Origin of the sequence: Aurantimonas coralicida DSM 14790, assembly GCF_000421645.1 — a bacterium.
Taxonomy (GTDB): Bacteria; Pseudomonadota; Alphaproteobacteria; order Rhizobiales; family Rhizobiaceae; genus Aurantimonas; species Aurantimonas coralicida.
Genome location: NZ_ATXK01000005.1, coordinates 56257 through 113079, shown reverse-complemented (window position 1 = coordinate 113079; position 56823 = coordinate 56257). Strand labels below are relative to the sequence as shown.

Here is a 56823-nt window from a genome sequence, read left to right as displayed (position 1 = left end):
CACCAGCGCGCCGTCGCCGGCTGGAACGGCGGCTTCTTCGATGACCTCGTGATCTCGTTGCCGGAGCTTTCCCGCGATGCGAACCCGCGCGCGGACACATCCGCCGAACGTCTATCCGGTTTGAAGCCCGCCTTCGATCGTGAGAGCGGAATGGGTAGCCTGACAGCCGGCAACAGCTCCCCCATCACGGATGGGGCGGCCGGCTGTTGGGTGTCCAACGAGGAGGGTCTGAAGAGGCTGCCCGATGGCACGCCCTATGCGCGGATAATCGACTACGAAGTCTCGGCGGTCGACCTGCGCACGGAGGGGCTGCTGATGGCGCCGTCATATGCCGTTCCACGACTTCTCGCGCGCCATCACCTTGGCTTCGCCGACATCGCACTTTGGGAAATCCACGAGGCCTTCGCGGCACAGGTGCTGGCCAACGTCGCGGCCATCACCGATCCGAACTGGGTCCGAGAGAAGGCCCGTGTTTCGGCTGAGATGGGCAACTTCGATTGGGATCGCGTCAATCCGAACGGCGGCTCGGTAGCCATCGGACATCCCTTCGGCGCGACCGGCGCGCGTGATCTCAGCCAAGCTGTGAAAGAGCTGTGGGCCATGCCGGTCGGATCTCGAGGGATCGTCAGCATCTGCGCCGATGGTGGTCAAGGCACTGTCGCCCTCCTCGAACGCATCTGATCGGAGGACAAAAAAATGAAGGCGATCCGCTTCCATGAGTTCGGCGCTCCCGATGTTCTTCGCTATGAGGACGCGCTGACACCTGTGATAAAGCCGGGAGAGGTGCTCGTCCGTGTACAAGCGGCAGGCCTCAACCCGCCCGACTGGTATCTCCGCGAGGGATACAAGGCTCTGCCGCCCGAGTGGCGGCCGTCGGTGACATTCCCCGCCATACCGGGCTCGGATGTGTCCGGGATCGTCGAGAAGGTCGCCGACGATGTGACCGCGTTCTCGCCGGGCGATGAAGTTTTCGGAATGATCCGCTTTCCCAGCTTCGGCGAGAGCCTGGGATACGCCGAGTATGTTTCCGCGCCTGCTTCCGACCTTGCGGCCAAGCCCCGACACCTGGACCACATTCATGCAGCCGCCGTTCCCATGTCGGGGCTGACCGCTTGGCAGTTCCTGATCGAGCTAGGCCATAACGAGCAGAACCCGCTGCAGTCCGAGCGCCACAGCCCGGTCCCGTTGGCTGGGAAGAGCGTTATGATCAACGGCGCTGCAGGGGGTGTCGGTCATCTGGCATTGCAGTTGGCAAAGCACGAAGGCGCGCGTGTCATCGCTGTCGCTTCAACCCGGCACGAAGCGTTCCTCCGCGAACTGGGTGCCGACGAGTTCATCGACTACACGAAGACCAAACCCGAAGACGATGTGCGAGACATCGATCTTGTCGTCGATGCCGTCGGCGGTCCGACCTCCGGCCGCTTCCTTCGGACCATACGTCGGGGCGGAGCGCTGTTCCCGATTTTTCCCCTTGGCTTTGCCGGACATGATGAAGCTGCCGACCGGGGAGTGACCGTTTCGGCGACGCAGGTGCGTTCCAGTGGCGACCAGTTGGCCCAGCTAGCTCGCTTGCTCGACAGCGGCGCGGTTCGCGTCGCCGTCGACAGCACATACCCCCTTTCCGAAGCGGCCGCCGCTCACGAACGCGCAGAGGCAGGCCATATCCAGGGCAAGATCGTCCTCGCCGTCGGTAACCCCATCGCCGATCAGAGCGGCCAAGCGGGCGTGCCGTCATCGCAGTGGCCGCCCCGCATGAGGGGGCACTGACATGACGCGGGAAACGCCGATGATCGGCCACGCTCGACCTTCGAGGCATCATCCAGGAGAACTGCGGTGAGCCTGAGCGCTGACAGAACCGATTTCGGGGCGGCACAGCGGGTGCGGGCGCTTGCAGACCTCATGGTGCTCGACACACCGGATGAGCAAGCCTTCGACGATCTCGTTTTTGTCGCCGCAAAGGCCTGTGACGTTCCCATCGCGCTCATCACCCTGCTGGATACTGACCGGCAATGGTTCAAAGCCAAGTACGGGCTTGAGGTATGCGAGACGGAGATCGAACACTCGGTCTGTCGGATCGAGATCGATCAGGGCGATCTTCTCGAGATCGTCGATCTCACAAATGATGCGCGGACCAAGCGCAATCCGCTCGTCACAGGCGCCCGGCACTTTCGCGCCTACGCTGGCGCACCGCTCGTCCTGCGATCCGGAGCGATCGTAGGTCGCCTGTGCGTCATCGATACCGTTCCGCGGCCTGAAGGGCTCAGCGAGATGGAAAAGGCGATGCTGCAGGCGCTCGCCCGTCTCGCCAGCGAAAATCTCGAACTCCGCCGGATCGCAACGGCGAGCGAGCGCCTCACAGCCTTGCAGACCGCCCTGGTCGAAATCGGCGAAACCATTCGGAGCAGCCACGATACCGCAGGGATGGCTTCGGCGACCGCCGCCATCGTCGGCCGAGCGCTCTCCGCAGACCGAGCCGGGTTCGGATCCGTCAACGAGGACGTCGATACGATTGACGTCGAAACCGATTGGACGGCGCCGGGGGCCGTGAGCATTGCCGGGCGCCACCGTCTCGACGAGTATGGGAGCTTGCGCGAGCCGCTCGTCGTTGGCGACCCGCTCGTCGTTTGGGACGCCCTGACCGACGATCGCACTCTGCACAATCTCGAGAGCGCAATGCGGGTCGGCGTTCGGTCGTTGGTCGATATGCCGGTTCGAGATCGTGGCAAAACCATCGCCGTCTTCTTCGTTCATTCGGCGCATCCCCGACCTTGGCCCGCAGAGGAAATCTCGTTCCTGCGAAGTGCGGCGGACCGGCTTGAGGCAGGCGTCGCGAGGCATCGTACCGAGCAGCAGCAACTCATAGTGAACGGCGAAATTGCTCACCGCCTGAAGAACATGCTCACCATGGTTCAGGCCATCGCCAGCCAAACGCTGCGAAGCGTCACCGATCGCGAAGCGGTCTACGCCTTCGAGCGTCGGCTGATGGCTCTGAGCGCGGCGCACGACGCCTTGCTTCAAAAGAGTTGGACACAAGCTGATCTACAAGCTGTCGCAGCGACAGTGATCGACGCGATCGGGTTCTCAGATCGGGTCGACATGAGTGGGCCGGCGGTGGCGCTGGGGCCACGAGCGGCGCTCTCGTTCTCCCTCATCGTCCACGAGTTACTGACCAACGCCTGCAAATACGGCGCGCTGACCAGTGACGATGGCCACGTCTCGCTGTCGTGGGAAGTCGAGGTCGGCCTGGACGACGACCTTCTCCGCGTGAAATGGTGAGAACGGGGTGGGCCTCCGGTTGTGCCGCCAACTCGCCGAGGCTTTGGATCGAAGCTGATCAACATCGGCCTGGTCGGCACCGGGGGCGTCGATGTTCGCTACGAGCCCGCCGGGTTAACGGCCGATCTGCACGCCTCCATGCGTCACCTGGTTCAAGGTTGATGGGAGTATGGGTGGAATGGTGAAACCCGTGGTGCTCGTCGTCGAAGACGAACCACTTCTCCGTCTGTTTGCGACGGACATGATCGAGGAGGCAGGTTTCGAAGTCTTGCAGGCGCCGAATGCATCCGCCGCGCTTATGACCTTGGAGGAACGACTGGATGTGCGCGTCGTGTTCACGGACGTGAACATGCCCGGCGGGATCGATGGCATCATGCTCGCCATTTGCATCCGCCGGCGGTGGCCGACCATCCAGATCATCATCACGTCCGGGAGGCCTTGGCCGGTCGAGGCCGTCGTTCCAGCGGACGTTGTGTTCTTCGCCAAGCCATACCGGCAAGACCGGGTTTTGGACACGGTCCGGAAGATGGCGGCGTGATGGCCAGCGCCTCAAACAACTCGGACGCCAGAGCGGTGAGGTCCACGAGTGCACCTTCGAAATCGAGCTTCTCTACCCGGGGGCGCAAGCCTTTGCCTTCACCTTCGGATGACCCCCGCGAATCCGGCCGGCCCGTCATCCCTCAACGATTGGAGACACAACATGAAGCCTGAGGTTCTCATCTACACCACGAGTTGGTGCCCGTTCTGCCGCCGCGCGAAGGCGCTCCTTCAAGAGAAGGGCGTGGCATTCACCGAGCTTGATATCGAAGCCGATCCTGCACACCGGAAGGCGATGATCGAGTCGTCGGGGCGAAGCACCGTGCCGCAGATCTTCATCAACGAGACGCATGTCGGCGGCTCCGACGATCTCGCTGCGCTCGATGCAGATGGCTCGCTCGACAAGCTGCTTGCCGGACAAACTCCGGCAAACTGATTTGTCCCGCCAGATAGGGCCACTGGTCGATGCAAGTGGCTGAAAATTAAAAGAGGAGTCCGGTTTGGTCTCAGCAGTTTGGAACGATGCCACCCTCGCGGTCAGCGACGAGACTATGGTCGTGGATGGAAACCATTATTTCCCGCCTCAATCGGTTGACCGGCAGTATCTGGCACCGAGCGAGCACACGTCTGTCTGTCCCGTGAAGGGGACGGCGCAATACTTTCATCTCCAGGTCGGCGACCGGCGCAATGCAAACGCCGCCTGGACCTACGCCGACCCTTCTCCGGCGGCGCACTCCATCAAGGATCACATCGCCTTCTGGAAAGGCGTCAACGTCGCTTAGCCGTCAGCCCGCCATTAGACTTCAGAAAGGAACCGCCGATGTCGAAAGTTTTGGACGGCAAAGTCGCTATCATCACGGGTGGCTCTCGGGGCCTTGGCGCCGTGCTGGCGGCGACGCTCGCCGATCAGGGAGCCGATATTGCTATCACCTACGCTGCTTCGGCCGATAAAGCCGAGTCCGTCGCCGAGGTGGTGAGGGCCAAAGGCGTTCGCGCTCTCGCGATCCGATGCGATCAAGCGGATACGTCCGCCGCCCAGCCCATGGTCGAGCAGGTCGTAGCTGAACTCGGCAAGCTCGACATCTTGATCAACAACGCCGCAATCGCCGTCCAAGGAAAATTGGTCGACGATCCGACGCTCGATTCCGCTGCGTTCGACAGGCAGTGGATGGTAAATGTGCTTGGGACCGTGGCGATCACGCGTGCGGCGGCGCAGAAAATCTCTGACGGTGGCCGCATTGTCTTCATCGGTTCCGGCCTGGGCACCCGAGCGATCGTGCCGGGAATTGCCGACTACGCAGGAACCAAGGCAGCAATCGCAGGATATGCCCGCGGGGTGCAACGTGATCTTGGCCCACGCAACATTACCGTCAACGTCGTCCAACCTGGCATCATGCCGACCGACATGACCGGGGAAGTCGCTGAGAATTTTCCGCAGGCCGTCATCGATATGCATCCCATCCGTCGGATCGCCACGATTGAAGAAGTGGCGGGCGCCGTCAGTTACCTCGTTAGTCCCGCTGCAAGCTACACAGCTGGCGCGGTGATAGATGTGTCAGGGGGCGTCCTGGTCTGAATCGATGCGCGACGGGCGTGTCACGCGGATAACTGAAGGACGATCGCTTCCGCGCCTCAGCGCTCCGTTGAATTCCGGGCAGCAGATCGGCTGATCCTGCAGGGCCCATTATTCTCGAAGCCACAGCGGATAATGCTTCCGCATTTCAGGAGTTCATAGAGTGCCGAATGCAGAGCTGACCCAAGAGCGCATCGCCGTCGCCACCGACTATTTCCGGAAAATCGACAGTGGCGATCCCACCATTCTCGACATTCTGACTGACGATGTCGTGACGTACTTCCCGAAGTTCGGAGTTGGATATGGCAAAGCCGAATTCATGGAAGTCGCCAAGGGTCTGTTGGGGTCGCTTCAGCGGATCGAGCACGATTTCGATCGCATGACCTTCCACGTAGCCCGCGACCACGTGATCGTGGAAGGCTTTGAAGGTGGCGTTATGGCTGACGGCACGGCGTGGCCGGTTGAAGGCCGATCCGAAGGCCGTTTCGCCAACGTATTCGAGTTCGACGGCGCGCTTATCAAGCGTGTTTTCATCTACGTAGACCCGGACTTCGCTAGCGCTAATGACGCGGGGTTTCTTTGGGGCCGCAACGTCAGACTGACGCGATGACTCCAATCGCATGGCGCGGCACTCACGTTCGCAGGGCGAAGGCCGATTGGCGGTGATGCAGAATGGACCATCCAGAATTCGATACGGCTTTCGAGCGTCTGCCTGAGGGGTATAGCGAAGGCGCTTACGAAGGCAGGCGTTTCGGCGTGACGGTTCGTCGGTCGGAGGATGGACGGAGGAACAGCCTTTTTGCTCGAGAACTAGCCGGGAACGACATCGTCAGCTTCAATCTGTATCGCGTTGCTTCGGGCAGTGCGTCGCTGAAGCCGTGCGAGATGTCCTCGGAGAAGGTTATCGCTTTCGTATTGGGCTATCAGCCGAATGCCTGATGAGCATGTGGGGTTCGCTGCCTTCCCATGTTCCCGTGCCGCTCCAAGCGCCCTTCTGGTCGCCAGAACTATCGAAACTATAGACACAAGCCATTGGACTTCGATCTGAGGTAAATTCATCCTCTATACCTCAGCGTGCCAGAGAATCGGCGCTGATCTTTTGCGCAAGCCATCATCGAGGAAGTTCACGCGATGACAAACTCCAGTGCTGCAACCGTGCCTTCACCATCTGACCTCGACGAGAACGCGACCATGACGGTTGCCGACGCGCTGAAGATAATATTGGCGAACAGCTATGCGGTCTACCTCAAGACAAAGAACTTTCACTGGCATGTCTCGGGCCCGTACTTCAGGGACTACCATCTCCTTCTCGATGAGCAAGCTGCGGAAATCCTCGCAGCGACCGATGCGATGGCGGAGCGCGCCCGGAAGACCGGAAATACGACCATACGATCGATCGGCGATATCGCCCGCCACCAGACGATCAAGGACAACGACGCTGAGTTCGTCACGCCGCAGGACATGCTGGCGGAGCTGCGCGCCGATAATCTTCACATGGTCGAGTCGCTGCGCCGCGCAAAGGAAGTCGCCGACGAGGCGAAGGACAACGCGACCTCCGGCCTGATCGATACCTGGACCGACGAAGCGGAACGCCGAGCGTGGTTCCTTTTCGAAGTCAGCCGATAGGTCTGCTGCTCAACGGATCGGATCGTTTCATGGCGCCTAACGATGTGCAGACCCAGTTCCTTCAGACAGAGGGCGGTAGGATAGCCTTCGACGATACGGGTGGAACCGGACCTCTCGTCGTAGGCATCCCAGGAATGGGAGACCTGCGCTCCGAGTATCGGCTCATCAAGCCCATGCTGCAGCATGCGGGATGCCGAGTGGTGACGATGGACGTCCGCGGATTCGGCCAATCGTCGCCGGAGTGGTCGGATTACTCCGCGCGAGCGGTCGGCCGTGACGCCGTCGCCATCCTCCGACAGTTGGCTGACGGGCCAGCCGTGATCATGGGCAACTCGTTCGCAGCCGGCTCCGCGCTTTGGGCTGCCAAGGAAGCTCCTAGTCACGTCAACGGGGTGGTGCTGCTCGGTCCGATCGTTCGCGATCTTCCCCTCACGACGATCCAGAAACTTGTCCTTGGGCTCGGATTCGCGGGGCCATGGCGAACCTGGTTCTGGACCACTTACTGGAGCAGCCTATTCCCGACGAAACCGGCGCCGGATCATGCTGAGGTAAAAGCGGCGATTGCTGCAAACCTCAGGGAGCCAAAGCGCATGCAGGCTCTCTTGACGATGCTCTCATTGTCGAAGTCCGACACCGCAGCGATCTTGGACGAGATCTCTGTGCCGAGCCTCATCGTCATGGGCACAAAGGATCCCGACTTCACGGACCCTGTCGAAGAAGCCCGGAGCTTGGCTTCGAGGCTCCATGCCGAAACCATGATTGTCGAGGGCGCTGGACACTACCCTCATGTCGAAATGGCGAACGATGTCGGACAGCGGATCATCGCGTTCGTCCGCCAGCTCGATAAGTCTGGCCCGGCCGTTGTGCCTTTGCGCAGGAGTTAAGTATGGCAAAGGTTGGCTTTGGAGGAGGTTGCCACTGGTGCACCGAGGGCGTTTTCCAAGCGTTGCGTGGCGTCACGCAGGTCGAGCAGGGTTTCCTACAATCGGCCGCCCCGGCGAACACCTGGGCTGAGGGGGTGGTCGTGACGTTCGAACCCTCCGTTATCGGGCTGGGGACACTGTCCGAGGTGCACCTGCGCACACACTCCGCTACACGTGCCCGCTCGGTTGAAAACAAATACCGAAGCGCGATCTATATCTTCGACGAGAGTCAGCGGGTCGAAGCCGAAGAGGCGATACGCGGACTCGCTGAGGAGGCCGGCAAGCCGGTCCACACCCTCATCCTGCCGTTCGTGGGCTTCAAGGCTTCGGACGAGAGATACCAGAACTATTATCGCACCGACCCAAACAGACCCTTTTGTCGTCGATACATCGATCCCAAGCTCGACTTCATCCGCAAGCATTTTTCGGAGAACGCGCTTCCCGAGTAGCCACGGCTGTATCGGCATCTGTCAGAACGACCGAACTGCCAACAACTTCGAGCGAAAGATCGATGGTACCTTTTCTGAGAAGCCGCCGTCCGCGCTGCTTCCTATTTTTTTTAAAACGATGGCCAGCAGGATTCACGGACGCATCTAAAGACGTGAACGCTTGAACACTGGGATGGATCGGGATCGATCCTCGTCCAAGGTTTTCAGCCATCTCTGGCGAGGCACGACCCGCTCTAACCTCGTTTCCAAGCCGTCGAGGAAGGGGTGCCACACGCTATGAGTCTCTGCCAGGAAGATTGCGGTTCCACGGCGATGGCTGATCGTGAGGCAACGCGTCTCGTCGTAGTGCTGCTGCCCATAGAAAGCGGCGACCGTAGTAACGTCCTGCCAACCGAAGGCCACTCGATCGACGCCGTCGAAGGAAACCAGCTTGTCGCCATCGACGGCTAGCAGGCCAGCAAACACGCTTCGATAAAACGGCTCGCATTGCGGGAGGACATCACTCAGGGCTGCAATAATCGCTGCTTCGGCACCGGTTCGATCCTGAAGGCGAATCTCCAGATCGTCGCCGTCCTTGGTGAGAAAGAAAAGCGACAGGCCATCTTCATAGGGAAGAAATGTGTATGTGCGGTAGCGCCATTGTTGCCCCTGGCGATGGAGGCGTCCGTCATGATCACGGAAGTCGCGTTCGACGCGATAATGACGTCCGGGATGCAAATGCCCATACGCCTTCCCGAGAGTGTTCCTACTGAACCATCTTACGATCACCGCCACTCCGATGGGCCTAACGCCGAGGCGATCTCGTTACGGTCGGTTTAAGAGGGCACGGTCAGTGCCGCGCAACTCGACTGGGCGCCAATCGCCGGCACGCTCACATACCGCAACAGTGTCATCTTATTGAGTGCTCGGCGAGCGCTTGTAGCGCCATCCCCAAAGAGAGGGGTGGCGCACCCATCAGGATTCGAACCTGAGACCTCTACCTTCGGAGGGTAGCGCTCTATCCAGCTGAGCTATGGGTGCCTGTTGCTTACGCAGTGCTTACGCGGAAAACCTGTAGGGTGGAAGCCTCAACGGTAACTCCCGCAAACCTTTGTAAACAAACTCCTTTTCTACGTCTCTCACAAACCAGCAGCCCTTGACTTCAGCCTTCGGAGGGCAGCGCTCTATCCAGCTGAGCTACGGGTGCCCGGGTCGCGGGCGGGATCCGGCGAACGGATCGGCATGACCGAAATCTCCCTAACCGATCCGGGGGCGCACGGCAAGGAGCGATGGTGCGCTGGTGGAGCCTGACGCGGCCCAAGAACGAACTTCGGCTCATCGAGCGATCCGGACGGCGCCGCGCGTCGCCGTCATTCCCTCCCGCTCTTCAGATGCGTCGTGCGCCTGCCGGTTGCCGCGGCACCGTCGCGATGGCTGCAGCGCCCCAGGCTCCTATTGTCCGCGGGGCTTGGCCCGGGCGGTGGGGTGTGCGCTGGCCGGGTCTTCCGGCCAGGCATGGCGGGGATAGCGGCCGCGCAGGTCGGCGCGTACGTCGGACCAGGAGCCGGCCCAGAAGCCGGGCAGGTCGCGGGTGATCTGGATCGGGCGATGGGCCGGCGACAGGAGCTCGACGGTCAGCTTCAGGCAACCATCGGCGATGGTGGGGTGCTGCGACAGGCCGAAGAGCTCCTGCACACGGATCGCCAGCACCGGCTGGTCGGCTTCGTAGCGGATCGGCACGCGCGAGCCGGTCGGCGCCTCGTAATGGGAGGGCGCCAGCGCTTCCAGCCGGTTGGCCGCCGCGTGCGGGACGAGGCTGCGCAGCGCCTCTGAGATCTGCCCGGGCGTGATCTGGGCGAGCCCGGTGACGCCCGGCAGATAGGGCATCAGCCAGTCCTCGAGGCTGGCGAGCAGCGCGGCGTCGGAAAGGTCCGGCCAGGGCGGGCCATAGGCGGCGGCCAGGAAGCGCAGGCGGCGCAGCAGCCGCTCGTTGTCCTTGCCCAGCGGCAGGGCGGCGAAGCCGAGACGGCGCAGGCCGTCGGCCAGCGCGCGCGTCGTCGCCTCTCCGGTCGGGGTCGGCAGCGGCGCTTCGGACAGGGTGGCGCGGCCGAGCCGGCGCACCCGGCGGGCGCGCACCTGCCTCGACGCCGTGTCGAAGGTCACGACGTCCTCGCTGACGCCGCGTTCGGCAACGAGGCGCTCCATTGCGTCGGACGACAGGCGCGCGGCCGAGAGAATGCGCCCGGCCCGGGCCTGGCCCTGAAGTTCGGCGACGACGAGGAATCGTTCGCGGGCGAGACTCGACGCCGCGTCCACGACGCCGCCGCGGCCATTGGCCAGCACGAAATGGCCGTGCGCCCCGCGGGCGATGGCGATGCGGTCGGGATAGGCGAGCGCCAGCAATTCGCCGGGCTCGGTGGCAGGCTCCGCCGAACGCGGCGGCGCGGTCGCCCTGGCATCGCTGGCGATCCGGCCGGCAAGACCGGCGGCGGCCTTGGCGCGCGGCGAGCGGTCGCCGCCCAGCCGGCGCAGGCGTTCGCCGAGATCGATGTCGGTGCCGCCGAGGCCGCGTTCGGTCAGGAGCACCGCCAGCAGCGCCGCGTCGCGTCGCGCCGTATCGCCGGCCGCCACCACCATATGGGCCAGCCGCGGCGGCAGCGGCAGGCCGCGCATGGCCTCGCCCGTCGGCGTCAGCCGACCATCGGTGTCGAGCGCGCCGAGCTCGGTCAGGAGCGCGCGCGCCTCGGCGACGGCGGGGCCGGGCGGGGGATCGAGAAAGGCCAGGTCGGCCGGCTCGGCAACACCCCAGGCAGCGCAGTCGAGGACGAGACCCGACAGGTCCGTGGCGAGGATTTCCGGCCGGTCGAAGGGGGCGAGCGCCGCCGTCTGCTCCTCGCGCCAAAGGCGAATCGCGGTGCCCGGCGCGGTGCGTCCGGCGCGGCCGGCGCGCTGGTCGGCCGCGGCCCTGGAGATGCGCACGGTTTCCAATCGCGACAGGCCTGTCGCCGGCTCGAAGACCGGCTGGCGGCGCAGCCCGGCATCGACGATCATCGACACGCCGTCGATGGTCAGCGAGGTCTCGGCGATGGAGGTGGCGAGCACCACCTTGCGCCGTCCTTCCGGGGCCGGGCGCACGGCGCGATCCTGGGCGGCGCCTTCCATGGCCCCGTATAGCGGAGCGACATCGACCTTTTCTCCCACCAGCGGTCGCAGGCGCTCGGCGACCCGCTCGATCTCCCGCTGGCCGGGCAGGAAGACTAGCAGGCTGCCGCACTCCTCGGTGAGCGCGGCGCGGATCGCGGCGACCACGGCGTCCTCAACGGGCTCGGTGCCCGGCCGGTCGCGATAGTGCAGGGTCACCGGGAAGGCGCGGCCATGGCTTTCGACGACGGCGACCGGGTCGCCCGCCGTATCGCCCAGAAGCGTCGCCACGCGGGCGCCGTCCAGCGTCGCGGACATGACGAGGAGCTTCAGATCCTCGCGCAGGGCCGAAGCGACGTCGATGGCCAGCGCCAGGCCGAAATCGCCGTCCAGCGAGCGTTCGTGGAATTCGTCGAAGAGGACGGCCGAAACGCCGGCGAGCTCCGGGTCCGACAGGATCATGCGGGTGAAGACGCCTTCGGTGACAACCTCGATGCGGGTCCTGCGCGACACCTTCGTGTCGAGCCGCATGCGCCAGCCGATCGTGTCGCCGACCGCCTCGCCGAGAAGGTCGGCCATGCGCCGTGCGGCGGCGCGGGCGGCGAGGCGCCGCGGCTCGACAAGGATGATCTTGCCGTCGCCCAGCCATGGCTCGGCCAGGAAGGCGAGCGGCACCAGCGTCGTCTTGCCGGCGCCGGGAGGCGCGACGAGGACGGCGCGGCCGCGCGCCGCCATCGCCGCCGACAAGTCGCTGAGAACGTCCTTGACCGGGAGATCGGGCAGGGGCACGGGCGTCACGGTGCGGCTCCGGCTCCGGCGCCGAGATCGACGATCGGCCCGCCGGCGGCCTCGGCGTCGGCCCGGTCGTGGGTGACCAGCAGTGCCGGGATCTGCCGCTCGGCGACGAGATCGAAGACCAGCTGCCGCACGGTCTGGCGCAGGTCCGTGTCGAGCCGCGAGAAGGGTTCGTCGAGAAGCAGCGCCTCGGGGTCGGCCAGCAGCGTGCGGGCAAGAGCCACCCGAGCCGCCTGGCCACCCGACAGCGTCGCCGGATCGCGGTCGAGATGGCCGGGCAGGCCGACGCGCTTCAGCATCGCCTCGGCGGCGGCGCGGCGGCGGCTGCGGCCCTTCACCTGCGCCGACAGGCCGAAGAGCAGATTGCCGCCGACCGACATGTGCGGATAGAGCAGCGCGTCCTGAAAGAGCAGGCCCACCCGGCGCCGCTCCGGCGGCAGCCCGGTCAGGTCGCGGCCGTTGAGAAGCGCCCGCCCGGTCGCGGTGAAGGCGGGATCGAGGAAGCCGGCGATCAGCGCGAACAGCGTCGACTTGCCGGAGCCGGACGGTCCCATGACGCTGAGCGTCTGGCCCGGTGGCACCAGCCGGTCGAGGGTGAGGAGCCGGCGGGTTCCAAGGCTGATCTCGACCGCGTCGAGGCGCAATCCTTCGTCTGTGGTCATGGCGCCCTCATGCCGCGACGGCCGCGCGCAAGCAAGACCGGCACGAGACTGGCGGCGGCGAAGGCGAGGAAGGGCAGTGCGGTCTGCAGGAGGGCATAGGCGCCGATGACCCGCCGGTTGCCGCCGGCGGCCAGCGCCACCGCCTCGGTGGTGATCGTCGGCAGGCGTCCGGCGCCGATCAGCACAGTCGGCAGATACTGGCCGATGGAGACGGCAAAGCCGATGGCCAGTGCGGTCAGGATCGGCGCCGTCAGCATCGGCAGGCGGACGCGGAAGAAGATCGCCCGGCGCGACCGGCCGAGCCCGGCTGCGACCCGCTCGTAGCGCGGGTCGAGGGCGAACCACGGATCGGCCAGCGCCAGCGCCGCATAGGGCGCGACGAAGATCAGATGGGCGGCGACCAGCAGCGGCACCGAGGGCGTCAGTCCGGCAACGAGGATCAGCACCTGCAGGCCGAAGACGAAGGCGATCTGGGGGACGATCAGCGGCAGGTAGATCAGGCCGGCGATCGCCGAGGGCAGGCGGACCTCGCCGGCACGCGCGGCGGGGAACCGCCGGCGACGGGCTTCCAGGAGGGTCACGACGAGCCCGAGGGCTATCGTCGTCGCGGCCAGCGCGACGGCGAAGCTCGTCCACAACGGCCCGCTGGCGGCATCGACGGCGCGGCGCCAGCTTTGGAGGTTGAGGGTCGGCGGCAGGAGATCGGGAAAGCCCCAGAAGCCGGCGACCGACCACAGGAAAAGGAGCGCAAGCCCGACGAACACCGCGAGAGCGGCGAGCGGCACGGGCAGGGCGGCAAGGCCGCGCAGCGCCGCGTCGGAGGCATGGCGCCGGCCCTTCGCCGCCTCGCGGCGAATGAGCCAGCCACCGACCCGTTCGAGGCCGAGCCAGGCGAGGATGACGGCGAGCGTCACCACCAGCTGCACCAGCGCGCCGGCTGAGGCCTGGAAGCGCATCGCCAGATCGGGATCGTTCATCCAGCCGATCAGTCGGACGGCGAGCGGCGCTGGCGTCGAGGGTCCGAGGATCAGCGCCACGTCGACGACGGCCGAGGCGAAGGCAGCGACCGCGATCACCGGCAGCCGGATCTGGCGATAGACCGATGGCCAGACGGTGAGGAGAAAGGCGGCCATCCGCCCATAGCCGAGCGACCGGCCGAGCCGCTGCCGGCGCTCGGGATCGGCCTGCGGCAGGGCCGCGAAGGCGACCAGCATCAGGAAGGGCATCTCCTTGGCGACGAGCGCCGCCATCATCGACAGGGCCAGCGGATCGCCGACGATCAGAAGGTCCGGCGGACGCTCGAGGCCGAGCGGCACCGCGGCAAGGCGGAAGAGAAGGCCGGAGGGCGCGATCAGGAACAGAATGCCGAAGGCCGCCGCCGCATGGGGAACGGCCAGAAGCGGCGCCAGCGCCTGCCGCACCACGCCCATGCCCCGGCTACCGGAAAAGGCGGCGAGGAACAGCGCGACGCCGACGACCGACACGGCCGTGGTCAGGAGCCCGGCCGCGAAGCTGAGCCCGACGGAGACGCCGATGCCCGGCGCGGCCAGAACGGCCCGCAGCGGTTCGAGGGAGACGGCGTTGCCGCCGAGCGCCGGCAGATAGCCGAAGGCCGGCAGCGCCACCCCGGCCAGCCCGACGGCGACGGGCGCGGCAAGGAGCAGCGTCAGAAGCGCCGGCAGGATCGCCGTGAAGCACAGCCGGCAGGGGGGCGCGTCGCCCTTCATGGCGTCAGGCCGCCGAGCGCCCTTCGAGGCGGACCGGGTGTTCGGGCAGGGGCATCCGTGCGGGTCATCAGCCGCCGTAGCGGCGCTTCCACTCGTCCTCGATGCGGGTCATCCAGGAGGCGTGGGGTTCCGGCAGGACCGGACCGAGCTCGGACGGAGGCAGCGTGGCGACACCCCGGTCGATGGCGGCGAAGGCCTCGCGATCGGCCGCATCCAGCCGGTCCACGGCGAGAACCGTCGGGTCGCCCCAATAGGCGGGGTCTTCCTTGCGCAATTGCGCTTCCGGCGAGATCAGGAAGTCGGCGACCACCATCGCCCCGGCCTTGGCCGAAGAGTTGTAGGGAATGGCAACGAAATGGGTGTTGCCGAGCGTGCCGCCGGGAAAGGTGAAGGAGCGCACGGTGTCCGGCAGTTCGCCGGCGGCGATACCGGCCGAGGCCTCGGACGGGTTGAAGGCGAAGATGATGCCGAGTTCGCCGTCGCCCAGAAGCTGCTTCATGGCCGGGTAGTTCTGCGGATAGTCGCGCCCCTCGCGCCACAGCACCGGGCGGATCGCGTCGAGCCAGGCCCATAGAGGCGCCGTCGTTTCGGCGAAATTCGCGTCGGTCGCGGCCTGCTGCAGGACGGCGGCGTCGGGTGCCTGCTCGATCAGCACCTGCTTCAGGAGGCTCGAGCCGATGAAGTCCGGCGGCGCCGGATAGGAGAACTGGCCGGGATGGGCCTTGGCCCATTCCAGCAAGGCGTCGGTGTCCTGCGGCATGTCGGCGATGGCGCCGCTGCGGGCGGTATCGGCGAAGAACACCATCTTGGCGCCGCCCCAGGGCGATTCCTGGCCCCTGGTCGGCACGGTGAAGTCGGTGGTCACGCTGGGATTGTCGGTATCGACGAATTTCCAGTTGGGCAGGGCGGTGGCGAAGCCATCGGCCAGGAGGCCCTCACCCTGCATGGAGACGAAGTTCTCGCCATTGATCCAGATCAGGTCGACCGAGCCGCCCGTATCCTTGCCGGCGGCCTTTTCCGCAACGACGGCGGCGACGGCGTTGGCGGTGTCGTCGAGCTTGACGTGCTGCAGGGTGACGCCGAAGCGGTCCTTTACCGTGTCGGCGACCCAGCCTATGTAATCATTGATGTTCTGCGAGCCGCCCCAGGCGTTGAAATAGACGGTCTGCCCCTCAGCCGCGTCGAGAACCGCGGGCCAGTCGGACGGATCGGGATCGGCCGCACGGGCAGGCGCTGCCAGCAGCAGGGCCGTCGCCAGAGCAGCGACGCACTGTCTTGCGACGAGACGAGCATTTTTGCCGACACGCATCATCAATTGTTCGTCTCCGCTTCCCGGATCGCCTATGTGCATCGGCGAACGTGCTAGAAGCAACCGCATGTCGCGCGCCATCGGACAAGTTGATCATTCCGTGATCGCCGGGCGCGGGAATTCGAGTTTCGAAGAGGGCCTCTACCAATGGCGGACACCCCGCAGGACGACCGCAAGACGCTGGTTCTGACCGGCGCGTCGCGGGGCATCGGTCACGCGACCGTAAAGCGCTTCTCCCGCGAAGGCTGGCGGGTGATCACCTGCTCGCGTCAGGATTTCTCCGACGACTGCCCGTGGCCGGCCGGCCCCGAGGATCACATCCGGGTCGATCTATCGGACCAGGAGGATGTCGGCTTCGCCGTGTCGGAGATCCGGCGCCGACTGGAGGCGAACGGCTCGGAGCTGCATGCGCTGGTCAACAACGCGGCGATCTCGCCCAAGGGCGAGGGCGGCTCGCGCATGGATTCGATCCGCACGCCCATGCATGCGTGGCGGGACGTGTTCCAGGTGAACTTCTTCGCCCCGATCATGCTGGCGCGCGGCCTGTTCAAGGAATTGTCCAAGGCACGGGGCTCGATCGTCAACATCACCTCGATCGCCGGCGGCCGGGTGCATCCTTTCGCCGGGACGGCCTATGCCACGTCGAAGGCGGCGCTGAACTCGCTGACCCGCGAGATGGCCCATGATTTCGGCCCGGCCGGCATCCGGGTCAACGCCATCGCGCCGGGCGAGATCGAGACGGCGATCCTGTCGCCGGGCACCGAGAAGATGATCGACGACATCCCGCTGCGCCGCCTCGGCCAGACCGCGGAAGTCGCCGACGTGATCTACTTCCTGTGTTCGGGGCAGGCGTCCTACGTCACCGGCTCCGAGCTGCACATCAATGGCGGCCAGCACGTCTGAGGCCGGGGGTCAGCCCTTCGCGATCTCGTCGAGCGCCTTGTCGAGATCGGCCTTGAGAAGCGCGGCCAGGAGCGCCGGAAAGCGTGGCTTCGGCACGAGGCCGGCCAGGGTCTCGGCATCCTTGCCGAGGCCGAGCTCTTCGGCAGCCTTGAGCGCGCGCTTGTCGGCGAAGGGATAGATCTCGTCCCAGGCGATCTGCGCCTCGCGGAAAAAGATGTCGACGCCGACATCGCCGATGCCCTTGAAGGCTTTCAGGAGCCGGCGCTCCTCGGCCGGGTCCTCTCCGGCCGCCGCGCGCAGCTTGCGCAGGTCGCCGTCATATTCGGCGAGGCAATGGTCGGCCATGTCCTGCAGGAAGCGCGAGGTCTTCTCGTCGAAGCGCGCATAGCCGTTGCGGTTGAGGATGACGACGCGCTCCTTCCAGGTCGCGTCGGCCATGTGCTGCGCGGTCGTCAGCCCGGCATCCTTGAGGGCCCTGGCCGCGCGCAGCGCCTGATCGGCGGAAATGCGCGCCGACGACAGGTTCGCGGCGACCAGCCACAGGAACAGCCCCATCGGCTCGTTGCGGCCAAGATCGACGCCCAGATCGTCGGCGAAGGTCGCGCCGCCGCTGCGCTCCAGAAGGCGCGCGACCAGATCGTCCTGCGACCGGCTCATGTCACACCCCCCGGCTGGGCGCGTTGTTGCGCGCGTCGAGCGCCGAGAACAGGAGCGCCATGCCCGACGTGATCAGCGAGATGCCGAGGAACAGGCCCACCGCCCAGACCGCGGTGCCCGGCAGGCCGAGAATCAGGAAGACCGCCAGCACGATGTCGACGAGGCCGGAGACCACCAGCAGCCAGAACCGCCCGGTCGACGGCTGGAAGGCGCGGGCGATGGAGAAGTTGAACACGCCGGACAACAGGAAATAGAAGCTCAGCATCCAGGTCAGGGTGATCGAGCCGGCCACCGGATCGTAGATGATGACGGCGCCCAGCACGACCGCGAGCAGCGACAGGAGGAGGCTCGACCAGAAGCCCGGTGCGCCCTTCGCCCGGAACGCGCTGACGGCACCGACGATGCCGGCGAAGATCAGCAGCCAGCCGAACAGCAGGGTCGTCGCCAGCGTCGCCGCGAAGGGGGCGAGGATCGCCAGGACGCCGACGACCACCATCAGGCCGCCCTGAAAGGCGTAGGATTTCCAGTGATCGTGGAGATGGCGTTCCACCGTGCGCTGGAGATCCTGCGGACGCAGCGTCTGCGGATGGTCCGGGTCGATGCTCATGTCGCGTTCCCTTGCCGTCGCCTGTTCGAACCGGAATTCGCGGCGCCCGTGCCCGGTTCCAAGCCGCAGCGTTCGACGCTCGGCGGAATGAGTCAGCCGCGGCGGCTGAGGCTGCGCGAGGTATCGAGCAGCTTGTCGACCAGCGATTCCAGCGAGGTGCGGGCGATGTCGTCGGACAGGCGGCCGTTCTCGTCGAAGCCATTGGCCGCGTCGGCGACGCTGCATTGCTGGGTGAGCACCTCGGCGCCCAGCGCCCGCATCACCAGCCGCAGCGCTTCGAGGCCCCGCGCGCCGCCGAAGCGGCCGGGCGAGGCCGAGGCAAGGCCTACGACCAGCCCCTTGAAGGGCTGCACGGGCCGGCCCTGCACCTTGCGCACGCGGCTCGCCCAGTCGATGGCATTCTTCAGCACTGCCGGGATCGAGTGATTGTATTCGGGGCTGACCAGAAGCAGCCCGTCCTGCACCGCGATACGGTGGGCGAGCAGCACGGCGTTCTCGGGAATGCCGTTGTCCTGTTCGTGGTCGCCGTCATAGAGAGGCAGCGGATAATCGGCGAGATCGAGCCGGGTCACCACTGCGTCGGACAGCGCCAGCATGCGCGTCGCCTCGGCGGCCAGCTTGCGATTGTGCGAGGCGAGCCGCAGCGAGCCCGGCAGGACGAGGATGTTGGCGCTCACGAAGCCGTCGCCGCATTCTCAGCCGGCGCCGTGTCCTGCGAGTAGATCCACACCCGGGCGGGCGGGATGTTGTTCCAGACCCGCGGCGAGGACGACACCGAGAACACGCCCGGAACCGGCCGGACGGGCGGGGTGAGCATGTAGGACAGTTCCGTCAGGTTTCCGCCGGGCATGAGCCGCGAGAGATAGTCGGTGAACAGCGCCTGGCGCTTTTCCTGCGAGAAGCTGACGATCGGGATGGCCATCAGGATCGCGGCGAATTTCTCGTCCCGGCGGTCGCCGAGGGTCCGGTCAAGGTCGAAGCCGTCGCCGTTGATGACGTTGACGCCGGGAAAGCGGCGCTGGAGCTGCCGGGCGAAATCGGAATCATACTCGATCGAGGTGATGCGCTCGGGCGCGACACCATGCTCGAGCAGGGTGCGGGTGACGACGCCGAGGCCGGGTCCCAGTTCCAGGATCGGTCCGTCGAGATCGATCGTGGCGTGGCGGACCATCATGTTGCAGTAAGCCCGGCTGGACGGGGCGACCGCGCCCATCTTCACCGGATGGCGAACCCAGTTGGCGAAGAAGCGCGCCCAGTCGCCTTCGTAGCGTTCACCTGCCTGCGTCGTCTCGCCCCGTGCGCCGTTGCCCGCCATCTGCCGTCCTCTCCCGTGATGCTGCCGCCGTCAGGCGGATCGATACACCAACACGCGGGCGGGCGGCAGGTTGCGCTTGATCCACGGGCTGGTGATCAGTTCGGCGCCGATCCGCTCGGGTTTCACCGGCATGGTCAGCGCATAGGAAAACTGGATGAAGGGCGCGCCGCGGGCCATGCGCGCCAGCGAACCGCCGATGACGGCCTCGCGCTTGGCGTCCGGCTTGGTGAACAGCGGCAGGCTGGAAACGACGGCTTCCAGGCGCTTTCCCTCCATTGCCCGGCTCACCGCGGCGCTGGGCGCGTAGGCATCGCCCTGGATGACCAGCGCGGCGGGAAAGCGGGCCCGCAGGAGGATGCAGAATTCGGGAGAATATTCGACGAGGACGAGGGCGGCTTCCGGCACGCCCCGGTCGACGAGGCACTGGGTGACGACGCCGGTGCCCGGGCCCAGTTCCAGAACGCGGGAATCGGCGTCGAAACCGGCGGGATCGGGCACATAGGCGGCCATCGCCCGGCCGAGCGTGCGCGAGGAGGGCGACACCGCCCCCATCACCAGCGGCCGCTGCAGCCATCCCCGGAAGAAGCGCGCCTCGTCGCTGACCTTCTTGCGCTTGCGCAACGGGTTGGTCTGACGCGGCTCCGGGGTTCCCAACACTCGTGTCCTCCAGTCCGGCCCGACGGCCGAGGTCCGGCAACACGTGATGCCGTGCCTGTGTAACGGCTTTACGACGCAGCCGTCGATGCGCTCTGCGTCTCACTAAACATGTCGCGGATCAATTTTCACTCAACCCCTCGAAGAACTCCTTCATCCGCGAGAAGAAGCCTGTGGACTGGGGAGAATTGTCGGAAGAGGAAATCTCCTCGAATTCCTCCAGGAGTTCGCGCTGACGACGCGACAGGTTCTGCGGCGTCTCGACGGAGACCTGGATGAACAGGTCGCCGACCTGCGGCGAGCGCAGCACCGGCATGCCCTTGCCCTTCACCCGGAACTGCTTGCCGGTCTGGGTGCCCTCCGGCACCTTCACGCGGGTGGTGTTGCCGTCCAGCGTCGAGACGTCGAAATGGCCGCCCAGCGCGGCCGTCACCATGGACAGCGGCACCTGGCAGAACAGATCGGCGCCGTCGCGCTGCATGAATTCGTGCGGCTTCACCGACAGGAAGATGTAGAGATCGCCCGGCGGCCCGCCGCGCAGGCCCGCCTCGCCCTCGCCGGCGAGGCGGATGCGGGTGCCGTCCTCGATGCCGGCCGGGATGTTGACCGACAGGTTGCGCTCTTCCGGCAGCCGGCCGTCGCCGCCGCACTTGCCGCAGGGGTCGGCGATGACCTGGCCGCGACCCTGGCAGTTCGGGCAGGTACGCTCGATGGAGAAGAAGCCCTGAGCGGCCCGGACGCGGCCGACACCGGCGCAGGTGGGGCAGGTCTTCGGGCTGGTGCCGGGCTTGGCGCCGCTGCCGGTGCATTCGTCGCACTGGATCGTCGTCGGCACGCCGATCTCGGCAGTCTTGCCGTCATAGGCCTCTTCGAGGCTGATCTCCATGTTGTAGCGCAGGTCCGAACCGCGCTCGCGGCCGTTGCCGGGCTGGCGTCCGGCGCGGGCGCGCCCGCCCATCATCTCGCCGAAGATGTCGTCGAAGATGTCGGCCATGGAGGAGGAGAAATCGCCGCGGAAGCCGGCATTGCCGCCGCCGCCATTCTGGAAGGCGGCATGGCCGAAGCGGTCGTAGGCGGCCCTCTTCTGCCCGTCCTTCAGGACCTCGTAGGCTTCACCGAGTTCCTTGAACTTCACCTCGGCGTCCGCGTTTCCGGGATTGCGGTCGGGGTGGTATTGCATCGCGAGCTTGCGAAACGCGGACTTCAGCCCCTTTTCGTCGACATCGCGGGGCACGCCGAGCATCTCGTAGTAATCGGCCTTCATTCAGGACTTCCATGGGTTCTGGACAGACGATTTGCGCGGCAGCAGGGGCTCTCGCCCGCCGCGCCCGCGACAACATGCCTTCGATGTAGGAACGGCTGGGGCGCGATACCATAGCGGCGTCCCGAAAGGAACCGCGGCTTCCTTTGCGGCTCAGGCCGAGGCCATGCGCGCAGGCTTGCCCTCGGGCCGGCGCGGACCGGCGATCCAGCCGCCGAACCGGCGCTCGACGAAGCGGTCGGAGAGCATCGCCACGGCGACCGTCGCGACCATCGGCAGGGTCCAGTAGACGTAGAAATCGATGATCCCGAGGGGCTCCAGCACACGCTGCCAGATTACCGTCAGGAAGACGAACTCCATGACGGGATGCAGGAGGTAGATCCCGAAGGAGACCCGCGTCACCGGCATCAGCGGCGCCAGCATGGCAGTGGAGTCCGGCCGGGCGGTCTCGGCCAGCGCCGTGGCGGTCAGCGCCAGCGCCAGGAGCAGGAGGGTCGGGTAGGGCGGCGCCTGCAGGATCATCGCCGCGACGGCGGCGACGCTGAGGACGATGCCGGGCCAGTGGGCGGTGATGGAGATCATCCGTCGCCCGACGACGACGGCGATCGCCGAGCCGGCGATGAAATCGGCAAAGGCGCGGTAGGCGCCCATCGTGTCGGCGCCGGTCCAGTGGCCGGAGGGAAAGAGGCCGCGCCAGGAGGCGTATTCCAGCCCGCCGACCCAGACGGCCAGCAGCGCGAACAGTCCGGCGAGCCCCTTCCAGCGGAACGCCAGGAGGATGACCGGGAACAGCGCATAGGCGAAGAATTCCGCACTCACCGACCAGGACGGATAGTTGAGCGCCAGCTCGTCCGTCGTGCCGAGGCCGTGGAGGGCGAGAAGGTGCAGCGGCAGCGCCGCCAGGTCGCGGGCCCAGGGATGGTGGGCCGAGCCGACGAACAGCGCCACCAGCGCGATGGCGGCGAAGAACATCGTGGTCAGGAAATGCAGCGGATAGAGCCGCGCGATGCGCCGGCGCATGAAATTGGCGTAGTCGGCGACCGAGGCGATGCGGGTCGCGTAGCGGCTGGCGATCAGGAAGCCGGAGATCATGAAGAACATGTCGAGCAGCGGCAGCAGCCGGTGCAGGAATTGCGTACCGGCTTCGACGCCGTAGGGCGCGAAGAACAGGAAGTGATAGGCCATGATCAACATCGCGGCGGTCAGACGCCAGCAATCGAAGACACGGAAGTGCATGGCTGCTCCTGTCGCGACCCGATCGGAACGGGCGGGCCTTGCGCCGCGCGCCCTGTCCGCCGTGCCCATAGGCGCGCGAGACACCGCAGCCTGCAAGCCAAGGATGAATTAACGGTAAACGCCGTGCTTGTTGGAGCGGCGCGACCTCAAACGACAAAGCCCCGGCGCGAGGGCCGGGGCTTTGCAGGTCTTGGCGATCGGCGGGCAGGCCGATCCGGCCCGCCCGCTGCCTGTTGGATCAGGCCGACTTCTTCTGGTCCGCGTCGTCGTTGACTTCCTCGAAGTCCGCATCGACGACGTCGTCCTTGGCCGCTTCCGACGCATCGGCGCCGTCCTCGCCCTCGGGCTGTTCGGCCTGGGCGGCCTCGTACATGGCCTGGCCGAGCTTCATCGACGCTTCGGCGAGCCGGTCGCTCTTGGCCTTGATGGCCTCGGCGTCGGCTTCCGGCTTCTCGACTTCGGCCTTCAGGTCCTCGATCGCCGCGCTGATCGCAGCGCGATCTTCCTCGGAGACCTTGTCGCCGTAATCCTCGAGCGACTTCTCGGCCGAATGCAGCAGGCTCTCGGCCTGGTTCTTCGCCTCGACGGCCGCGCGACGCTTCTTGTCGGCGTCGGCATTGGCCTCGGCGTCCTTGACCATCTGCTCGATATCGGCGTCGGACAGACCACCGGAAGCCTGGATGGTGATCCGCTGCTCCTTGTTGGTGCCCTTGTCCTTGGCCGACACGTTGACGATGCCGTTGGCGTCGATGTCGAAGGTGACCTCGATCTGCGGCACGCCGCGCGGTGCCGGCGGGATGCCCTCGAGGTTGAACCGGCCGAGCGACTTGTTGTCCTGCGCCATCTCGCGTTCGCCCTGGAAGACCTGGATGGTCACGGCGTTCTGCGAGTCCTCGGCGGTGGAGAACACCTGGCTCTTCTTGGTCGGGATCGTCGTGTTGCGATCGATCAGGCGAGTGAACACGCCACCCAGCGTCTCGATGCCGAGCGACAGCGGCGTCACGTCGAGCAGCAGCACGTCCTTGACGTCGCCCTGCAGCACGCCGGCCTGGATGGCGGCGCCCATCGCGACGACCTCATCCGGGTTGACGCCCTTGTGCGGCTCCTTGCCGAACAGGTTCTTCACCGCTTCCTGGACCTTCGGCATGCGGGTCATGCCGCCGACCAGAACGACCTCGTCGATGTCCGACGCGGTGACGCCGGCATCCTTGAGGGCCGCCTTGCACGGATCCATCGTGCGCTGCACGAGGTCGTCCACCAGGCTCTCGAACTTGGAGCGGGTCAGCTTCATGGTCAGGTGCTTGGGACCCGACGCATCGGCGGTGATGAACGGCAGGTTGATTTCGGTCTGCGAGGCCGAGGACAGCTCGATCTTGGCCTTTTCGGCGGCCTCCTTGAGGCGCTGCAGGGCGAGCTTGTCGTTCTTCAGGTCGATGCCCTGGTCCTTCTTGAACTCCGAGGCGAAGTAATCGACCAGACGCATGTCGAAGTCTTCGCCGCCGAGGAAGGTGTCGCCATTGGTGGACTTCACCTCGAAGACGCCATCACCGATCTCCAGGACCGACACGTCGAAGGTGCCGCCGCCCAGATCGTAGACCGCGATGGTCTTGCCGTCGTTCTTGTCGAGGCCGTAGGCCAGCGCCGCCGCGGTCGGCTCGTTGATGATGCGCAGGACGTCGAGACCGGCGATCTTGCCGGCGTCCTTGGTCGCCTGACGCTGGGCGTCGTTGAAGTAGGCCGGAACGGTGATGACCGCCTTCTCGACCTTCTCGCCGAGATAGGCCTCGGCGGTTTCCTTCATCTTCTGCAGGATCATCGCCGAGATCTGCGAGGGCGAATATTTCTCGCCGGCCGCCTCGACCCAGGCGTCGCCATTGTCGGCATTGACGATCTTGTAGGGGACCATGCCCTTGTCTTTTTGCGTCGTCGGATCCTGGAAGGTCCGGCCGATCAGGCGCTTGATCGCAAACAGCGTGTCTTCGGGATTGGTCACCGCCTGGCGCTTGGCCGGCTGGCCGACGAGGCGCTCGCCATCGTCGGTGAAGGCCACCATGGAGGGCGTGGTGCGCGCGCCCTCGGCATTCTCGATCACCTTGGCGTTCTTGCCGTCCATGACCGCGATGCAGGAATTGGTCGTGCCAAGGTCGATTCCGATTACCTTCGCCATGCATAGTCTCCTTGTTTAGCGAGCCGCCCGGGACCCTCGAAGAGGCATTCCGGATTGGGCAGCCCCTGGAAATTCTGGGATGAACCGCAGGGCCGAAACGACTGCGTCGCCGGCTTCGGCGGGGCTGGCGGGTATATATGAAGTGGCATTTGGGGGTGCAAGACGGATGGTCGCGCTTTCGTGAGTTCGCGTCCTGCGGGCCTTGCGGGCGGCTGAATCCGAAAATGGTTGGAACCGCAACGGACGGTCGGGACTTACCCCACCGAATACGCCGGCGCGCGGATGGTCCGCCTCCTGCCGGTCTGAAGGAGACAAGCCATGAACAGCATCATCTATCTCGTCGGCCTGGTCGTCGTCGTCGCCATCGTCCTGTCGCTGCTCGGCGTCCTGTAAGGACTCGACGCGACGCGTCCACCTCACGCGGCCCCAAGGGTCGCGGAAGGTCCTCGAACGCGCAGAACCGAGAAAGACAGCCGGCGGACAGGCCGCCGGCCAATGCAAGGGCCGGTCAGCCCCCGAAGATGCTTCTGAACAGCGAGCGGTCGCTGGAGCGGCCCCGGGCCGGCCCCTCGACGGTCACCCCCGGCGGCGGTGCGCTGTCATAGACGCGGCCGCCCCCTTCGGCCGGCAGACCCTGCGGCGGGATAGGCGCCTCGCCGTTCTGACGGTAATAGGGATCGGCCGATTCCCCCTCGTAGAACCCGCCATCCGAATAGCCGCTATCGGCCGTCAGCGGCGCCTGCGCCTCGCCGATCCGGTAGTCGCCGGGCAGCGGGATCGGGTCGAGCCCCTCATGGGCGGCCGTCATGAAATCGTGCCAGGCCTCGGCCGGCAGCGAGCCGCCGGTGACCTTGCGCATCTTGGCGCCATTGTCGTTGCCCAGCCACACGCCGGTGGTGAGATTGGCCGTGTAGCCGACGAACCAGGCGTCCTTGAAGTCCTGGGTCGTGCCGGTCTTGCCGGCGGCCTGCCAGCCGTCGATCGCCGCCCTGCGCCCGGTGCCGGCCGACACGACGCGCGTCAGCATGGCGTTCATCATGCCCACGATCTCCGGTGAGACGACGACAGGCGGCACTTCGGCGCCCCGTTCCCACACCACCTTGCCCTGCTCGGTGACGACGCGGTTCACCAGATGCGGCGTCGCGCGGTAGCCGCCATTGGCCAGTGCCGTGAAGGCACCGGTCAGTTCGACCAGCGAGACTTCCGAGGTGCCGAGCGCGATGGAGGCGTTGTCGACGAGGTCGGACTTGATGCCCATGCGATGCGCCGTCTCGATCACCGCGTCGGCGCCGGCGCTGTCCACCAGCCGCGCCGCGACGGTGTTGAGCGACTGGCGCAGGGCGTCGGCGACGGTGACCGGACCGCGGAACTTGTTGTCGTAGTTCTGCGGCGACCAGTTTCCGATCCGCACCGGGGCGTCGTCGATGATCGATTCCGGCCGCCAGCCCTTTTCGAGAGCGGTGGCGTAGACGAAGGGCTTGAAGGTCGAGCCCGGCTGGCGCTTGGCGTCGACCGCGCGGTTGAACTGGCTCTGGGCATAGTCGCGGCCGCCGACCAGCGCGCGGATCGCACCGGTGCCGTCCACCGCCACGAGGGCGCCCTGGCTGACATTCTGCGAGGCGCCGTCGACGGTCTTGCGCACGACCTCCTCGGCCTTCTTCTCGAGGGCGAGGTCGATGGTGGTCTCGACGATGACGTCCTGGTCGATGTCGCCGACCAGCTGCTTGATGTCGCGCATCACCAGATCGGCGGCGTAATGCTCGCCGCCCGTCCAGTAGCTCTTGGCATTGGTCGGCTTCTGGGCCTTGGCGTCGGCATATTCGGCCTGGCTGATGAAGCCCTCGTCGCGCATCGCCGCCAGCACCACTTCGGCCCGCGCCTTGGCGGCGGCCGGATCGTTGGCCGGCGACAGCCGCGAGGGCGCCTTCAGGAGGCCCGCCAGCAGCGCTGCCTCACCAAGATTCACCTCTTCGGCCGGCTTGTCGAAATAGCGCCGGGACGCTGCCTCGACGCCGGTCGAACCGGAGCCGAAATAGACCCGGTTCAGATACATCTCGAGGATCTGGTCCTTGGTGAATTTCTGCTCCAGCCACAAAGCCAGGATCGCTTCCTGTATCTTGCGGCGGATGGTCTGGTCGGGATTGAGGAAGACGTTCTTGGCGAGCTGCTGGGTCAGGGTCGAGCCGCCCTGCACGGTTTCGCCGGCCGCCATGTTCTGCATGAAGGCGCGGGTGATGCCGATCGGATCGACGCCCCAATGGTCGTAGAAGCGCCGGTCCTCGATGGCGATCACCGCCTGCGGGATATAGGGGCTCATCTCGTCCAGCGAGACTTCCTTGCCGCCGGTCAGGCCGCGATTGGCCATCAGCTCGCCGGCTACCGAGACGATCTTGACGTTGGGCGGCCGGTCCGGGATCGCCCAGGCTTCCTGCGGCAGCTTGACGGCCATGTAGCCGACCACGGCCGCCACCGTCAGCCCGCCGACGACGCCGAGCATCAGGAACAGCCGGAAGACATGGCCGAGGAAGCTGCGCCGGCGGCGTCCTCCGCCACGGCCCGAGCCACCGCCGCCCTGCGTCTTGCCGCGGCCGCGCCGGCTGGAGGCGGCGGGCTTGGCCGTCTTGCGGTCGTTGACGGGTTTCTTCGCGGTCTTGCGGCGCGGACCGCTGGAAGCGTTCGGAACGGCGCGATCGTCGGCGCTGATGCGGAAGTCGTCGTCGCCGAGTTCGGAACCGCCGAAGCTGGGTTCGATGCGCTCGTGCCGTCGTGCCGCCATTCGGACGTCTTTCCCTCACGAACCGGCAGGGCCGGTCCTGTTCGTTACGCGAAGGCCGTTGCGCGTCGCGCGCGGATCGGCCTCCAACCCCAAGTGTCGCGCAGGAGACGTCGCCCGGCCGGATCGCCGACTTGCGTCGGACCGGTCCATGCGCCAACCGACCGGGCCCCCAAGCCCCGTCGCAAACGTCTCCGCAGATCCGCGATGCAGCTTAAATGCGGCGAATTAACGGGGCATTAAGCAATGCGGCAGCGGCCGGAACGCCGCGAACCCCCACCTGCCAGCCGTCGGGCGCGCCCCGAGACCCCATTGATGCGCCCGAAGCGCTGCGCCATGTCCCGCCGAAACGGGGACGCCTGGCGCCCCGACCCGGAGATTTGCGAGAAGGAAGACGCCATGAACATCGACCTGTCCGGCAAGCGCGCCGTGGTCACCGGTTCGACCGGCGGGATCGGTCTGGCCGCGGCCATCGGCCTTGCCCGTGCCGGCGCCAGCGTGGTGGTGAACGGGCGCGGCGAGGACCGGGTGGAGACCGCCGTGCGCAAGGTGGTCGACGCCGTGCCGCGCGCCGACGTCTCGGGCGCCGCCGCCGACCTGATGACCGCCGACGGCTGCAAGGCGCTCGTCCGCGCCGTGCCCGACCCCGACATCGTCGTCAACAATGTCGGGATCTTCGGGCCGAAACCCTTCTTCGAGATCGGGGACGATGTCTGGGAGGATTTCTTCCAGCTCAACGTCATGTCCGGCGTGCGCCTGTCGCGGGCGTGGATGCCGGCCATGATGGAGCGCGGCTGGGGGCGCTTGGTGTTCCTGTCGTCGGAATCGGCGCTGAACATTCCCGCCGACATGATCCATTACGGCTTCACCAAGACCGCGCTGTTGTCGGTTTCGCGGGGGCTCGCCAAGCTGGCCGGCGGCTCCGGCGTCACCGTCAATTCGGTGCTGCCCGGACCGACCATGTCGGAGGGTGTCGAGGGGATGCTGGCGGAGATGGCGTCGGAACAGGGCATCTCGATCGAGGAGGCGGGCGTCGCCTTCGTCAAGGCGGCGCGGCCGAGCTCGATCATCGGCCGACCCGCGACGGTCGAGGAGGTCGCCAACATGATCGTCTATGCCTGCTCGAAGGAGGCGTCGGCGACCACCGGCGCGGCCTTGCGCGTCGATGGCGGCGTGGTCGACACCATCGCCTGACGATTAAGCTACCGGCGCGCGGCGCCCGATACGAAAAGGGCCCGGTCGCTGGCGACCGGGCCCTTGAAGAGAAAAGCGCTGAAAGCCGGCCGTCCTACCAGAGGTCGAGCGAGAAGCGCTTGGAGACGCCGAGGCCGAAGAAATACTGGTTCTCGTCGCCCGCCTGCACGATCGGGGAATCCTTGGCGTCGCCGACCAGCCGGTCGTATTTGGCGTCGGCATTGATGAACCAGTCGGTGAAGATCTCGTAGCGCGCCGAAGCGGCGACGCCGACGCTCTTGAAGCCGCCATCGGGATCGTAGGCGCCAAGGCGGAAGCCGGACGCAACCGATTCGCGGGCGCTGACGCCGAAATAGGAATCCATGTAGTCGCTGGAGGCGAAGCTGGCGGTCGGACCGGCCTTCAGCACCAGGCGCTCGGTCGGCCGGGCGATCAGATTCGCGCCAATGTCGCCGACGAAGCCGTCGGCACCGCCGAAGGCATAGCGCACGGCGCCGTAGACTTCGGCGCTCTGCCACTCGTAGCTGGCCTTCAGGCCGAGCTCGTAGGTGGCATCGAGATCGTCGAGGCCGGTCAGCTCCGAATAGTCGCTCGCGTCGCGGTCGCCGATATAGTCGAAGGAGGGTCCGATCGACAGGCCGAGGCCGTCCTTGCCGCCGAAGGAGCCGATGCCCGGCAGGTTCAGATATTCGACGCTGATGATCGGCGACGGATTGATCTGGTACTCGTCCGAGCCGAGATATTCCGGCGACACGATGCCGGAGATGCCGAGCTCGAAGACGAAGTCGGTATCGCCATAGTCGTTGGCGGCGGGCGCCAGCGGCGCCGGGGCCGGGTCGTAGGGGGCGTAGACGGCATCGGCGGCAGCCGCGCTCAGCGAGGTCGCGAGCAGCAGGGCGAGGGCCGAGGCGGCGGTACGAATGCGCATGTCTGATACTCCAGCCTGTCACGCCATTCTTCGATCCATCGGACCGCGTGGCGTGTTGTTGCCTTCGTTCATACGGGAAATTCGCGATCCATCAATTGCCGGAAGAGCCCCGCCGACGCTTTGCCGGGGCGCCGTTGCGCCGCAGGCACAGTGACGGGATGGCGCAGGCCGGCAAGGGGCGATTGCGCGCCTGGAAAACCCTCGGTCCGACAGGCAAAGGGCGCGGCCGCCGGTTGGCGCCGCGCCCTTTCGTTCGAGCGGTCGGAGAACCCGGGCGAAATCTCAGTCGCCGGCGCCCAGCGCCGCCAGTACGCGGGCCCAGGAGCGCTGGCCCTTGTGGAAGGAGCTCATCTCGTACTTTTCGTTCGGCGAATGGATGCGGTCGTCGCCGAGGCCGAAGCCGATCAGCAGCGATTCCATGCCGAGCCGCGCCTTGAACTCGCCCACCACGGGGATCGAGCCGCCCATGCCGATCATCACGGCGGGCTTCGGCCATTCGTCCGAGAGCGCGGCGCGCGCCTTGCCGAGCCAGGGCGAATCGAAGGGGAGCTGGATCGCCGGCGAGCCGCCATGGGGATGGTATTCGACCGAGCAATCGGCCGGCAGGCGGGCTTCGACGAAGGCGCGGAAGGCGGCGCGGATCTTGTCCGGGTCCTGGCCGGCGACCAGCCGGAAGGAGACCTTCACCATCGCCTGCGAGGCGATGACGGTCTTGAAGCCCTTGCCGGTATAGCCGCCGGAAATGCCGTTGAACTCCGCCGTCGGGCGCGCCCAGACCTGCTCCAGCACCGAGCGACCGGTCTCGCCGGCCGGCACCGACAGGCCGACCGAGCCGAGGAATTCCTCGGCCGAGAAGTCGAGCCCGTCCCAGATGGCGCGCACCTCGTCCGGAATGTCCTGGACGCCGTCGTAGAAGCCGGGGACGGTGACGCGGCCGTCGGCGTCGTGGATGTCGGCAAGGATGCGGGCGAGGACCCGGATCGGGTTTTGCGCGGCGCCGCCGAAATAGCCCGAATGCAGGTCCTGGTTCGCCGCCGTCAGGACGATTTCCTCGCCGACGAGGCCGCGCAGGCCGGTCGAGATCGCCGGGGTCTCGCGGTCCCACATATTGGTGTCGCAGACCAGCGCCACGTCGGCCGACAGTTCGTCGCGATTGGCGTCGAGGAACGGGGTCAGCGAGGGCGAACCGGATTCCTCCTCGCCCTCGAGGAAGATCGTGACCTTGCAGGGCAGGCCGCCGGTCTCGGCCTTGTAGGCGCGGCAGGCCTCGATGAAGGTCATCAGCTGGCCCTTGTCGTCCGCCGAACCGCGCGCCACGATCCGCTTGGTGCCGTCCGGGCCGTCCTTGACGACGGGCTCGAAGGGCGCGGTCTCCCACAACTCCAGCGGGTCGACCGGCTGGACGTCGTAATGGCCGTAGAACAGGACGTGCGGCGCGCCGTCCGGCCCGTCGTGATGGGCGACGACCATCGGGTGGCCCGGCGTCTCGCGCAGCGAGGCGTCGAAGCCGATCGCGTCGAGGTCGCCGACGAGATATTCCGCCGCGCGGCGGCAATCGGCGGCATAGGCCGGATCGGTGGAGATCGACGGGATTTTCAGGAGATCGGTGAGCCGGCCGAGCGAGCGCTCGAGATTGAGGTCGAGGCAGGCAAGGACGCTGTCGAGATTGGCCATGGGAGATCCGTTTCTGCAAGGGAGCGGCCGCGCGGCGGGCGGGGCCGGGTCGTGCCCGTGAAGATGGGGCGCAGGCACGCGATGTCCTTCGTTACGGGAGACATCGGGTGGGGATCAAGGCCGATGCCGGGCGGCGCGTCGTGGTGCCGCCCGGCAGGATGTCGCGCGCTTAGCCCAGCCGTTCGGCGTGCCAGCGCAGATGGTCTTCCATGAAGGTGGAGATGAAGTAGTAGCTGTGGTCGTAGCCCGGCTGGCGCCGCAGCGTCAGCGCGATCCCGGCATCGGCGCAGGCCTTTTCCAGGAGTTCCGGCTTCAGCTGCTCGGCGAGGAAATTGTCGGCCTCGCCCTGGTCGACCAGAAGGTCCTTCACCCGCGCGCCGTCCTCGATCAGCGCCACCGCGTCGTGCTTGCGCCACGCGGCCTTGTCGTCGCCGAGATAGAGCGGCAGGGCCTTGTGGCCCCACGGCACCTGGCCAGGCGCGACGATCGGCGCGAAGGCCGAGACGGCCTTGTAGCGGTCCGGATGGGTCAGGCCGATGGTCAGGGCGCCATGGCCGCCCATGGAATGGCCGAGGATCGACTGCCGGGCCATGTCGGCCGGAAATTCGGCTGCGACGAGCGCCGGCAGTTCCTCGGTGACATAGGACCACATGCGGTAGTTCTCGGCGAAGGGCGCCTGCGTGGCGTCGACGTAGAAGCCGGCGCCGAGGCCGAAATCGTAGGCGCCCTCGGCATCGTCCGGCACGCCTTCGCCGCGCGGGCTGGTGTCCGGCGCCACGAAGATCAGGCCGAGCTCGGCGCAGATGCGCCGGTACTCGCCCTTTTCGGTGACGTTGGCATGGGTGCAGGTGAGGCCCGACAGGTACCAGACCACCGGCAGCTTCGCGCCGTCGGCGTGCGGCGGCACGAACACCGAGAAGGTCATCTCGGTGCCGGTTTCCTTCGAGGCGTGGCGGTAGACCCCCTGCACGCCGCCATGGGCGGTGTTGGTGGAGACGGTCTTCATCAGAACACCACCACCGAACGGATCGACTTGCCCTCATGCATCAGGTCGAAGCCCTTGTTGATCTCTTCGAGCGTCAGCGTGTGGGTGATCATCGGGTCGATCTGGATCTTGCCGTCCATGTACCAGTCGACGATCTTCGGCGTGTCGGTGCGCCCGCGCGCGCCACCGAAGGCCGAGCCCTTCCAGACGCGGCCGGTGACGAGCTGGAACGGCCGGGTCGAGATCTCCTTGCCGGCCTCGGCGACGCCGATGACCACGGAGACGCCCCAGCCGCGATGGCAGGCTTCCAGCGCCTGGCGCATGACCATGGTGTTGCCGGTGCAGTCGAAGGTGTAGTCGGCGCCGCCGCCGGTCAGCTCGACCAGATGCGCGACGATGTCGCCCTCGATCTCCTTCGGATTGACGAAATGGGTCATGCCGAAGCGCTCGCCCCATTCCTTCTTGTCGTTGTTGAGATCGACGCCGATGATCTTGTCGGCACCGACGAGGCGGGCGCCCTGGATGACGTTCAGGCCGATGCCGCCGAGGCCGAAGACCACGACATTGGCGCCCGGCTCGACCTTGGCGGTGTTGACCACGGCGCCGACGCCGGTGGTCACGCCGCAGCCGCAATAGCAGGAGGTCTTGAAGGGCGCGTCTTCGCGGATCTTGGCGACCGCGATCTCGGGCAGCACGGTGAAGTTCGAGAAGGTCGAGCAGCCCATGTAATGGTAGATCGGCTTGCCCTTGTAGGAGAAGCGCGAGGTGCCGTCGGGCATGACGCCCTTGCCCTGGGTGGCACGGATGGCGGTGCACAGATTGGTCTTGCCCGACAGGCACGACTTACACTGGCGGCATTCCGGCGTGTAGAGCGGAATCACGTGGTCCCCGGGCTTCACATAGGTGACGCCAGCGCCGACCTCGCGGACGATGCCCGCGCCCTCATGGCCGAGGACCGAGGGGAACAGGCCTTCCGAATCGAGGCCGTCCAGCGTGTAGGCATCGGTATGGCAGATGCCGGTCGCCATGATCTCGACGAGGACCTCGCCGGCTTTGGGGCCTTCGAGGTCGAGTTCGACGATCTCCAGCGGCTTCTTGGCTTCGAATGCGACGGCGGCGCGGGTCTTCATAGAGGTCTCCAGACTGTCGGTGCCGGGTTCCTGCTAGACGTTTCGGGCCGCGATGCAAATACCCCGAAAGGCGGTCGGCGCCGACAAATGGCAGCCGGCAAGCCGCGACAAACGCTTGCGATCAGCGCCGAAGCGATAGCAGCCGACGAGATTCAGCCTGCGACGATGATGGTCTGGAAGAGGGGTGGGGACGCGAGAAGAGAGCCGCCGCGGCCTGGAGGGGGATACACCGCAACGACTCTCTCGCTTAGTCCGAGCGGCGCGCCCCGGAGAGGGGGAAAGGGGCCGTGTCGCTCTCCATTCCGGCACATAAGCGGGGGACGTGCTTGTGGCCGAACACGACGCTCGGGGCGTCGTTGAACAAGAGATGCGTCGTGGGGTGGGGGAAATCAAGCAATGGACTCGTGAAGGGCGATCACATCGCCGTGATCGCACCATTGCCAAACCGTAACAAACAGCAACAATCGTGTGATTGCAAGGGGGGCGGGCTAATTTGTGCGCCAGCGCGCCGCGCCGCGGCCCGGGAAAGGCGCAGAAACGGCGGCGGCAACCCCGTCTCCGGGCCATGCCGGCAGACGCTTTGGAGAGGCCGCAAACCGGATGGACTCGCGCGAGACGCCAAGCTACGACCGGCCCATGAACAAGGGCGACCATCTCTTCCTCGTCGACGGATCGGCGTATATCTTCCGGGCCTACCACGCGCTGCCGCCGCTGACGCGCAAGTCCGACGGCCTGCCGGTCGGCGCCGTCTCGGGCTTCTGCAACATGCTGTGGAAGCTGGTCGAGGAATCCCGCGATACCTCGGTCGGCGTCGCGCCGACCCATTTCGCGGTGATCTTCGACCATTCCTCGACGACCTTCCGCAACGAGCTCTATGCCGACTACAAGGCCAATCGCGAGGCGCCGCCCGAGGACCTCGTCCCGCAATTCGCGCTGATCCGCGAGGCGGTGCGCGCCTTCGACCTGCCCTGCATCGAGAAGCAGGGTTTCGAGGCCGACGACCTGATCGCCACCTATACGCGCCATGCCGTCGAGGCGGGCGGCGACGTGACCATCGTCTCCTCCGACAAGGATCTGATGCAGCTCGTCGGGCCGCGGGTCATCCTCTACGACCAGATGAAGGACAAGCGCCTCGGCCCCGACGAGGTGAAGGAGAAGTTCGGCGTTCATCCGGACAAGATGATCGACCTGCAGGCGCTGGTCGGCGACACCTCCGACAACGTGCCGGGCGTGCCGGGCATCGGCCCGAAGACCGCCGCGCAGCTGCTGGCGGAATATGGCGATCTCGAAACGCTGCTGGAGCGCGCCGCCGAGATCAAGCAGAACAAGCGCCGCGAGAACCTGATCGCCTTCGCCGACCAGGCGCGGCTGTCGAAGACACTGGTCACCCTCGACCAGAACACGCCCCTCGACGTGCCGCTGGACGACCTGTTCATCCACGAGCCGGATGGCGAGAAGCTGATCTCCTTCCTGAAGGCGATGGAGTTCACCTCCCTGACCCGCCGGGCCGCGGCCCAGCTCGGCACCGATGCCTCCGAGGTCGAGAGCGCGGCGATCGCCGTCGACACGCCGGCGCGCGGGCCCGACCTCGACCCGGCCGGATCGGCCGTTGCTGCGCCCGGTGCCGGCGACGCCGCCCTGCCGCTGACGCCCTCAGCCCTCGTCGAAAGCCGCCGGGCGGCTGCCGCGGCCGCGGTCTTCGACCTCAGCGCCTATGTCACCATCCGCGACGCGGCGACGCTGTCGGCATGGATGGACGAGGCGCGCGAGACCGGCCTTCTCGCCTTCGATACCGAGGCGAGTTCGCTGTCGGCGATGAAATGCGACCTCGTCGGCGTGTCGTTCGCCACGAAAGCGGGCCGCGCCGCCTATGTGCCGCTCGCCCATGTCTCGCCGTCGGGCGAGGCCGACCTCCTGTCCGACAAGGCGGTGGAGGACGAGATCGGTCCGCAGCTGCCGATGGACGAGGCGCTGGCCATCCTGAAGCCGGTGCTGGAGGACGATGCCGTCCTGAAGATCGGCCAGAACGTCAAATATGACTATCTCGTCATGCGCCGCCACGGCATCACCATGGCGCCCTTCGACGACACCATGCTGATCTCCTACGCCCTCGACGCCTCGGCCTCGCTGGCCGGCCACGGCATGGACGAATTGTCGGAGCGTTTCCTCGGCCACAAGCCGATGAGCTACAAGGAGCTCTGCGGCTCCGGCAAGGGCGCCAAGCCGATCGCCGCCTGCGCCATCGACAAGGTCACCGCCTACGCCGCCGAGGATGCCGACGTTACGCTGCGGCTGTGGCAGGTGCTCAAGCCGCGCCTGGTCGCCGAAGGCCTCGCCTCCGTCTACGAGCGGCTGGAGCGGCCGCTGGTCGCCGTGCTCGCCCGCATGGAAGAGCGCGGCATCAAGGTCGACCGGCAGATCCTGTCGCGCCTGTCCGGCCGCTTCGCCCAGAAGCAGGCGGGCCTCGAAGCCGAGATCGCCGAGATCGCCGGGGAAACCTTCAATCCCGGCTCGCCCAAGCAGCTCGGCGAGGTGCTGTTCGGCAAGCTCGGCCTGCCCGGCGGCAAGAAGACCAAGAGCGGCCAGTGGTCGACCGACGTGCGCGTCCTCGAGGACCTGGCCGCCGAGGGCCATCCGCTACCGCGGCGCATCGTCGACTGGCGCCAGCTCACCAAGCTGAAGGGCACCTATACCGACACGCTGCCGGGTCACATGGATGCACAGGGGCGCATCCACACCTCCTATTCCATGGCCTCGACCACCACGGGGCGGCTGTCCTCCTCTGAGCCGAACCTGCAGAACATCCCGGTGCGCACCGAGGAGGGGCGGGCGATCCGCACCGCCTTCGTCGCGCCGGCCGGCCACAGCCTGGTCTCGGCCGACTACAGCCAGATCGAATTGCGGATCCTCGCCCATATCGCCGACATCCCGCAGCTGAAGGAGGCCTTCCGCGAAGGGCTCGACATTCACGCAATGACCGCGTCGGAAATGTTCGGGGTGCCGGTGGAGGGCATGCCGTCGGAGATCCGCCGCCGCGCCAAGGCGATCAATTTCGGCATCATCTACGGCATCTCGGCCTTCGGCCTCGCCAACCAGCTGTCGATCCCGCGCGACGAGGCCGGCACCTACATCAAGCGCTATTTCGAGCGCTTCCCCGGCATCCGCGACTACATGGATTCCACCAAGGCCTTCGCCAAGGAACACGGCCATGTGGAGACCCTGTTCGGCCGGCGGGTGCACTATCCCGACATCCGCTCGCCCAATGCCTCGATCCGCGCCTTCAACGAGCGGGCGGCGATCAACGCGCCGATCCAGGGCACCGCGGCCGACATCATCCGCCGCGCCATGATCCGCATGGAGCCCGCGCTGGCCGACGCCGGCCTGTCGGCGCGGATGCTGCTGCAGGTCCATGACGAACTGATCTTCGAGGTCGAGGACGAGGAGGTCGAAGCGACCATTCCGGTGGTCCGCAAGGTGATGGAGGAAGCGGCCCTGCCGGTCGTCCAGCTCTCGGTGCCGATCGAGGTCGATGCCAAGGCCGCGGCGAACTGGGACGAGGCGCACTAGGTCGGCGGCATCCGGACATTGCCTGACGGGCAATCGGCTTTATCTTTGGCCGACGGCCCGACACGCGGGCAGACGACGGTGAGAGAGGTTCGATGGGGCGTTTCGACGGAGATGCGCATGGCACGCCCGCCATGCCCGAGGACATCAGCACGACTGCCCTCGCCAAGATGCCGCTGGCTCTGGTCCTCACCAATCCCAATCTGGACGACAATCCCATTGTCTATGCCAACCGGGCATTCGAGAAGATCACCCGCTATTCCTCCGACGCGGTGATCGGCCGCAATTGCCGGTTCCTGCAGGGCGACGACACCGACCCCGCGCAGGTTCGCCAGCTGGCGCAGGCCGTGCGCGAGGAGCGTGACTTCTCCGTCGACATCGTCAATTACCGCTCCGACGGCACGAAGTTCCTCAACCGGCTGATGATCACGCCGCTCTATGACGAGGACCGCAATCTCCAGTGCTTCCTCGGCGTCCAGCGCGACATGAGCGAGGGGGCGGATTTCGACCCGTCGCGGCAGGGCGGCGAGGCCGAGCGGATCGACGCGGCGCTCGGCGAGGTCCAGCACCGGGTCAAGAACCATCTGGCCATGGTCGTCGGCATGATCCGCATGCAGGCCCGGGCCAAGACCAGCAAGGAAGCCTTCGACGCGCTGGCACGGCGCATCGAGAGCCTGCAGCTGCTCTATCAGGAGATGACCGAGGCCGGGATCGCGTCGACCCGGTCAAAGCGCGTGCCGCTGGGCGCCTATGTCAGCCGGATCGCGGCGACCATCGGCCATCTCGACGGGCGTCGCTCGATCCGCGTCAACATCGACTGCGACGCCATCGAGGACGACGTGGAGCGGGCGGCGCGGATCGGGCTCCTGTTCTCCGAGCTCCTGACCAATGCGCTCAAGCATGCCTTCGAGGGCCGCGAGGAAGGACTGGTCGAGGCGCGCCTCAAGATGCTGTCCTCCGGCGTCATCCGCATGACCGTGTCCGACGACGGCATCGGCCTGCCCGACGGCAGCCAGTGGCCTTACCGGAGCGACGACCGGCCGGCCGATCGCGCCCGCGCCGCCGATGCGGCGCAAGAGCCCAATGTCGCCCGCCAGATCGCCGAATCCATCGGCCATGGCCGCGCCGGCAGCGACGACGATGCCGATGCAGAGACCGGCAGCGAGGTCGTCGATACCAGCGGCAACGCGCTCGCCCGCCAGCGCCGGACCCAAGCGCAGGGTGGCCTCGGCGGACGGATCACCCTATCGCTCGTGCAAGGGCTGAACGCCCGGATCGATGTCAGCAGCGAGATGGCGGGGACGGTCGTGACCGTCGACATTCCCCCGGAGGATTCCAATTGAATGCAGTGACAAACCGCGCGGCAGCCCGTGACCGGCTGATCGTCGGCCTCGACGTGCCCACCTGGGCGGAGGCGGAGACGATCGTCGATACGCTCGGCGACGAGGTGCTCTGGTACAAGATCGGCTACCAGCTCGCCTATGCCGGCGGCCTGCCGCTGGTCAGCGAGCTCGCCCGCGCCGGCAAGCAGGTGTTCCTCGACCTCAAGCTCCTCGACATCTCCAACACCGTCGCCAAGGGCGTCGAGAGCGCCCAGGCGCTCGGCGCCGCGATGCTGACGATCCATGCCTATCCCCATGCCATGAAGGCGGCGGTCGCGGCGGCCAGCGGATCGCCCCTGACGCTTCTCGGCGTCACCGTTCTGACCTCGCTGGACGATGCCGACCTGGAGGATGCGGGCTACGGCCTCACCGTGCCCGAGCTGGTCGCCCGGCGGGCGCAGCAGGCGCGCGACATCGGCATGGGCGGCATCGTCTCGGCCGCGTCCGAGGCCGGCCCGATGCGCGAACTGATCGGTCCGGACATGGCGATCGTCACGCCTGGCATCCGCCCGGCCGGCGCTGCGGCCGGCGACCAGAAGCGGGTGGCGACGCCCGGCGATGCGCTGCGGGCAGGGGCTTCGCATCTGGTGGTGGCGCGGCCGATCGTGGCCGCCAGCGATCCGCGCCGGGCCGCCATCGCCATTCTCGACGAAATGGCCGCCGCGCTGGGCTGACGACACAATCAAGCCGATGTCACGCATCGCCGCCGCGGCCGCTGGGGACGTGGTGCAACGGGAGGGAAAATCATGGCCAAGGGATACTGGATCGCGCGCGTCGATGTGCACGACGCCGAGGGCTACAAGGGCTATGTCGAGACCGCGGGGCCGGCCTTCAAGGAATATGGCGCGCGCTTCCTGGTGCGCGGCGGCCCCTTCGTCGAGCTGGAAGGTACGGCGCGCAGCCGCAACGTCGTGATCGAGTTCGACAGCGTCGAGACGGCGCGTGCCTGCTATGAGAGCGAGCAGTACCAGAAGGCCAAGGCGATCCGGCAGCGTTATGCCGACGCCGAGATGGTCATCGTCGAGGGCTATGAGGGCTGACAGCGGCCGCAGCGCATGGGACTCGCACCCGAGCTGCATGGCCGGGTGTGACGGCCCCGTGACTGTCTGGCGCAAGCATTTCGGCGCATGCTTGACCGAACGTCGTCGGCGGCTCCGGAACGCCGGGGTCGTCGCTGCGTTGCAACGTGGGAAGCCGCGTCGGCAAGGGCGCATCCCGGCGTGCCGCACCGTGAGCGGATTTGTGCATTGCAGCAATAATTGCTAGATTGCCGGAAACTAAAACGAGCGAGAGCCGATGCTGTACCACTTCTATGAATGGAACCATGCCGCGCTCGTCCCGCTCCGCGCCGCCGCGGACGCCACGAAGCTGTTCTACGAAAACCCGCTGAATCCCCTGTCCCACATGCCGGTGGGCCGCTCCATGGCGGCCGCCGCCGAGTTGTTCGAGCGCACCACCCGCGTCTACGGCAAGCCGGAATTCGGCCTGCACGAGACCGTCGTCGATGGCCAGCGCATTCCGGTGCAGGACAAGGTCGTCTGGCAGAAGCCCTTCGGTCAGTTGCTGCATTTCGAGCGCGAACTGCCCAAGCGGCACGGCAAGGACCCGCGCTTCCTCGTGGTGGCGCCGATGTCCGGCCACTACGCGACGCTGCTGCGCGGGACGGTCGAGGCGCTGCTCCCCTATGCCGAAGTCTACATCACCGACTGGCGCGACGCCCGCAAGGTGCCGCTGGCCGACGGCAAGTTCGATCTCGACGATTATGTCGATTACCTGATCGAGATGCTGCAGTTCCTCGGGCCCGACACCCATGTCATCGGCGTCTGCCAGCCGGCCGTGCCGGTGATGATGGCGGTGGCACACATGGAGGCCGAGGGCGACGATTGCGCGCCGGCCACCATGACGCTGATGGGCGGCCCGATCGACACCCGCATCAATCCGACCTCGGTCAACCAGCTCGCCCAGGAAAAGGGCATCGACTGGTTCCGGGACAATGTCGTGATGCCGGTGCCGTTCCCGCAGCCGGGCTTCATGCGCCAGGTCTATCCGGGCTTCCTGCAGCTGACCGGCTTCATGTCGATGAATCTCGATCGGCACATGACGGCCCACAAGGAATTCTTTTGGCATCTGGTCAAGGATGACGGCGACTCCGCCGACAAGCACCGCGAGTTCTACGACGAATACAACGCGGTCATGGACCTGACCGCCGAGTTCTACCTGCAGACCGTCGACGAGGTCTTCATCAAGCACTCGCTGCCGAAGGGCGAGATGATGCATCGCGGCCAGCGGATCGACCTGACCAAGATCAGGCGCACCGCGCTGCTGACCGTCGAAGGCGAGAACGACGACATTTCCGGCGTCGGCCAGACCGAGGCCGCGCAGCATCTGTGCGTCAACATCCCCGACGACAAGCGCGTCCACTACGTGCAGCCCAAGGTCGGCCATTACGGCGTCTTCAACGGCTCGCGCTTCCGGGCCGAGATCTGCCCGCGCATCGTCGATTTCGCCCTGACCCACGGCACCACCCATTCGGCGGCCTCGCTGCCGAAGCGGGGCCAGCCGGCTAAGGCAACGGGCACGCCCGAGCGTGAAGGCGCCGTCGCCGAGCGCGAGGCCAAGGCAGAAACCCTCGGCAAGGACGTGACCGGTGCCGGCGAGACGGTTCTGGCCGGCGCCGTCGTCTCCGAAAGCGGGGCGGCCAAGTCCGTGGCAGCCGCCGCGCAGGCGGCCGTGACCCCGGCACCGGAGGCTGTTGCCCCGGCTCCGGCCAAGGCGAAGAAGAGCGCGCCGGCCGTAGCGAAGACGACAGCGGCAAAGACGACCGCCAAGTCCCCGGCCACGGCCCGAAAGCCGGCGGCGCGCAAGGTTGCTGCCAAATCCGCGCCCGTGGCGGAAGCCAAGCCGGCGAAGGCGCCTGCGCCGCAGCCGCGCCCCGCCGCCAACGACCAGCCGGCCTCGGCCGGCGCTGCCAAGCCGGCACCTGCGGCCGAGACGAAGCCTGTGGCCGAAGCGGTGACGCCGTCAGTGAAGGTTGAAAAGCCGGCCGGGACCGTCGCTGCCGCCAAGCCGGCAGTCGAAGTCGCAAAGCCCGCCGAGAAAATTGCAGCGGCCAAGCCGGATATTGCGAAGCCCGAACAGGTCGCGGCCTCGGCATCCGCAGGGAACACGGCGCCGGAGGCAAAGGCTGCGGCGCCGGTGGCGGGCAAGCCGGAGACCGGCGGCAACCGCCAGACCCGGCGCGCCGCCGCCACGCGCCGCCGCCGCTAAAACGGCGCCTCGACGGAATGGCATGACGGACGGCGCCGGGGGCGTCGTCCGCGTTGTCTTGTCAGCTCGTCGTGAGCGCATCCGCCTCACCGGCGGGCCGGCGATCGGTGCGCCGGTTTCCGCGTCGGAAACGTCCCGAACCGCTACTCTCCGAAGCACATCGGCCGCGCGGGAAACCGGCGCGGCCGATGTCGTTTCTCTGTTGATCAGCCGGCCTGCTGGGCCTTCTTCTCCAGCCGGCGGCGATGCAGCACCGGCTCGGTGTAGCCGGACGGCTGCTCGCGGCCCTCGAAGACCAGTTCGCAGGCGGCCTTGAAGGCGATCGACGTGTCGAAATGACCGGCCATCGGCTCGTAGGCCGGATCGCCGGCGTTCTGCGCGTCGACCTTCGCCGCCATTTCCTGCATCGCGTCCATGACCTCGTCCTTCGAGACGACGCCGTGATGCAGCCAGTTGGCGATGTGCTGGGACGAGATGCGGCAGGTCGCGCGATCCTCCATCAGGCCGACATCGTTGATATCGGGAACGGTGGAGCAGCCGACGCCCTGGTCGACCCAGCGCACGACATAGCCGAGGATGCCCTGGGCGTTGTTGCGCAGCTCGGCCTTCACCTGCTCTTCCGGCCAGTTGGCGCGGTTGGCCAGCGGGATGGTGAGGATGTCGGACAGCACCGCACGGCGGCCCTTCTGCGCAATCTCCTCCTGCCGGGCGAGCACGTCGACCGTGTGATAATGGGTCGCGTGCAGCGTCGCGGCGGTCGGGCTCGGCACCCAGGCGCAGTTGGCGCCGGCCTGCGGATGGCCGATCTTGGCGGCGAGCATGTCGTTCATCTTGGCCGGCATGGCCCACATGCCCTTGCCGATCTGCGCCTTGCCGCGCAGGCCGCAGGCCAGGCCCACATCGACGTTCCAGTCCTCATAGGCCTGAATCCAGGTGCGGTCCTTCATGACGGTCTTGCGCACGACCGGGCCGGCTTCGATCGAGGTGTGGATCTCGTCGCCGGTGCGATCGAGGAAGCCGGTGTTGATGAAGAAGACGCGGTGCTTGGCGGCGCGGATGCACTCCTTGAGGTTCACCGTCGTGCGGCGTTCCTCGTCCATGATGCCCATCTTCAGCGTGTAGCGCTCAAGACCCAGCGCATCCTCGACCTGGCCGAAGATCTCGTTGGAGAAGGCGACCTCGTCGGGGCCGTGCATCTTCGGCTTGACGATGTAGACCGAACCGGCGCGCGAATTGCGCAGGCCGCCGGTCTTCTTCAGGTCGTGCAGCGCGATCATCGACGTGATCATCGCGTCCATCAGGCCTTCCGGCGCCTCCGAGCCGTCCTTGAGGCGGATCGCCGGGTTGGTCATCAGGTGGCCGACATTGCGGATCAGCAGCATCGAGCGGCCCGGCAGCGTCAGGGTCGAACCGTCGGGGCCGGTATAGTCGCGATCCGGGTTCAGCTTGCGGATGACGGTCTCGCCGCCCTTCTCGAAGCTGTCTTCCAGGTCGCCCTTCATCAGGCCGAGCCAGTTGCGATAGACGGCGGTCTTGTCCTCGGCGTCGACCGCGGCGATGGAATCCTCGCAGTCGCAGATCGTCGACATGGCCGATTCCATCAGCATGTCGGCGACATGGGCGGTGTCGTTCTTGCCGATCCGGTGCTCGGCGTCGATCGTCACCTCGACATGCAGGCCGTTGTGCTTGAACAGCACCGCGGTCGGAGCAGAGGCGTCGCCGCGGTAGCCGGCAAAGGCGGCAGGGGTCTTCAGCCGCGCCGTCTTGCCCGCGCCGAATTCGGCGACGAGCGCGCCGCTGTCGACGGTGTAGCGGGTTACGTCGATATGGGAGATGCCTTCCAGCGGCGCGACACCGTCGAGGAAGCTCTTGGCCCAGGTGACGACGCGCGCGCCGCGGGCGCGGTCATAGCCCTTGCCCTCCGGCATGTCGCCCATGGCGTCGGTGCCGTAGAGCGCGTCGTAGAGCGAGGTCCAGCGGGCATTGGCGGCGTTCAGCGTGTAGCGCGCATTCATCAGTGGCACGACGAGCTGCGGACCCGGCACCAGCGCGATCTCCGGATCGACATTGGCGGTCTCGATGGCAAAGTCCGGCCCTTCCGGCACGATGTAGCCGAGCTGGTCGAGGAAGGCGCGGTATTCGTCCATGTCCTGCGGCTTGCCGCGACGGGCCACGTGCCACTCGTCGATGGCGCGCTGCATGTCCGCGCGGATCTGCAGCAATTCGCGGTTCTTCGGCGCCAGGCCGTTCAAGAGGTCCGAGAAGTTCTTCCAGAAGGCGTCCGGCTCGAGGCCCGTGCCCGGCAGGGCTTCACTGTCGATGAAGGTCTTCAGGGTCGTCGCGACGCTCAAACCGTGGACGTCTGTCATTTCAGGCATGCGCTTCCTCCAGAGATGCTTTGCGATCGACATCGGACATGGCATCGGCGAAGTCAATCGAGGCACGGCCCCGCGCCCGGGCAAGTTGCCACCGACGATGGTCGGGGTACCGGACCCTTGAGCTTTCCCGTGCGGCTGGTACTTATTGGCCGAACGGGCCCGTCGGCCCGCCACTGGGAGGACACTTCATGAAGCTTTTCCACCGCATCGCCGCCTCTGCCGTGGTCGCGGGCCTGGCCTTCGCGCCGGCCACCGCCTCGGCCCAGCAGTTCATCAACGTCCTGACGGGCGGCACCTCGGGCGTCTATTATCCGCTGGGCGTGGCGCTGGCCAAGGTCTATGCCGACAACATCGAGGGCGTGAAGACGCAGGTCCAGTCGACCAAGGCCTCGGTGGAGAACGTCAACCTCGTCACCCAGGGTCGCGGCGAGATCGCCTTCGCCCTCGGCGACACGGTGAAGGCCGCCGCCGAAGGCAATGCCGACGCCGGCTTCCAGCAGCCGGTCGAGAACCTGCGCGCCATCGCCGCGATCTATCCGAACTACGTGCAGATCGTCGCCTCGCAGGAATCCGGCATCACCGATCTGGCCGGCCTGAAGGGCAAGGCCCTGTCCGTCGGCGCACCGGCCTCGGGCACCGAGCTGAACGCCCGGGCGATCTTCGGCGCCGCCGAGATGAGCTATGACGATCTCGGCAAGACCGAATATCTGCCCTTCGCCGAATCCGTCGAGCTGATCAAGAACCGGCAGCTCGACGCGACGCTCCAGTCCGCCGGTCTCGGCGTCGCCTCGATCCGCGATCTGGCCTCCTCGCTGCCGATCACCGTCGTGGCGGTCCCCGCCGAGATCGCCGAGAAGCTCGGTGCGCCGTTCGCTGCGGCCGAGATCCCGGCCGGCACCTATGACGGCCAGGACGCCGCCGTTCCGACCCTGGCGATCACCAACATTCTCGTGACCTCCGCGGAAGTCGATGAGGAACTCGCCTACCAGATGACCAAGCAGCTCTTCGAGAACCTGCCGGAGCTCATCGCCGCCCATAACGCGGCCGAGGGCATCGACCCGAAGACCGCCGGCAAGAACCTGCCGGTGCCGCTGCATCCGGGCGCCGAGCGCTACTACAAGGAAGCCGGCCTGCTCTAGTCGGACGATGTGCGGCGCTTTCGGGCGCCGCATACCTGTGACGGCCGTGTCGCCCCCGGGGGGCGGCGCGGCCGTTCGCGTTTGGCGGCCGGGCTGCGGCCCGAAGAGCGCCCGCGCGGCACTTCCCGGCCCCCGTGTCGCAGTGCTGCACTACGCAGACACCGCGCAATCGGTTAGGAAAGTGGGTGATAGGATGCACCCGGACGGTGTCCGCCGCCGATGGCCATGCGCCCCGGCGCCGCCGATCACCCCATTCGACGCAACGCGGCCCGCGCGGCCCCACGACCTGAAACGAGGAAGCAGACCCATGAAGGTACGCCTGACGTCCCTGCGGACGCACGCCGCATCGCTCGCCCTGACCATCGGCCTCGGCGCCGCCGCTCCGGCCCTTGCCGCCCAGTGCGGCAACAGCGCCGGTGGCTTCAACCAGTGGAAGCAGGAATTCGCCCAGGAAGCCGTGCGCGCCGGCATCTCCCAGGGCACCGTGCAGTCGGCCCTGATGCCGACCAGCTATTCCAACCAGGTCATCAAGCTGGACCGCAACCAGCATTCCATGAACATCTCGCTCGAGGCGTTCATGCAGCGCCGCGCGCCGGCCTCCTTCGTCAAGAAGGGCAAGCGGATCATCCAGCAGAATGCCGGCCTGCTCAACTCGATCGAGAAGAGCTACGGCGTCCAGAAGGAGATCATCGTCGCGATCTGGGGCATGGAAACCGGCTTCGGCGCCAATTCCGGCTCGATGAACATCTTCAGCTCGCTGGCGACGCTGGCCTATGACTGCCGCCGCTCGGCCTTCTTCACCGAAGAGCTGCTGGCGGCCCTGGCCATCGTCGATCGCGGCGACATGAAGCCGAGCCAGATGAAGGGCGCCTGGGCCGGCGAGATCGGCCAGACCCAGTTCCTCGCCAAGAACTACCTGCGCTTCGCCGTCGACGGCGACGGCAACGGCCGCCGCGACCTGATCAACTCCAAGGCCGACGTGCTCGCCTCCACGGCGAACTTCCTGCGCCAGCACGGCTGGCGTCCGGGCGCCGGCTACCAGCAGGGCGAGCCCAACTTCGCCATCCTGCGCGACTGGAACCGGGCCGGCGTCTACCAGAAGGCCCTGGCGCTCTTCGCCTCCAAGCTCGCCAACTGATCGGCCTGCCGCCCGGACCAGGGTCCGGCCCCTTGCTGCGTTTCGCGCCCCGGCTTCTCGCCGGGGCGTTTTCGTTTGGTGGTCAGTCCGCGTCGAGTTCCGGGTAGTTTCGGAAGATGCCGTCCTCGTTGAAGGCCATGCGGCGGTCGCTGGCGAGATACGCTGCGACGCGCGGCTCCGCGGCGACCCGCTCGACCAGCGCCGCGATGCCCGGATAGTCGGGGGCGAGCGTCTGCATGCGCCGCGGGAAGGCGTAGCGCAGGCCCGCCATCGTCTGGAGCAGGCCGAGATCGGCATAGCTGATGGCTTCCCCGACGAGGACGCCGGAGCCTGCCGGGTTGCCGGCCAGGATCCGCTCGTACCAGCCGAGGAACTTCGGCAGCCGCTCCTCGCGGAAGCCGAGGGCGCGTTCGCGCGCCGCATCCCTCTGGTCCTCGTAATAGAGACCGACGCCGAGCGGGTGATGGACGTCGTGGGCCTCGGCGACGAGATCGGCCGTGGTGAGCGCGATCGAGCGGGCGAACAGCCGCTCCGCCTCGCCCTTCGGCGCCAGCCCATGCCGCTCGCCGACAAGGATACTGATCTCCGCGGCCTGCGAGACGACGCGATCGCCATCGACCAGGAAGGGTGGCGCGAATGGCGGCAGATGCCCCTTTTCACCGGCGAGGAAGGCCTGCATCGCGGCGATGCCGCCACCCTCCGATTCGGGCAGGCGGGCGACGTCGCGATAGGCGACACCGGCAGCTTCCAGGACCAGCCGCGGATATTCCCCGCGGCCCGGGATCATCGGCCAGTAATAGAGATCATAGGCCATTGTCGCTCCTGCCAGAGGTGACGCGAGCGAGCGATCTCTCGCCTGTCCATCGCCGTGACTATAGGGGCCGCGGGCCGCGTCTGAACCCCTGTCCCGCAATCGTGCCGCAGGCCTCGTCGGGGCGCTCTGCGTCGCGTATCATCGCCGGCGTCTGACATTCGAGGAGGAAGCGTATGAAATGCCCGATCTGCGAGGGTGAGGCGACATTGCTGGAGCCGGAAAAGCCGGACCAGCGCGCGATCCATTGCGAGCGCTGCGGCGAGTACCGGGTCTCGACGGAGGCGGAGGCGAAGCTGCACTCCCTGACGCCGCATCAGCGGCTGCAGGCCCTGCGCTATGCCGAGACGATCACGCCGACTGGGCGCCGGCCTTTCATCGCCGGTTTGGGCTGACGGCGGCGCGCCGATAAGGCGGCCACCCCTCGATGGGCATGGCGCGAGCCTTGGCCGGAACTGACGGAGCGGCAACCGATTTTGCTGTCATGGACTTGACGCACAGCCCTGAAGGCGTAGGCTGATAACTGCGTCAATGACGCTGCGGGAGGTGTCGAATGGAACCACCTATGCATGTCGCCGCACGGACTGCCGAGGTTGTTGTACGGGCCTCCGCATAGCGGCGTTTTCACTGACAGGCCTTGGGAGCGGCTGACGGGCTGTTGCACTCGTCGAAGGCCCGAACCATAGCTGCTCCCAAGTCTCCATCACGCCCGTCCGCATGATTGCGGGCGTCTGAGCCGAACCAATTCCCAGCGCCGGTTCGCGTGTTCTGCGATGCGGATGCTTGTGTGTGAGCCTGCGGGGCGCCGTCTCCGAGGATGCTGCGACGTTTGCTCGCCTGGCGTCTCGTTACCGCGCGCTGAGGGCCGCTGGTTGCCTTGCCGCGATGGCTGCGGGCCGGACTTGCGCGACGGCACGAACCGGTTGGCCGAGATGCCTCTGCGAGGCCGCAATTCACCGCCCTCGGACACCTCTATGGCAGGCAGAGTCGTGCCGATGGCGACGCTGTGCGACGCCCATCACCAGCGCGTCACCGCCGCCGATTCCCGTCGCATTCCCTCTGGCAGAGGCCTATAAGCGATAGCCTATGAAGGGACAGGCGGCGGCATCGTGTCGTTTGCGTCACCTCCCTGCCGATGACGCCCCGATGCTGCACCAGCCGTCGCCCAGCTCCGTCTCCCCGCGGGAAGTCGGGCACCCCGGATCAAGCCATCATCAACCCGAAGCCGCCGCACACATCGGATATGTCATCCGTCCCGCGCGGCCGGGCGATCTCGAGCCCCTCGTGGCCATCGAGACCGCCGTCTTCGAGGCCGACCGGATCTCCCGGCGCTCCTTCCGCAACCTCATCGCCTCGCCCAGCGCCGTCGTTCTCGTCGTCGAGGCGGCCGCCACCGGCGACGGGGCCGTCGACACGACGGCTGGCGCGCCGCGTGCGGCCTACGACGCGCCGCGGTCCGGTCCGATCCTCGCCTATGCCGCGCTCCTCGTGCGGCGCGGCACCGGTCTCGCCCGGCTCTATTCCATCGCGGTCTCTCCCCATGCGGCGGGACGCGGCATCGGCCGGGCTCTCCTGAAGGCGGCCGAGGCCGCAGCCTTCGACCGCGATCGCATCGCCCTGCGGCTGGAAGTGCGCGCCGACAATGCCGCCGCCATCGCTCTCTATCGCGGCGAGGGTTTCCGCCCCATCGGCACCTATCTCGACTATTACGCCGACCACGAGACGGCGCTGCGCTTCGAAAAGACCCTGCGCGGCGATCACCCGATCGACACCGGCGTGCCCTATTACGAGCAGACCACCGATTTCACCTGCGGCGCCTGCTGCCTGATGATGGCCATGGGCCGCGACATTCCCGGCTTCGTGCTGGAGCCGGTGACCGAGATCCGGCTGTGGCGCGAGGCGACGACCATCTTCATGATGTCGGGGCCGGGCGGCTGCGAGCCCTATGGCCTGGCCGTCGCCGCCCACGAGGCGGGTCTTGCCGCCGAGATTCACGTCTCCGAGCCGGGGGACCTGTTCCTTGAGGGCGTCCGCAGTCCCGAGAAGCAGGTGGTGATGGGGCTCGCCCAGGAGGATTTCCGCCGCCGGGCCGAGCGCTACGCCATCGACGTGACCATCGGGCGCTTCACCCTCGACGATCTGCGCGCCGCGATCGCCGCCGGCAAGACCGCCGTCGTCCTGATCTCGGGCTATCACATGTTCGGCAAGAAGGTGCCGCACTGGGTGCTCGCCCATGGCGACGACGGCCGCCATATCGTCATCCACGACCCCTGGGTCGCCGACGAGCGCGGCGAGACGGTCGCCGACGCGGCCAATCTTCCGATCCCCTATGAGACCTTCGACCGGATCGCGCGTTTCGGCAAGGTCGGCCTCAGGGCCGCGGTGTTCCTGTCCAGGCGCGAGGCTTAGCCGACTTCCATGTCCCAATGGGTGGTTCTCGTCGGACGCCTGTCCGATCTCGACAACGGCGCGACGCCGCACAAGGTCATGACGGTGCGCGACTATCTCGCGCGGCCGGGCCTGTTCCGCGGCCAGCGCCCCAAGATCATCAATCTGTCGCGCTCCTACGCCTATCAAAGCCGCGCCTATTACGGCTCGCTGCTCGCCGAGGCACGGGGCCATCGCATCATCCCCTCGGTCGAGACGATGATCGACCTGTCGGAGAAGAAGCTCTACGAGAACGCCCTGCCGGAACTGGACGCCGCCCTCGCCAGGGCACTGGAAAAGGGCGAGCGGCCGACATCGCCGATCCGCATCTATTTCGGCTACACCGACGATCCGCGTCTGGAGCGCTTCGCCAAGCTGGTCTTCGACTGGTTCCGCGCCCCGGCGCTGGAGGTGCATCTGGACGGCGCCGAAGCCACGGAGCGACCGGCGGCCTCGGCATCGCCGGCGCGGCGCACGAGCCAATCGGCACCGCTCGACCGCCGGGCAAAGATCAGACGCATCGGCTTTGCCGCGCCCGCCAAGCTGGACGCGGTCGAGACCGGCCGGCTGCTGGCCGCCATGCAGCGCTACACCGCCCGCGAGTGGCGCGCCGCCAAGGCGAAGACGCCTGCGAAATATGCCTTCGCGACGCTCTACGATCCCAACGAGGCGCTGCCGCCATCCTCCGTGGACACGCTCAAGCACTGGGCCCGCACGGCCGCCCGGCTCGGCGTCGACGTCGAGCCGATCACCCGCCGCGACCTGCCGCGGCTGGCCAATTTCGACGCGCTGTTCATCCGCGAGACGACCTCGATCTCCAACCACACCTATCGCTTCGCAAGGCGCGCCATGCAGGAGGGCATGCCGGTCATCGACGACCCGATCTCGATGATCCGCTGCACCAACAAGGTCTATTGCAACGAGCTGATGGCGGCGAACGGGGTGGCGACGCCGCCCTCGGTGATGATCGGCGGCAAGGAGGATTTCCAGAAGGCGGCCGACGAGCTCGGCTTCCCCATGGTGCTGAAGATCCCCGACGGCTCCTTCTCGCGCGGCGTCAAGAAGCTGGACGACATGGCCGGGCTGGTCAGGCTGGCGGGGGCATGGCTGGAGGATTCCGACCTTCTGATTGCCCAGAAGTTCATGCCGACGAAATTCGACTGGCGCATCGGCGTCCTCGGCGGCGAGCCGCTCTTCGCCGTCCAGTATCTGATGGCCGGCGAGCACTGGCAGATCATCAATCACGAGACCGGCGGCCGGCCGATGGAGGGCGGCTTCCGGCCCTTCGCGCTGGGCGAGGCGCCGCCGCATGTGCTGGACGCGGGCCTGCGCGGCGCCCGCTGCATCGGCGACGGCCTCTATGGCGTCGATCTGAAGGAGACCGACGACGGGGTCTTCCTGATCGAGGTCAACGACAATCCGAACCTCGAACATGGCGTCGAGGATTACGCCGAGAAGGACGAGGTCTGGACCCGGCTCACCCGCTGGTTCATCGACCGCATCGAACGCTAGGCCTTCGCCTGGAATCGCCCGGCCAGCGGCACGCGGCTTGAAGCGGTCAGGGGCGATGTGTAGACCGCTGGGCCTGTCTGCACATCGGAGCGGGTCATGCGCACCAATATCGAGATCGACGACCGGCTGATGGCCGAGGCGATGGCCGCCGCGGGCCTGTCGACCAAGAAGGCGACGGTCGAGGAGGCCCTGCGCCGGCTGATCGCCCAGGAACGTCGCCGCCGCGCCCTCGCTGACATGCACGGCATGGGCTGGCCGGGGCCCGGAAAGGACGGACCCGGCCAGACGGACGCGGCCGGCGGATGATTCTCGTTGATGCCTCGGTCTGGATCGCCAACCTGAGGGGCGCGGACACGCGTGAGATCCGCCTGCTGCGGGAGAGCCCCGATCTGTCGGAGATCGGCATCGCCGACCTGACCCTCTTCCGGCTGCTGGCTGGAGCGGCGGACGATCGCGACGCCGACCGCATCGGCCGCTATCTGCGCCAGTTTCCGATCCTGTCCGTCGCGGGCGAGCGGTCGGTCGGGCGGGCTGCCGGTCTCGCACGCATTCTGCGAGACAAGGGCGTCGCGCTGCAACGGCCCGAAGCGGCGCTGATCGCCGCCCATGCTATCGACCGGGGACATCGCGTCCTGCACGCCGACCCGGACATGGCGGCGCTGGCCGCCCATTGCTGGCTGCAGACCGCCTGAGGCGGAGGGCCCCCCTTAGCTCCCGCCGCCGATCAGCGCCGCATCGGCCCGCACGCTCTCCAGTCCCTCGCGATAGGTCGGATGGCGGAACCGGTAACCCGCTTCCTTGATCCTTGCGTTGGAGACCCGCTTGTTCTCGCCATAGAAGCTGCGCGCCATCGGCGAGAGTTCGGCGGCGTCGAAGGGAATTTCCGGCGGCGGTGCGACGCCTGCCATCGCCGCGGCGTGGGCAACCACGTCCTGGGGCGGGGCCGGCTCGTCGTCCGTGACGTTGTAGATGCCGCCGAGCCGCTGTTCCGCCAGGAGGCTCAGCGCCCCGGCAATGTCGTCGACATGGATCCGGTTGAACACCTGGCCGGGCTTCACCAGCCGCTTGGCCGTCCCCTTCGCCAGATTGACGAAGCCGTTGCGGCCGGGGCCGTAGATGCCGGACAGGCGCAGGATCGCAAGCGGCACCCGCCGCGTCGCCGCCGCTTCCTGCCAGGCGACTTCAGCGGCGATGCGGGCCTTCGATCGCTCCGAGACCGGCCGCGTCTCGCTGTCCTCGTCCACCCAGCCGCCGTCGTGGTCGCCATAGACCCCGACGGTGGAGAGATAGCCGATCCATTCGAGCTTCGGGCAGCCATGGGCGATCGCGTCGCCATACCAGCGCAGCACCGGGTCGCCGGGCCGCGCATTGGCGCCCCCAACGCTGGCGCCCTTCGGCGCCGCATGGCCCGGCGGCACCGAGACGAGCAGATGCGTGGCGCGATAGAGCGCCGGCGAGATGCCGTCGGTCGGGTGCTCGCCGTCGAAGACGAAGGGCTTCAGATGATGCGCCGCCAGCCGGCTCGCCTTGTCCGCCGTGCGCACCGTCACACCGGTGACGTCGTGCGGATCGAGCGTGTCGACGAAGTGCCCGGCCGAATAGCCGTGGCCGAAGACGAAGAAATGCATGGGGTCAGTCGCTCCAGGGTTCGGCGGGATCGTGCGGCCGGGCCATCTCGCCGAGCTCCAGCCGGCCGATCCGCAGCCTGCCGATGTCGGCCGTTCCGATACGGGCGCTCCCGACGGACAATCGCCCGATGGCGAACGCGCCCACCGCCACCGATCCGATCGCCAGCGCGCCGATGGCCAATGCGCCGATTGCGCCGGCACCGAGCGCCCCGGAACCCGTGGCCGGTGTCGCCGGCATTCCGTGACGCAGCTGGCCGACGGCCCGTCGCACCTTGGTCTCGACCTCGGCAGCGCGGGCACCGGATCGGGATACCTTACGGTCCTTGAAGAGCATGCCATTCGCTCCTGACGACGGGATCGTCTTCCCTATCAAGCGCGGCGGGCCGGCGCTGCAAGGCATCTTCGGGGGACAGCCGGGCAAGCGCCCAGATCGCCATGGCCCGCACGAGGGGCGCCGCGTCCGCGAGACGGTTCCTCACGGCGCCGAGCAGCGCCGGATCGCCGGAATTGCCGGCGGCGATCAGGCAGTTCGACACGAACTTGTCGCGCCCGATCCGCTTGATAGGTGAACCGGAAAACAGGGTACGGAAGGCGGCATCGTCGAGGGCCAGAAGATCGGCGAGTTTCGGCGCGTTCAGATCCTCGCGGGCGATCAGCTTCGCCTCGCTGGCTTTGCCGGCAAACTTGTTCCAGGGGCAAACGGCGAGGCAATCGTCGCAGCCATAGATGCGGTTGCCCATCGCGGCCCGGAACTCTTGCGGCACCGGCTTGCGGGTCTCGATGGTCAGGTAGGAGATGCAGCGTCGGGCATCGAGCTTGTAGGGCTCGGGGAAGGCGTCGGTGGGGCAGACGTCCTGGCAGGCCCGGCAGGAACCGCAGAGATCGCGGCCCGGCGCGTCGGGCGTCATCTCCAGCGTGGTGAAGATCGAGCCGAGGAACAGCCAGGAGCCGTGCTCGCGGGAGACGAGATTGGTGTGCTTGCCCTGCCAGCCGAGGCCGGCCATCTCGCCCAGCGGCTTTTCCATCACCGGCGCGGTGTCGACGAAGACCTTGGCGTCGTGCTCGCCAAGCCCGGCCTGGCGGGCCCTGGCGACCATGCGGCCGGCCAGTTCCTTCAGCCGGCCCTTGATGACGTCGTGATAGTCGCGGTGTCGGGCATAGACCGAGATCGCGCCGCGATCCGGGCGCTCCAGGATCGCCAGCGGATCCTCCTGCGGGCCGTAATTCATGCCGAGAACGACGATCGAGCGCACCTCGGGCCACAGCGCCCGGGCGGAACGGCGACGCTCCGCCGTCTCGGGCATCCAGCCCATCGTGCCGTAGCGGCCCTTGGCGATGAATTCGTCGAGGCGGGGTCCGGCCGCGACATCGCCGGCGCCGGGCGCGATGCCGACCGCCGAAAAGCCCAGCCGGCCGGCGTCCTTGCGGATGAAGTCGGTCAGTGTCTCGCGCGCGGTCATGGTGCCGATATAGGCGGTTCGTCGGTCCGGCGCACGCCCCGGGGGCCGCGTTTAAACTCAGAAGTCGAGTTGGACGTAGTGATGCACCGGCGGCAGGCCGCGCACGCGCTCGGTCAGGAGTGGGCGGAAGGACGGGCGCGACTTGATCCGCATGTACCAGTCCTTGGCCGCCGGCTCCTTCTCCCAGGGAATCTCGCCGAGATAGTCGAGGATCGAGAGTTCGGCGGCAGCCGCCAGATCGGCATAGGACAGCCGCGGGCCGGCCAGCCAGTCGCGGCTTTCGGCCAGCCAGCCGAGATAGCGCAGATGATGCTTCAGATTGGCCCGCGCCGCCCGGATCGCCGAGGCGTCCGGTGGTCCGCCGCCGGCATCGGCGCTCATTTCCAGCTTGAACACCCGTTCGCGGACGAGATAGCGCGTGACCTCGCTGTCGAGCTTGCCCAGGAACCACTCGGTCAGCCGCCGCACCTCGGCCCGCTCCAGCGGCTTTTCCGGCAGGAGCCGCTTGTCGCGCTGGAAGACGCCGCGGGTCTCGTCGAGATATTCGCCCGCCACCGTCGCGCCGACGATCGCCGGACCGTCATCCTCGAGCATCACCGGCAGGGTCGCGGCCGGATTCAGCGCCAGGAAGTCGCGGCGCTTCTCCCACGGACGCTCCTCCAGATATTCGGCGCGCTCGCCATATTCCCCGAGGACGAGCCGCACGAAACGCGAGGCGGCGGACATCGGATGATGGTGTAGCTTCAGCATGCGGTTGGATCGGGTGCTCTTCGGATGGATCACCCGCGCGCGGGCTGCCCCTGTTTGAAATGATCGACGGCGCGCCCGAAAGGACGTCCCTGCGCGTCATGATGGCAGACACTCGTCAATGGACCGTCAACGGGTCTGCCTTTGCTTTGAGCGACATAGCCGGAATCGCCCCGGCGGCAAGCGGCACGGGCTGCGCCGCGAACGGGCGCACTCGCCACACTGGCCGAGGATTCCGGCCATCGGATGGCCGCCCCCGTTTCCCTTCGTCGGCAGATCGGGTAGACGCCGCGCTGGAACGGGGCAGGGGATTGTCATGGATTTCGCAGCAGTCGGCGACGCCGTCATTCTGGGCATCACCGAGGGACTGACGGAGTTCCTTCCGGTTTCCTCCACCGGGCACATCCTGCTGCTGGGCCATTTTCTCGGCTTCCAGTCCACCGCCCGCAGCTTCGAGGTGCTGATCCAGCTCGGCGCGATCCTGGCCATCCTGATCCTGTATTTCGGCCGGCTCTGGCGGATCTTCGTCACCCTGCCGACCGACGCCCGCAGCCGCCGCTTCACCGCCGGCATCCTGCTCGCCTTCCTGCCGGCGGCCTTCGTCGGCGTTCTGGCGCACGACTTCATCAAGACCATCCTGTTCGAAACGCCGATGGTGATCTGCGTCGCGCTGATCGTCGGCGGCATCCTGCTTCTGGTCATCGACCGCATGCCGCGGATCGTGCGCTACGACGACGTCATGGATTATCCGCTGTCGCTCTGCCTGAAGATCGGCATCTTCCAGTGCCTCGCCCTGATCCCGGGCACCTCGCGCTCCGGCGCCACCATCGCCGGCTCGCTCCTGATGGGCACCGACAAGCGCTCGGCGGCCGAGTTCTCCTTCTTCCTGGCCATGCCGACCATGCTCGGCGCCTTCACCTACGACCTGATGAAGAATCGCGACCTTCTATCGGTCGATGATGCCGGGCTGATCGTCATCGGCTTCGTCATGGCCTTCGTTTCGGCGCTCTTCGTCGTCCGCTTCCTGCTCGACTTCGTCTCGCGGCACGGCTTTGCCGTCTTCGCCTGGTGGCGCATCGGCGTCGGCCTCGTCGGCATGGTGCTGCTGCTGGCCCTGCCGGCCGAGGATGGCGGCGAGGCGGCGACGCCCGTGCCGGCCTCCGTCTCGCAGCCGCTCGCCACCGACGGTGGAACGCCGCCCGCGCGCTAGACTAGGAGATGGATGCCCGGGCTCACATGAGGCTGGTCAGGCCGCGGCGCAGGAGGTCGAGCGAGATCACGACGAGGATCGCCGTCAGGACGAAGCGGAACAGCCGCTCGTCGATGCGTTTGAGCAGCGCCGTTCCGGCCAGCGTGCCGGCAAAGCCCGTGACGATCATCGCGGCGATCAGCGGCGCATAGGCGGCGAGCCCGACGCCGAGGGCGAAGAAGGCGAGGCTCTTGAACAGATGCTGCAGGAAGGTCGTCGCCGCCAGCGTCGCGACCAGTTCCGAGCGGTCGTCGAAGGCCTTGGCGAAGAACGCCGCGTTGATCGGCGCGGTGGCCCCGACGAACATCGACAGAAACGTCGTGGCGAGACCCGCAAAGGCAAAGCCCGGCGGCCCGATCCGGCCGATCGCCGGCAGCTTCGCCAGGGCAAGGATCAGGATGAACGCCCCGAGCGTCGTCTGCAGCACCGCTTCCGGCAGGGTGACGACGAAGCGTGCGCCGATCAGCGCGCCCAGCGCCGCGCCGGCCAGAAACGGCAGCAACGCGCGCCAGGACACGGCCCGCCGCTGCACCAGCACGCGTCCGAGATTGGAGGCGAGCTGCACCAGGCCATGGACGGGAATCAGCACCGCCACCGGCAGCACCGTGCTCATGATGGCAAGGAGCGACAGCCCGCCCCC

The 56823-nt window shown here is 67.0% G+C and carries 53 protein-coding genes and 1 tRNA gene (2 of these 54 cut by a window edge); 28 read left to right on the top strand and 26 right to left on the bottom strand.

The window, feature by feature from the left end; translation table 11 throughout:
- From H536_RS0112520 to H536_RS0112470, 13 genes are all read left to right on the top strand, one after another.
- On the top strand, positions 1-681 hold the 3' portion of the coding sequence (locus H536_RS0112520; protein ID WP_024350789.1) for a thiolase family protein. It extends 585 nt beyond the left edge of the window; 681 of the gene's 1266 nt are visible here — the last part of the coding sequence; its start codon lies off the left edge, out of view; it ends in the stop codon at positions 679-681.
- A 15-nt stretch (positions 682-696) separates the two neighbouring features.
- Positions 697-1767 carry an NADP-dependent oxidoreductase gene (locus H536_RS0112515; protein WP_024350788.1) on the top strand — a complete coding sequence of 357 codons (1071 nt, stop codon included), beginning with the start codon at positions 697-699 and terminating at the stop codon, positions 1765-1767.
- A 66-nt stretch (positions 1768-1833) separates the two neighbouring features.
- Positions 1834-3276 carry a sensor histidine kinase gene (locus H536_RS22590; protein WP_051141592.1) on the top strand — a complete coding sequence of 481 codons (1443 nt, stop codon included), beginning with the start codon at positions 1834-1836 and terminating at the stop codon, positions 3274-3276.
- Between the two features lie 178 nt (positions 3277-3454).
- Entirely contained in the window at positions 3455-3814 is a 360-nt protein-coding gene (locus tag H536_RS0112505; RefSeq protein WP_035449975.1) for a response regulator, read from the top strand.
- Entirely contained in the window at positions 3747-3926 is a 180-nt protein-coding gene (locus H536_RS25495) for a hypothetical protein (protein ID WP_081651911.1), read from the top strand. The genes H536_RS0112505 and H536_RS25495 overlap by 68 nt, the downstream gene beginning before the upstream one ends.
- Before the next feature lie 50 nt (positions 3927-3976).
- Positions 3977-4249, top strand: a complete 273-nt coding sequence (gene grxC, locus H536_RS0112500; protein ID WP_024350786.1) for a glutaredoxin 3 — start codon at positions 3977-3979, stop codon at positions 4247-4249.
- Positions 4250-4313: 64 nt separating this feature from the next.
- On the top strand, positions 4314-4595 hold the full coding sequence (locus tag H536_RS0112495) for a DUF427 domain-containing protein (protein WP_024350785.1): 282 nt from the start codon (positions 4314-4316) through the stop codon (positions 4593-4595).
- Positions 4596-4633: 38 nt separating this feature from the next.
- On the top strand, positions 4634-5389 hold the full coding sequence (locus tag H536_RS0112490; protein ID WP_024350784.1) for an SDR family NAD(P)-dependent oxidoreductase: 756 nt from the start codon (positions 4634-4636) through the stop codon (positions 5387-5389).
- A 160-nt stretch (positions 5390-5549) separates the two neighbouring features.
- Positions 5550-5996: a nuclear transport factor 2 family protein gene (locus H536_RS0112485; RefSeq protein ID WP_201767728.1), complete on the top strand. Its 447-nt coding sequence runs from the start codon at positions 5550-5552 to the stop codon at positions 5994-5996.
- 62 nt (positions 5997-6058) lie between these two features.
- Positions 6059-6325 carry a hypothetical protein gene (locus H536_RS23740; RefSeq protein WP_024588016.1) on the top strand — a complete coding sequence of 89 codons (267 nt, stop codon included), beginning with the start codon at positions 6059-6061 and terminating at the stop codon, positions 6323-6325.
- A gap of 192 nt (positions 6326-6517) precedes the next feature.
- Positions 6518-7012, top strand: coding sequence for a Dps family protein (locus H536_RS0112480; protein WP_024350782.1), 495 nt, complete (start codon positions 6518-6520; stop codon positions 7010-7012).
- Between the two features lie 29 nt (positions 7013-7041).
- Positions 7042-7896, top strand: coding sequence for an alpha/beta fold hydrolase (locus H536_RS0112475; protein ID WP_024350781.1), 855 nt, complete (start codon positions 7042-7044; stop codon positions 7894-7896).
- A 2-nt stretch (positions 7897-7898) separates the two neighbouring features.
- A complete protein-coding gene (locus H536_RS0112470; RefSeq protein ID WP_024350780.1) occupies positions 7899-8384 on the top strand; it encodes a peptide-methionine (S)-S-oxide reductase in 486 nt (161 codons plus the stop codon).
- A gap of 144 nt (positions 8385-8528) precedes the next feature.
- On the opposite strand, the gene H536_RS24385 is transcribed toward H536_RS0112470, so the two are convergent.
- The 6 genes from H536_RS24385 to H536_RS0112435 all read right to left on the bottom strand — a co-directional run bounded on the left by H536_RS24385 (position 8529) and on the right by H536_RS0112435 (position 15997).
- Complete coding sequence (locus H536_RS24385) at positions 8529-9158, bottom strand: DUF3601 domain-containing protein (RefSeq protein WP_162142664.1); 630 nt, start codon at positions 9156-9158, stop codon at positions 8529-8531.
- Positions 9159-9327: 169 nt separating this feature from the next.
- Positions 9328-9404 (bottom strand) — tRNA-Arg (locus H536_RS0112455).
- Between the two features lie 411 nt (positions 9405-9815).
- The gene (gene hrpB / locus H536_RS0112450; RefSeq protein WP_024350777.1) at positions 9816-12302 is read right to left on the bottom strand and encodes an ATP-dependent helicase HrpB; all 2487 of its coding nucleotides are present in this window, start codon (positions 12300-12302) and stop codon (positions 9816-9818) included.
- Complete coding sequence (locus H536_RS0112445; RefSeq protein ID WP_024350776.1) at positions 12299-12961, bottom strand: ATP-binding cassette domain-containing protein; 663 nt, start codon at positions 12959-12961, stop codon at positions 12299-12301. Before H536_RS0112445 ends, hrpB begins: the two co-directional genes overlap by 4 nt.
- A complete protein-coding gene (locus H536_RS0112440; RefSeq protein WP_051141591.1) occupies positions 12958-14688 on the bottom strand; it encodes an ABC transporter permease in 1731 nt (576 codons plus the stop codon). Before H536_RS0112440 ends, H536_RS0112445 begins: the two co-directional genes overlap by 4 nt.
- Positions 14689-14755: 67 nt before the next feature.
- Complete coding sequence (locus H536_RS0112435; protein WP_024350774.1) at positions 14756-15997, bottom strand: ABC transporter substrate-binding protein; 1242 nt, start codon at positions 15995-15997, stop codon at positions 14756-14758.
- Between the two features lie 147 nt (positions 15998-16144).
- Here H536_RS0112435 and H536_RS0112430 point away from each other — a divergent pair, with 147 nt between their 5' ends.
- Positions 16145-16900, top strand: a complete 756-nt coding sequence (locus tag H536_RS0112430) for an SDR family NAD(P)-dependent oxidoreductase (RefSeq protein ID WP_024350773.1) — start codon at positions 16145-16147, stop codon at positions 16898-16900.
- Between the two features lie 9 nt (positions 16901-16909).
- Here the strand turns inward: H536_RS0112430 and H536_RS0112425 are convergent, their stop codons facing one another.
- The 9 genes from H536_RS0112425 to H536_RS0112385 form a co-directional block, all read right to left on the bottom strand.
- Positions 16910-17557, bottom strand: coding sequence for a hypothetical protein (locus H536_RS0112425; protein ID WP_024350772.1), 648 nt, complete (start codon positions 17555-17557; stop codon positions 16910-16912).
- A gap of 1 nt (position 17558) precedes the next feature.
- Positions 17559-18164, bottom strand: coding sequence for an HdeD family acid-resistance protein (locus H536_RS0112420; RefSeq protein WP_024350771.1), 606 nt, complete (start codon positions 18162-18164; stop codon positions 17559-17561).
- A 92-nt stretch (positions 18165-18256) separates the two neighbouring features.
- Complete coding sequence (locus H536_RS0112415; RefSeq protein WP_009211266.1) at positions 18257-18841, bottom strand: NADPH-dependent FMN reductase; 585 nt, start codon at positions 18839-18841, stop codon at positions 18257-18259.
- Entirely contained in the window at positions 18838-19479 is a 642-nt protein-coding gene (locus H536_RS0112410; protein ID WP_024350770.1) for a class I SAM-dependent methyltransferase, read from the bottom strand. The genes H536_RS0112415 and H536_RS0112410 overlap by 4 nt, the downstream gene beginning before the upstream one ends.
- A 30-nt stretch (positions 19480-19509) precedes the next feature.
- A complete protein-coding gene (locus H536_RS0112405; protein WP_024350769.1) occupies positions 19510-20136 on the bottom strand; it encodes a class I SAM-dependent methyltransferase in 627 nt (208 codons plus the stop codon).
- A gap of 118 nt (positions 20137-20254) precedes the next feature.
- Positions 20255-21397, bottom strand: coding sequence for a molecular chaperone DnaJ (gene dnaJ, locus H536_RS0112400; RefSeq protein WP_024350768.1), 1143 nt, complete (start codon positions 21395-21397; stop codon positions 20255-20257).
- Between the two features lie 150 nt (positions 21398-21547).
- Complete coding sequence (locus H536_RS0112395) at positions 21548-22630, bottom strand: acyltransferase family protein (protein ID WP_024350767.1); 1083 nt, start codon at positions 22628-22630, stop codon at positions 21548-21550.
- 238 nt (positions 22631-22868) lie between these two features.
- Positions 22869-24797: a molecular chaperone DnaK gene (gene dnaK, locus H536_RS0112390; RefSeq protein WP_024350766.1), complete on the bottom strand. Its 1929-nt coding sequence runs from the start codon at positions 24795-24797 to the stop codon at positions 22869-22871.
- Between the two features lie 508 nt (positions 24798-25305).
- On the bottom strand, positions 25306-27573 hold the full coding sequence (locus H536_RS0112385) for a transglycosylase domain-containing protein (RefSeq protein ID WP_024350765.1): 2268 nt from the start codon (positions 27571-27573) through the stop codon (positions 25306-25308).
- 396 nt (positions 27574-27969) lie between these two features.
- Between H536_RS0112385 and H536_RS0112380 the strand changes: the two genes are divergently transcribed.
- On the top strand, positions 27970-28764 hold the full coding sequence (locus H536_RS0112380) for an SDR family NAD(P)-dependent oxidoreductase (RefSeq protein WP_024350764.1): 795 nt from the start codon (positions 27970-27972) through the stop codon (positions 28762-28764).
- 94 nt (positions 28765-28858) lie between these two features.
- On the opposite strand, the gene H536_RS0112375 is transcribed toward H536_RS0112380, so the two are convergent.
- The 4 genes from H536_RS0112375 to H536_RS0112360 form a co-directional block, all read right to left on the bottom strand.
- Positions 28859-29692, bottom strand: coding sequence for a MipA/OmpV family protein (locus tag H536_RS0112375; protein WP_024350763.1), 834 nt, complete (start codon positions 29690-29692; stop codon positions 28859-28861).
- Between the two features lie 282 nt (positions 29693-29974).
- Positions 29975-31366, bottom strand: a complete 1392-nt coding sequence (locus H536_RS0112370; RefSeq protein WP_024350762.1) for a M20/M25/M40 family metallo-hydrolase — start codon at positions 31364-31366, stop codon at positions 29975-29977.
- Positions 31367-31535: 169 nt separating this feature from the next.
- On the bottom strand, positions 31536-32372 hold the full coding sequence (fghA, locus tag H536_RS0112365) for an S-formylglutathione hydrolase (protein WP_024350761.1): 837 nt from the start codon (positions 32370-32372) through the stop codon (positions 31536-31538).
- Positions 32372-33481: an S-(hydroxymethyl)glutathione dehydrogenase/class III alcohol dehydrogenase gene (locus tag H536_RS0112360; RefSeq protein ID WP_009211254.1), complete on the bottom strand. Its 1110-nt coding sequence runs from the start codon at positions 33479-33481 to the stop codon at positions 32372-32374. The genes fghA and H536_RS0112360 overlap by 1 nt, the downstream gene beginning before the upstream one ends.
- A gap of 636 nt (positions 33482-34117) precedes the next feature.
- Here H536_RS0112360 and polA point away from each other — a divergent pair.
- The 5 genes from polA to H536_RS25490 all read left to right on the top strand — a co-directional run bounded on the left by polA (position 34118) and on the right by H536_RS25490 (position 41694).
- On the top strand, positions 34118-37048 hold the full coding sequence (gene polA, locus H536_RS0112350) for a DNA polymerase I (protein WP_024350760.1): 2931 nt from the start codon (positions 34118-34120) through the stop codon (positions 37046-37048).
- Positions 37049-37140: 92 nt separating this feature from the next.
- Positions 37141-38388, top strand: a complete 1248-nt coding sequence (locus H536_RS0112345; protein ID WP_024350759.1) for a PAS domain-containing protein — start codon at positions 37141-37143, stop codon at positions 38386-38388.
- Complete coding sequence (gene pyrF / locus H536_RS0112340; protein ID WP_024350758.1) at positions 38385-39101, top strand: orotidine-5'-phosphate decarboxylase; 717 nt, start codon at positions 38385-38387, stop codon at positions 39099-39101. The genes H536_RS0112345 and pyrF overlap by 4 nt, the downstream gene beginning before the upstream one ends.
- 72 nt (positions 39102-39173) lie before the next feature.
- Positions 39174-39467, top strand: coding sequence for a DUF1330 domain-containing protein (locus tag H536_RS0112335; RefSeq protein ID WP_024350757.1), 294 nt, complete (start codon positions 39174-39176; stop codon positions 39465-39467).
- A 256-nt stretch (positions 39468-39723) separates the two neighbouring features.
- The gene (locus tag H536_RS25490; protein WP_024350756.1) at positions 39724-41694 is read left to right on the top strand and encodes a polyhydroxyalkanoate depolymerase; all 1971 of its coding nucleotides are present in this window, start codon (positions 39724-39726) and stop codon (positions 41692-41694) included.
- Positions 41695-41900: 206 nt separating this feature from the next.
- Here the strand turns inward: H536_RS25490 and H536_RS0112325 are convergent, their stop codons facing one another.
- Entirely contained in the window at positions 41901-44072 is a 2172-nt protein-coding gene (locus H536_RS0112325) for a malate synthase G (protein ID WP_024350755.1), read from the bottom strand.
- A gap of 188 nt (positions 44073-44260) precedes the next feature.
- Here H536_RS0112325 and H536_RS0112320 point away from each other — a divergent pair, with 188 nt between their 5' ends.
- A complete protein-coding gene (locus tag H536_RS0112320) occupies positions 44261-45211 on the top strand; it encodes a TAXI family TRAP transporter solute-binding subunit (RefSeq protein WP_009211248.1) in 951 nt (316 codons plus the stop codon).
- Between the two features lie 307 nt (positions 45212-45518).
- Positions 45519-46349, top strand: a complete 831-nt coding sequence (locus H536_RS0112315) for a lytic murein transglycosylase (protein WP_024350754.1) — start codon at positions 45519-45521, stop codon at positions 46347-46349.
- Positions 46350-46431: 82 nt separating this feature from the next.
- On the opposite strand, the gene H536_RS0112310 is transcribed toward H536_RS0112315, so the two are convergent.
- Complete coding sequence (locus H536_RS0112310; protein ID WP_024350753.1) at positions 46432-47163, bottom strand: glutathione S-transferase; 732 nt, start codon at positions 47161-47163, stop codon at positions 46432-46434.
- Between the two features lie 173 nt (positions 47164-47336).
- Here H536_RS0112310 and H536_RS0112305 point away from each other — a divergent pair, with 173 nt between their 5' ends.
- From H536_RS0112305 to vapC, 5 genes are all read left to right on the top strand, one after another.
- Positions 47337-47555 (top strand): hypothetical protein, encoded by a 219-nt coding sequence (locus tag H536_RS0112305; protein WP_024350752.1) that lies wholly within the window; start codon positions 47337-47339, stop codon positions 47553-47555.
- A 751-nt stretch (positions 47556-48306) separates the two neighbouring features.
- Positions 48307-49569 (top strand): GNAT family N-acetyltransferase/peptidase C39 family protein, encoded by a 1263-nt coding sequence (locus H536_RS0112300; RefSeq protein ID WP_024350751.1) that lies wholly within the window; start codon positions 48307-48309, stop codon positions 49567-49569.
- Between the two features lie 9 nt (positions 49570-49578).
- A complete protein-coding gene (locus H536_RS0112295) occupies positions 49579-51099 on the top strand; it encodes a RimK family protein (protein ID WP_024350750.1) in 1521 nt (506 codons plus the stop codon).
- A 96-nt stretch (positions 51100-51195) separates the two neighbouring features.
- Complete coding sequence (locus tag H536_RS0112290; protein WP_024350749.1) at positions 51196-51405, top strand: type II toxin-antitoxin system VapB family antitoxin; 210 nt, start codon at positions 51196-51198, stop codon at positions 51403-51405.
- Positions 51402-51791: a type II toxin-antitoxin system VapC family toxin gene (gene vapC / locus H536_RS0112285; protein ID WP_024350748.1), complete on the top strand. Its 390-nt coding sequence runs from the start codon at positions 51402-51404 to the stop codon at positions 51789-51791. The genes H536_RS0112290 and vapC overlap by 4 nt, the downstream gene beginning before the upstream one ends.
- Positions 51792-51806: 15 nt before the next feature.
- Here the strand turns inward: vapC and H536_RS0112280 are convergent, their stop codons facing one another.
- From H536_RS0112280 to H536_RS0112265, 4 genes are read right to left on the bottom strand one after another with little or no spacing between them, the layout of a single operon-like run.
- A complete protein-coding gene (locus H536_RS0112280; protein WP_024350747.1) occupies positions 51807-52727 on the bottom strand; it encodes an SDR family oxidoreductase in 921 nt (306 codons plus the stop codon).
- Between the two features lie 4 nt (positions 52728-52731).
- Complete coding sequence (locus tag H536_RS22585; protein ID WP_024350746.1) at positions 52732-53061, bottom strand: hypothetical protein; 330 nt, start codon at positions 53059-53061, stop codon at positions 52732-52734.
- Positions 53042-54187 carry a tRNA epoxyqueuosine(34) reductase QueG gene (gene queG, locus H536_RS0112270; RefSeq protein WP_024350745.1) on the bottom strand — a complete coding sequence of 382 codons (1146 nt, stop codon included), beginning with the start codon at positions 54185-54187 and terminating at the stop codon, positions 53042-53044. Before queG ends, H536_RS22585 begins: the two co-directional genes overlap by 20 nt.
- 57 nt (positions 54188-54244) lie before the next feature.
- Complete coding sequence (locus H536_RS0112265; RefSeq protein WP_009211238.1) at positions 54245-54937, bottom strand: glutathione S-transferase family protein; 693 nt, start codon at positions 54935-54937, stop codon at positions 54245-54247.
- Positions 54938-55250: 313 nt separating this feature from the next.
- Here H536_RS0112265 and H536_RS0112260 point away from each other — a divergent pair, with 313 nt between their 5' ends.
- A complete protein-coding gene (locus H536_RS0112260; protein ID WP_024350744.1) occupies positions 55251-56144 on the top strand; it encodes an undecaprenyl-diphosphate phosphatase in 894 nt (297 codons plus the stop codon).
- A 22-nt stretch (positions 56145-56166) separates the two neighbouring features.
- On the opposite strand, the gene H536_RS0112255 is transcribed toward H536_RS0112260, so the two are convergent.
- A protein-coding gene (locus H536_RS0112255) for a sulfite exporter TauE/SafE family protein (RefSeq protein WP_029703179.1) crosses the window boundary here: on the bottom strand, positions 56167-56823 show its 3' portion. It continues 93 nt past the right edge of the window; the window shows 657 of its 750 coding nt (coding positions 94-750); its start codon lies beyond the right edge, outside the window; its stop codon occupies positions 56167-56169.

Bases quoted from the DNA above. Each gene is read 5' to 3' on its own strand.
- H536_RS0112515 (WP_024350788.1), top strand. From the start codon at position 697: ATGAAGGCGATCCGCTTCCATGAGTTCGGCGCTCCCGATGTTCTTCGC.
- H536_RS0112505 (WP_035449975.1), top strand. From the start codon at position 3,455: ATGGTGAAACCCGTGGTGCTCGTCGTCGAAGACGAACCACTTCTCCGT.
- grxC (WP_024350786.1), top strand. From the start codon at position 3,977: ATGAAGCCTGAGGTTCTCATCTACACCACGAGTTGGTGCCCGTTCTGC.
- H536_RS0112490 (WP_024350784.1), top strand. From the start codon at position 4,634: ATGTCGAAAGTTTTGGACGGCAAAGTCGCTATCATCACGGGTGGCTCT.
- H536_RS23740 (WP_024588016.1), top strand. From the start codon at position 6,059: ATGGACCATCCAGAATTCGATACGGCTTTCGAGCGTCTGCCTGAGGGG.
- H536_RS0112480 (WP_024350782.1), top strand. From the start codon at position 6,518: ATGACAAACTCCAGTGCTGCAACCGTGCCTTCACCATCTGACCTCGAC.
- H536_RS0112475 (WP_024350781.1), top strand. From the start codon at position 7,042: ATGGCGCCTAACGATGTGCAGACCCAGTTCCTTCAGACAGAGGGCGGT.
- H536_RS0112470 (WP_024350780.1), top strand. From the start codon at position 7,899: ATGGCAAAGGTTGGCTTTGGAGGAGGTTGCCACTGGTGCACCGAGGGC.
- H536_RS0112445 (WP_024350776.1), bottom strand. From the start codon at position 12,961: ATGACCACAGACGAAGGATTGCGCCTCGACGCGGTCGAGATCAGCCTT.
- H536_RS0112440 (WP_051141591.1), bottom strand. From the start codon at position 14,688: ATGAAGGGCGACGCGCCCCCCTGCCGGCTGTGCTTCACGGCGATCCTG.
- H536_RS0112435 (WP_024350774.1), bottom strand. From the start codon at position 15,997: ATGCGTGTCGGCAAAAATGCTCGTCTCGTCGCAAGACAGTGCGTCGCT.
- H536_RS0112430 (WP_024350773.1), top strand. From the start codon at position 16,145: ATGGCGGACACCCCGCAGGACGACCGCAAGACGCTGGTTCTGACCGGC.
- H536_RS0112425 (WP_024350772.1), bottom strand. From the start codon at position 17,557: ATGAGCCGGTCGCAGGACGATCTGGTCGCGCGCCTTCTGGAGCGCAGC.
- H536_RS0112420 (WP_024350771.1), bottom strand. From the start codon at position 18,164: ATGAGCATCGACCCGGACCATCCGCAGACGCTGCGTCCGCAGGATCTC.
- H536_RS0112410 (WP_024350770.1), bottom strand. From the start codon at position 19,479: ATGGCGGGCAACGGCGCACGGGGCGAGACGACGCAGGCAGGTGAACGC.
- dnaJ (WP_024350768.1), bottom strand. From the start codon at position 21,397: ATGAAGGCCGATTACTACGAGATGCTCGGCGTGCCCCGCGATGTCGAC.
- H536_RS0112395 (WP_024350767.1), bottom strand. From the start codon at position 22,630: ATGCACTTCCGTGTCTTCGATTGCTGGCGTCTGACCGCCGCGATGTTG.
- dnaK (WP_024350766.1), bottom strand. From the start codon at position 24,797: ATGGCGAAGGTAATCGGAATCGACCTTGGCACGACCAATTCCTGCATC.
- H536_RS0112385 (WP_024350765.1), bottom strand. From the start codon at position 27,573: ATGGCGGCACGACGGCACGAGCGCATCGAACCCAGCTTCGGCGGTTCC.
- H536_RS0112380 (WP_024350764.1), top strand. From the start codon at position 27,970: ATGAACATCGACCTGTCCGGCAAGCGCGCCGTGGTCACCGGTTCGACC.
- H536_RS0112375 (WP_024350763.1), bottom strand. From the start codon at position 29,692: ATGCGCATTCGTACCGCCGCCTCGGCCCTCGCCCTGCTGCTCGCGACC.
- H536_RS0112370 (WP_024350762.1), bottom strand. From the start codon at position 31,366: ATGGCCAATCTCGACAGCGTCCTTGCCTGCCTCGACCTCAATCTCGAG.
- fghA (WP_024350761.1), bottom strand. From the start codon at position 32,372: ATGAAGACCGTCTCCACCAACACCGCCCATGGCGGCGTGCAGGGGGTC.
- H536_RS0112360 (WP_009211254.1), bottom strand. From the start codon at position 33,481: ATGAAGACCCGCGCCGCCGTCGCATTCGAAGCCAAGAAGCCGCTGGAG.
- polA (WP_024350760.1), top strand. From the start codon at position 34,118: ATGAACAAGGGCGACCATCTCTTCCTCGTCGACGGATCGGCGTATATC.
- H536_RS0112345 (WP_024350759.1), top strand. From the start codon at position 37,141: ATGGGGCGTTTCGACGGAGATGCGCATGGCACGCCCGCCATGCCCGAG.
- H536_RS0112335 (WP_024350757.1), top strand. From the start codon at position 39,174: ATGGCCAAGGGATACTGGATCGCGCGCGTCGATGTGCACGACGCCGAG.
- H536_RS25490 (WP_024350756.1), top strand. From the start codon at position 39,724: ATGCTGTACCACTTCTATGAATGGAACCATGCCGCGCTCGTCCCGCTC.
- H536_RS0112325 (WP_024350755.1), bottom strand. From the start codon at position 44,072: ATGCCTGAAATGACAGACGTCCACGGTTTGAGCGTCGCGACGACCCTG.
- H536_RS0112320 (WP_009211248.1), top strand. From the start codon at position 44,261: ATGAAGCTTTTCCACCGCATCGCCGCCTCTGCCGTGGTCGCGGGCCTG.
- H536_RS0112315 (WP_024350754.1), top strand. From the start codon at position 45,519: ATGAAGGTACGCCTGACGTCCCTGCGGACGCACGCCGCATCGCTCGCC.
- H536_RS0112310 (WP_024350753.1), bottom strand. From the start codon at position 47,163: ATGGCCTATGATCTCTATTACTGGCCGATGATCCCGGGCCGCGGGGAA.
- H536_RS0112305 (WP_024350752.1), top strand. From the start codon at position 47,337: ATGAAATGCCCGATCTGCGAGGGTGAGGCGACATTGCTGGAGCCGGAA.
- H536_RS0112300 (WP_024350751.1), top strand. From the start codon at position 48,307: ATGCTGCACCAGCCGTCGCCCAGCTCCGTCTCCCCGCGGGAAGTCGGG.
- H536_RS0112295 (WP_024350750.1), top strand. From the start codon at position 49,579: ATGTCCCAATGGGTGGTTCTCGTCGGACGCCTGTCCGATCTCGACAAC.
- H536_RS0112290 (WP_024350749.1), top strand. From the start codon at position 51,196: ATGCGCACCAATATCGAGATCGACGACCGGCTGATGGCCGAGGCGATG.
- vapC (WP_024350748.1), top strand. From the start codon at position 51,402: ATGATTCTCGTTGATGCCTCGGTCTGGATCGCCAACCTGAGGGGCGCG.
- H536_RS0112280 (WP_024350747.1), bottom strand. From the start codon at position 52,727: ATGCATTTCTTCGTCTTCGGCCACGGCTATTCGGCCGGGCACTTCGTC.
- H536_RS22585 (WP_024350746.1), bottom strand. From the start codon at position 53,061: ATGCTCTTCAAGGACCGTAAGGTATCCCGATCCGGTGCCCGCGCTGCC.
- queG (WP_024350745.1), bottom strand. From the start codon at position 54,187: ATGACCGCGCGCGAGACACTGACCGACTTCATCCGCAAGGACGCCGGC.
- H536_RS0112265 (WP_009211238.1), bottom strand. From the start codon at position 54,937: ATGCTGAAGCTACACCATCATCCGATGTCCGCCGCCTCGCGTTTCGTG.
- H536_RS0112260 (WP_024350744.1), top strand. From the start codon at position 55,251: ATGGATTTCGCAGCAGTCGGCGACGCCGTCATTCTGGGCATCACCGAG.